The sequence below is a fragment of the Alphaproteobacteria bacterium genome (assembly GCA_024244705.1).
Taxonomy (GTDB): Bacteria; Pseudomonadota; Alphaproteobacteria; order JAAEOK01; family JAAEOK01; genus JAAEOK01.
Genome location: JAAEOK010000050.1, coordinates 1 through 56,969, shown reverse-complemented (window position 1 = coordinate 56,969; position 56,969 = coordinate 1). Strand labels below are relative to the sequence as shown.

Below are 56,969 nucleotides of genomic sequence, written 5' to 3'. Positions count from 1 at the left end.
CGAATTCTGGGAAGACATCCACCGGCATGTCCCGTAGCCGGCCGGCGCCGAAGTATATCAAAGCGGCGGCCACGGCGACGACGATGAATCGGAACCGGAGACTGGAACCGATTATCCAACGGTACATTCTCGGAGGCCTCGCTGCGGTCCTAGAGCACGATGCGCCCTAGTGACCGACCTTGAACTCGGTTCCGTAAACCTCGACCGTCCCGACGGTGAGTACCTCGGTACCGATGTCCGGGCCCTCTTTCAAGACCGCCACATCGCCTTCGATGAAATCGACGACAACCTTGTCGCGGACAAAAACGAACGGCTCGGGGTTGGTGTATACCCAGGTGTTGCCGTGAGGATCGTAAATTACCGCACCGTAAGGCACGACCTTCTGCCGGGCGTCGCGGGACACCAACGGCACCCGGACGCGGATTTCCTGGCCGAGCGAGAGCCGGTCGGCTTTTTGCCGCGATGTAATCAGGTAGGTCAGCCATTCAGCGTCTTCGTCGACGTCGCTGTCATCCTCATCATCCACCAGTTCCGCCTCGATTTCCGTGGCCTCGTCATCGTCGTCATCATCATCGTCAAGCTCGATCAGGACCTCTGCGAGCTGTTCGGCGCCGAGCGAATTCAGGTCGCGGTGGCGGGGAACGCGAATCTCTATCGGGCCGCTCATCGCGACCTGCACCTCACCGATCGGTAGAGCTGGATCGGTTACGTCGTCGGCATCGCTTGAGTCGTCGGCTACCGACTCGAAGACATCGTCGCCAATCGACACAACTTCGCCTCGAATAACACGCCAACGCACGACCGTATCTTCACGCACTGGCGCCGTTTCGATGCGCAGCCGCTGAGCGGCCTTCTCGGTCAACGTTATGCGGTTTAGATTCGACCCGTCGATGGCTTCCACGGTGGCCGGATGCTTGAACGGTCCGTCCCTTTTTTCGCGCGTTGGCGTGATAACGGCCAGTCCAACAGCGATGACGATCAAGACGACGGCACAGGCCGCCCACACCTTCCAGGCGCCGCTACGCATTTGCCTTACTCCCCACGACCAAAGTGCTCTCCTCATCGATGTCGGGTGACCCGCGCGCGCCAAAGGCGGCAAAGAGGGCCGGGGTTAGGAACAGGCTGAGCACGGTCGACCAGAAAACGCCGCCGACAATCGCAACAGCCATTGGCGATAGGACTTCCAGGCCGGCGGAGTCGCCATAAAGAATGAGCGGAACCATGAGCAGGCTGCCGGCAACCGCGCTGATCAACATTGGGCTCAACCGATCTTGTGCGCCGCGTTCGGCAAGCGCACGACCGTCGGGCCAATTTTCATCCCGTTGCAAATGGCGGCAATGGGAAACCAGGAGAATGCTTTGCCGGGCGGAGACCGCTAGGACCGCAATAAGACCGACCAAGGATCCGAGATAGAGCGTGCCGCCGGTTGCAATCACTGCAAACAAACCTCCGGCCGCCGCGCCAACCATGGTTAGCGTGGCCGCAATCGCCATTCGCCAACTACCGAAACAAGCCTGCAACAACAGGACAATGCCAATCGCCGCCGCCACCGCGATGCTGACGAGGCGCGATCCCATATCGTGACGCTCCGCGTGCGCCCCCAAAAGGACCGGATGATACTCCAACGGGAAGTCGATCCGCGCCAAGGCGTCGCCGACGCCGCGGACAACGGAATCCATATCTCGGCCGGCGACCACGGCTGCGACATCGATACGGCGCGATACACCGTCGCGAAGGATGGTGCTCTTGCCGCCGGCGATGTCGACACTGGCTACGTCGGCAAGGCGGACGTGGCCGCCGTTTGGCGTGTCGATCAGCAGGTCACGGATTTCCGTCAGGCTATCGCGTGTGTTGCGATCGCCCCAGACGACCACATCGAACACCTTTTGCTGCTCGAAAAGGGCGCCGACTTGGAGGCCGGCCAACATCGTTCCCGCCGCCCGGCGAATGTCGCCAGGTTTCAGGCCGACACGCCCGGCGGCGTCGAGATCGACCTGAATCTCCAACTGCGGGCCGGTCCTTTCGATTTCCAGATCGGCCGCGGCGACCCCATCGATCTCGGCGAGTGCCTGACGAACTCTCTCGGCCTCAAGCACGAGCTTTTCATCTTCCGGTCCGTAAACGCGCACGGTGATGACATCGCCGGGACCGGCCAGAACCTGCTCGACGATTTCGCCCAAATAGGTTTTCACCTGCCCGTCGATACCGGGGTAGCCCGCCACGGTGTCGACGACAGCAGCCCGTGTCCTGGCATAGTCGGCGTTCGGATCGATCCGCAGCCAAAGCTGGCTTTCGTCGACATTGACGATCTGATCTCCGGTCACCGCCCGGCCGACATGGGCGCCGAGATTGGCGACGCCCGGAATCGACCTCAAATCAGAGCTCAGCAGCGTCATGATACGGATCATTTCGGGATGGGAGGTTCCGGTCGCCGCGCCTGTCGAAATCAAGAGGTCTCGCTGCTTGAACTCTGGGACCAAAGACAAATTGAGCAACGGCCATGATACGAAGCCGGCGACGGCGATGGTCGCGGCAACAACGGCGGTTGAAACCGGCGCGCGAATGGACCCGGCCAACGCCGCCGCGTAACCGCGCGCAAGCGGCCGAAGGAGTGGCGATTCGAGGTGCGCGGGCGAGGCATTGCGGAACAGCGTCAGGGCAAGTACCGGTGTAACCGTCAACGCGACCACCGTCGACGCAAGCAGCGCGAGCAGATAAGAGACGGCTAAGGGCGCAACAAAGCGACCGGTCATCCCGCTTAGGAAGAGAACCGGCAATATTGCAAGCACGACGACGAGCAATCCAAAAAAGAGGCCGCGGCGGGCACGCAGCGACGCCTCGACAATGATACTTGCGGTCGCCTTTCGGCTCGCCGCGCGGCGGTATTCGCGGATGCGTCGGACAATACTCTCCGTATCGGCGCAGGCATCGTCAATGAGCAGGACGAGCGCGGCCGACAACCCTGTCAAAACCATCGCGTTCAGCGCCGTACCCCAGAGACTCAGGACAACGACCGATATTGCCAACGACAGCGGAATCACAATCGCGGCGACCAGGGTCGTCCGCCAACTGAACGAACCGATCAGGAATACGAGAACGACGAGTATCGCACCGACGATCAGCGCCCGCTCGACATTTGCGAACGACTCATCGACGAAATCCGAAGATCTATAGATACCGGTATCGATCTCGATTCCGGGTAGGCCGAGGCTTAATTCTGCCAGCGCGGCCTCGATGCCCCGAACCACTTCCCGGGCGCTGGCATTGGGCAGCTTTTCGACGACAAGCAAAAGGCCCGGGCCGTCATTGACGATCGCGTCTCCGATAAGGGGCGGATGGGCTTCGACGACATCGGCGACTTCGCCAAGCGTGAGCTCCGACCGGTCCACTTTGACCGCGGCCAAATCGTCCGGCGTCGAAATCGGCAGCACGTGCCTGATCTCGAGCCTTTGGTTGGGGCCGTCGATCCAACCGCCGCTGCCGGGAAACGATGCCTCGAGGAAGGTCAGTGGCGATACCCACAAGGCGTCGCCCGCCGTCTTGATCACCTGCTCCAGGGTGACACCTTCGTCTCGCAGTTGCTCCGGGTCGACCAACACGTGAAGCTGACGCCGGCGCTGACCCCAAATCGAGACATTCGCCACACCGCTTACGCCCATGAGCTTGGGACGAATGGTCCACTGTGCCAGCACCGACATATCGATCGGAGAAACTTCGTCGGAAGACAACCCGACCAGCATCGCGCGGTTGGCCACCGAAAGCGGCTGCAGCATCACCGGCGGCTTGGCAACCTGCGGCAGCGCATAGGCGACGGTGAGACGCTCTTGCACCATTTGCCTTGCCCGGTAGAGGTCGGTTCCGGGCTCAAAGGTCAGGACAATCGATGAGAGACCGGGGACCGACGTCGATTCGATACGCTCGAGCCACGATGTGCCGGCGATCAAATCCTCGAGATTCAACGTCACCAAGTCCTCGACTTCGGCGGCGGAGAGCCCGAGCGCCTCGGTCTGGACCTCGATCTGAACGGCGCGGAATTCGGGCACGGCATCGACCGGCATATGCCGAAATTGATAGGCGCCGAATGCCATCGCCATGACGGCCAACGCGAGAACGAGAAACCGCGATTGCAGGCTGGAAACGGCAATCCAATGCATTGTTATCCTCAAGCGTCGTCACGAAGGGCAGAATCGCACCCTCGACAGGACCAATGGTCGGGCCGTACGTCCAGGGGCCGAAAAGCACTGCCATGCAGATTGCATGGATCTCAGCTGCCTCGGCTTGGCCTCACGGTACGATTGCCCTCTCGGCAAGAACGATACTTCCGATCCAACGCCTAAGGACGTGGCCGGCGGGCCCACCGAAATGTGGCGCCACTTGCAGGCGATAAAGTCAGCTTCAAACCTGCCGGGGGTCAGGCCCCCGTTTCGATTGTTATCTCCGACCCGTCCCAGGTGACATCGACATCGACCTCGACACCATCGGCATCGGTTCCTTCAAACTCGTAGATGACCGAACTGTCGTCTTTCACAGCCCGTTCGATTTCAGTCACATTCATTCCCGGGAGATACTTGTCGAGCGTCGCTTTGACCACCGCGGGCACAGCATCCATCGTCAAATGCTCCTCGAACTCGATCACTTCGCCTTCGTCATCGACATCGATACCGACCTTGCTGCCATCGGCGCGCGTGCCGCTCAAACCGTATTTCAGCCCGTCACCGATGTCCTCAACAAGAACGCTGTCGAAGGTAACACCTTCGGAGGCGTCATGAGCCGCATCCATGACCGTCTCAGGTACGTCCGAAAGCGACATTTCCTTTTCCGCGGCCTGTGCCGCAAAACCAACCATTGACGCTGCCGCAATAATCGCAATGACGCGCATTTCAACCTCCAGTTTTGTCCTTAACTGTATGAATGGCCGTTTGCCATTGGCGTGGTATCGTGGTGTTGGCATCTTGACTGCCGATGGTGCCGTTCGGCCATCGGCGAAAAAACTATACAGGATGGCCTTCCTCCAAGTCCAGGCAGCCTTTCATCAATTCGCGGTGGATTCCCGTTACCCGGGTGTTTTTCGATCACAACGCGGATCCCGGATTACGCAGGGTTAGCGAGTATCGGTAATTGAATCGCGAGATTTCTGCGGTGAAATCGTCAGCCGTGGGCGCGGTGGCGGTGGATGATCGCCTCGAGCCGCGCCCTGTCGACCGTGCCGCCGACGAAAAACACGACCACCAACAGGCCGACCGTGGCCAGGCAGCCGTCGACGAAGAAGGCCCGCGAAATGCCCGTCGGCAGCGTGGACGCCGTCACCGCGATCGCGGTGTTGAGGCCGAGGCCGATCGATCCACCCGCAACCTGTGCCATGTAGATGATCGCCCCGGCGAGACTCGACCGCGAGTCGTCGACGGCGGTGATCCCCGCGGTCGTGATCGAGGAGTAGAACAGCCCGATCCCGATGCCCACCACCACCATACCTGGGACCAGCGCGGTGTATGGCGTGTCTTCGGAAATCGTGGTGAGCAGAAACATGCCCCCAGCGAGGGCGGCGGCACCGGCGGAGACGACGACCTTGGGCCCGAGCCGGTTATAGAGCGGGCCCGCGATGAAGGAGGTCAGCGCGAACAGGCCCATCAGCGGCAGCAGCCCTACGCCGGCTTCGATGGCCGAATAGCCGAGCTGCTTCATCATGAATTGCGGCAGGTACAGGAAGGTGGCGAAGATCAGTGCGGCCATGAACAGCGTTGCGGCGGTCGCCGCGATGAAGCCGCGGTTCGCCATGACGTCGCGGGGAACCAGCGCGCGACTGCCGACGCGCCGCTCGACAAACAAAAAACCGGACAAGGCAAGCGCGGCGACCACGAAAAAGCCGATGATGCGTGGATCGAGCCAGCCATAATCGGCACCCTTGTCCAGCGCCAACAGCAATGCCAGGAGCCCGACGGACAGCACGGCGATGCCGCCGTAGTCGATCTTGCGTTCATCCGCGGATGTCGCCGCCTTGCGAATGACCCACCAAGTGGCCAACACGCCGAAGAGGGCGATCGGCAGGTTGAGGAAAAAGATCCATCGCCAGCTCGCGAGATCGGTAAGCGTACCGCCGATCAGCGGACCGACCGCGTTGCCGAAACCGGCCGCACCGATGATGACGCCGCCCGCCAGACCGGCCTTGCTCTTCGGCAAGAGCCCGTAGGTCATGCCGAGGACCGAAGGCCACATCAGTGCGCCACCGATACCCATGCAGAAACGCGCCGCAAGCAGCGTGCCGACGTTGGGGGCGATTCCCCCGATGAGGGAGAAGACGGCGAAGGTCGCGGCGCCAATGGTGAACACCAGGCGTTGGCCGAACATGTCCGCGAGCCGGCCGCCGGTGACGATCAAGACACCGAACACCAGCGTATATCCGTTTATGACCCACTGCGCGGTGGAAACATCAACGTTCAGCTCTTTCTCGATCGCCGGGATCGCCACCGAGAATGCGGTGAAGTCATTGGCGACGACGAAGATCGCGATCGCCATGGCGAAAAGCCCGAGGAACGTCTCTTTGCCGAGTTTGTCGCTGTCTATTGTCGCGTCGGGCCGGTCGTCGGTCATCACGCCCTCATGGTCGTGTAGACATCGCGCCGATCATGAAACGGTTGGGCGCCACGGTCCGTTGGAACTGATCGACTGCGTCCGGAAAAGTCGGATTTCGGCGAACCGTATCCGGAAGATGCCAATGCCGACCGTCGATATCTAGGTGCCATTCGAGACCCTAGCGGCAGCGGCAGCGGTATTCAACGATCGATGGCGCGGTAAGAAAATCCACGGGCCGCAAAGCTCGCGTTCCTCGCCTCGCAGGCGCTGGAACGTCGCGATCAGCTGTGGCGCGTGAAGTGTATCAAGACGTAACCGGCCGCGTCGCAGTCGCCGAAGCTCTTCGGGCGCGGCTTCGCCATGTCGGGGGCATTGTCGCAAACGGTCAGCGTGTCCCCGACCCGTTCGTAGATGCCGAGCCAGATTCCGGCGAGCGTCTCGGTCTCGTTCTGGTCAAACCGGATGGTCGGCGGCTCGGCGCTGGCGTCTACGCTGAAGCTTCCCCCGTAGAGCAATTCGCCTTCCTTGGTGATTCGAAACCGGCCGCCCGTGAGGCTCAGTCGTTGGCCGACGATTTTCGGAACGGCCTCGCCCGCGATCGTCGCGCCATGGGCGAGCCATGTCCCCTCGAGCTTCGAATCCGCGGCAGCGGTGCCGGTCGCTTCCGCTGCCGACGCCGTCAGCGCGACACCTAAACCGCGGGCGACCTTTGCCCAACGTGCCATCCGAAGCCTCCCGAAGCCGCGAGATCTGCCTCGCCCGAACAAGAGTATCAGACCGCCCCCTGCAACGGCAAGTCGTGGCCGGGCATGACAGCTATGACCCGCTGATCCGATTTTGTTCATTCCACGAAATCGGCTCGCGCTTGCGATCGAGCGTGGAATGGGCTCGACTGCGGGTCCGCGGAGGGAGTTCCGAATGAACAAAGAGACAATTCATACGGCCGCCGATCTTGTTGAGGTTTCATATCGTCCGGATCTCGGGGCCGTTTATCTGAAATGGTTCAGCGAAAACGATGAAGGAACGCGGGTAAGAGACGCCGTCCACGCCGCGCTCGCCTATGTGCGCGCGCGCCATGTCGAGAATTGGCTGGCCGATGTATCGACATCGCCGCGCGGGCTGTCCGACAAGGATCAGGAGTGGGTCAGCGGCGACGAATTCAGTACCGCCATATCCGATTCCCGGCTGCGGAAATTCGTCCTGATTCCGCGGCTGCCGCAGACCGGCCGGGACGTGAGCTGGCATTCCGACTGGGAAGCCAACACGCTGGCCAAGTTCGGCGATCACATCACCGCCAAACTGTCGAGCGATTGGGACGATATTCGAGCCTTCTTTTTGGACTGAATTTTTCGCGGCCAAATCGAGATCGCGACCGGCCTTCGCCATTACGGCCAATCACAGGGAACCCAGACCATGAACGAAGCGATGAACCCGAAAACGATCCACCCGCCTTTGGCCCCCTACACCCACACCGTAAGGGTGCCGCCCAATGCCGAGTGGCTGGCGATTTCCGGACAACTCGGCGTGGACGCGAAGGGCCGGCTCGCCGGCGGCGCCAAGCGGCAGGCCGAGCAGGCGTTTCGCAACATCTTGGCCTGCCTCAAGGCCAACAAGATGGCCAAGGCGCACCTGGTCAAGCTCAACGTCTATCTCACCGATTCGCGCTTTATCGCGGATTATCGCGCGGCGCGTCAAAAAGTGCTGGGCGACGGCGCGCTACCGGCCTCGACCTTGGCCATCGTCGACGGCCTGGCGGCGCCGGACTATCTGGTCGAAATCGAGGCCTGGGCCGCGAAGCCGTGACTTCGGCATCTCCACCGCGCCGCGTTGTCGGCGCCCGGCGCCCTTTAGCCTTCGAGCACCGACAGCAGGACGCTCTCGATCATCTGCCCGCCATGGGTGCTGAACTTGCCGCCGCCGGCACGCGCCAATTCGGCGAAGAAGCGGTCGTCGCCGTCGCCGAAATGACGGTAGGACGGGGTCGACACGAATAGCACCGACAGCGTCCGCCGCGGCCCGCTGCGCGCGAAATTGCGCGCCAGATTGAGCGTCGCCGCCTCCTCTTCGCGATGGGGCGCGGCGTCGCCGATGACGATGATGGCCTGCTTGGCGCCGGAGCGGAGCGCCATCGACAGCGCCTGCTGGAGCCCGGAATAGACCGCCTCGCGCGGCGTGTAGCCGCCCCGGATGGGCGGTTTCAGGCCCGAAATGAAATCGTAGATCACCCCGGCCCGGGTCGCCGTCGGCGTCGGCGACAGGTCGCGGACCACCCATCCCGGCCTGAAATCGTAATCGCGGTACGCCACCACACCGACCCGCAGCGAATCGACCAGCCGCTCGAGGATTCGGACGATCCCGCCGATCGATAGGCTGAGATCCCGGAGCACCGGCTTCATGCTCGCCGTGGTATCGACGACGAAGACAAGGTCGAACTGGCCGACGATCTTGCGGTTGGAGGTTACCTCCTGGTCGTCGGCGCGTTTAGTTGCGCGCGCCGCCCGTGCCTCGGCCGCCTTGGCCTGGGCGCGGAGCGCGGCGACCGCATCCTGCTGGCTGGCGGCCTGGGCGCGGAGCGCAGCGGCGGCGGCCAGCAACTGATCGGCCGAGCGGCCGTCGGCCGCGGCGCCCTTGCGCAGCGCTTCGGTTTCCGATTCGGCGCGCTCGATGTCGGCGCGAACGTCGGCGATATCCGCGTTGGCGTCGAAGCTGCGTTGGTAATAGGGCATCAGCATGACGACCAGCAGGACGAACACCCCGGTCGCCATGGCCAGCAGGTCCATCGCCGACAGGTTGAATACGACCAAGCTTCGATTGCGCCGTCTCATAAGGCCCTCGGCCGCCGCCTACCGCGTATCGGCCAAGCGGCTGACGGCCAGGCGGACGCGGCCGGCGGTCAGATGCTGGCCGTCCTCGACGACGACCGGCTCGAACGGCGACAGCGCGCGGCCGTCGAGCCGCGTCCCGTTCAGCGAATTGACGTCCTCGACGAGCAGGCCGTCGGCGCTGCGGCTGAGACGGAAGTGGCGGCGCGACACGCCGGGATCGTCGATGACGTATTCGCACAACATTGGATGGCGGCCGATGGCGACACCGGCCTCGGCACGGGACAGCTCGGTTTCGCCGATGGTAATTTCTATTGCTTGCCCATCCGCGCTTTCGCCCGACAGGCACCAGCCCCATTCGAGCTCGTGACCGGAATCGAAATCCGTCGCTACCATGTCTTCTCCTTTCCCGCCTTGCGCCTGCTACGATTCGAGGACCGACAGCAGGACGCTTTCGATCATCTGGCCGCGGTGGACCACGAAGTCGCCCCGGCCGGCTTCCGCCAAGCGCTTGAAGAACGCCGCGCCGGGAGCGTTCCGATTGCCCGTATAGATCGTCGAGATGCTGCGCGACTTGCCGTCGGCGCTGCGCTGGGCGCTGAAATCGGCGGCCAGCTCGAAGGCCTCCTGCCAATCGACGCGGTGGCTCGGCGCGTCGCCGATGACGATGAGCCGCGCTTCCGCCTTCGGCCGCCAGTTCATGCCGAGGCCGACCTTCATCGCCGCGGTCACCGGCTCGGGTTTGTCGCCGCCGCCGCCGGCGCCCAGTTTCTCGACGAAACCCTGGATCGCACGAATGTTCGAACCGTTCATCGGCGTCAGCGCGAAGGCCTGGGTGAAATATTCGTCGCCATAATCCTTGAACGCCACGAAGCCCGCGTTCAACGACGGCGCCAGCTTGTGCAGGACACGAATGATCCCGAACAGATTGACTTGGATGTCGCGCAGCTCCTCGCCCATGCTCCCGGTGGTGTCCATGACGAAGACGAGGTCGAGGTCGGGAATGACGAAGTTGCCCTGTCGCGGCTGCGGTGGCGCCACTTTCTGAGCCTCCGCGCGCGCCCGTTCGAGGGCAATATCCCGCGCCTGCGCCGCCGCGCTCATTCCCGACTGGGCCAATTCCAATGCGTGTTCCGCCTCCTGCATGGCGGCGCGTGCCTCGGCCATGGCGTCGGCCGATTGATCCGAATACAGCCGCATGTCTTCCATTTCTGCCTTGGCCGAGCTCAACTCGGCGACCGCGCCCTCCATCTCGATGTCCTGGGACGGCTGCTTGAGGTAGTAGGGAAACAACAGAATCGCCATCAATATGAAGACGCCGAGCGCCGAGGCAAACAGGTCGAGCGCGGATATGCTCAATGCTTCGAGGGTTCGCCGCGGCGGCGCCAGCATGACGGTTATCCCGAATAGAGCCGGTTGATGAGGTTATCGAGGCAGTATTGACCGACCTCGTTGAGTGCGCCCTCTTCGCGCGCCTGGACGACATGCTGGACCAGCACGATTATCGACGACATGACCAGGGCCAACAGCGTCGTGTTGAAGGCGACGGCGAGCCGCTTGGTCAGTTCGGCGAGCAGGGTCGGATCCTGAAGGTCGACCTGGCCGGCGAAACCGAGGGCCAGCGAAATGCCGATCACCGTGCCGATGAAGCCCAGGCTCGGGATCACCCAGACGATATAGCGGATCATGCTGTAACGCAGGTCGATCTCGTGCAGGAACAGTTCGAGGCTGGAGTTGAGCAACGTGCTCGATTGCTCGACCGAGCCGCTGGCCTGGAACTGCAAGACGACCCGTTGGATGAGCCGCGGCAGGAAGCGCCCCGACGCCGGACCGTCGGACATCGACGTGGCCCGCGCGCGGGCATAGATCTGGCGCAAATCCGGCGCCTGCAACACGGTGCTTTCGTCCTCGGGCAGGTAGCCGGCGGCGAGTTGGCGACGCTCGTCGCGCGCCTCGCGCCAACGCACGAACAACTCGCCGAAGCCGACCGCGAACACCACCCACATGATGTTTTGAACCGTCAACGGATAGGTTTCGCGACCGAGGTCGAGCAAGATCGCGGCCCAGGTCGGCGACAGCACCGTCTGCATGCCCCAGATCGCGGCGACCGCCAGCAGCACGCACAATATCAACACGACCGGATAGGAAAAAACCCGCCGCACACGCGGCCGGGCACGCGCCGCGGTGGCCGTAACCGATCCGTTTTCCGCGGCCAAGCCTAGAGCCTCCGGCGCACGATTTCACCGGTGCGCGGATCGCGCGCGACCGGGCCGCGGGGCCGCGGCGTCGCCTTCCCGGCCTCGTCGCGATACCCCCCGCTGCCACCGCCTTCCTCGACGGTGATCGGGCTGAGCTTGGCAAACAGCGAATTCAGCGTGCATTGAAACGAACCGAGCCGCAAAGGCTGGTCGGGATGCACGAAGCTTTGGCGGGTTTCCTCCCACACCTCCTTGTCGTCCTGCATGCCGACGACGCGCCAGGTTCCGGTTTCGGTACCGCAATCGGTGACGTAGTAGCGTCCGTCGCGGGTCACCACGATCTCCATATGCCGGCGCGCCACCGAACCATCGGCGACGACGATATCCGCATGGGAACTGCGGCCAACGATCAGTGTCTTCAATCCGCGTATCCTTCGTTCGTCATTTCGCAATCTCACCGTGCCGCGTCGGATTCCGTGGTTTCCATTTCGCCCTCTTGAACCTGCGGCTCGCGGTTGCCTTCAATCACGTTGTCCTTGAGCGTGGCGGTGCTGCCGATGCCCAGGGCGACGCCATGGCCCCGGTTCTGCTTGATGACGTTCTGGCTCAGCTCGCCTCCGGCACCGCCGAGCACGGCGATGCCATGCTCCCTGTTGTCGCGGATCTCGTTGCCTTCGAAGGCCGGCGTCGCGCCGGTGGCGATAATCACCCCCGACAGGCGGCTGCTGACGATCTGGTTCCCGGCGAACCGGCCGCGAGCGCCTTCGTAGACGAAGATACCCGCCTCCCCGGCCGAGCCGACGCGGTTTTCGACGACGATCGGGTTGGCGCCGCCGCGGACTTCGATGCCCGAGGCCTTGCCGGCGACGATCACGTTGTCGGCATAGCCGCCGCTGCTGCCGCCCTCGATCACCAAACCGCCTTGTCCGCTGCCCTCGATATGGTTTCCCGATACGGTCGGCGCCGAACCGCCGCGAACCTTGATCCCGGCCTTGCCGCTGCGCTCGATACGGTTTCCTTCGATGGCGCCGCCGGACCCGGTCTCGATCAAGATGCCGACGCCGTCGACGTCGCGCATTTGGTTGCCGCGTATGGCGGCGGCTCCGCCGTCGCGCAGGCGCATGCCGGTGCCTTTCCAGTTGGCGATCACATTGTTCGCGACCTCAACATCGCCGAAGGCGAGATCGATGCAGGGACTCGTGCCATCACCGCCTTCGAAAGTCAGCCCGTCGATGATCCCGCTGCCGGCGGACACCAGGAGACACCGGCCGGCCGGCGGAATGATCATGACCGGCTGGCCTTCTATCGACTCGCCGATCAGGCTGATCGGCTTGTCGATGGTCAGGCTTTCGCGGTAGATGCCCGAGCGCACGCGGATAACCGATCCGGGCCGGGCATTTTCGATCGCCTCGGCGATGGTCGCCGCGTCGGCGCTGCCGATCGCATCGACCGTCCACTCCGTCTTCGACCACCAGCGGTAATATTCCCAGCCGAACCACCCGCCGGCGGCGATCGCGGCAACGACGACCAAGGTGAGAAAAACGCGACCGCCGCCGCCGGACCGATGATGCCGCGTGATCTCCGGAAGCGGTGCACGGCTCGACCGGTCCCCCGGGGTGGCGGTGAGCGCGGGGACGCGGACCTCGGCGGCCTCGGGCTCGTCCGCAATCTCGACACGAATCGTCGACGGAAAATCGTCGCTGGCGGGGAGTTCGACAGTCTCCTCCTGCGCCCGGCGCACGACGTTCGAAAGCGTCGTCACCTTACCGTTATCGGACGGCGCGTCCACGGTCGAAATCGCGTCGCGCCAAACCTTGACAGCGACCGGCCGGCTATCCGGTGCCAACGCCAAGGCACTATCGATCACGGCGGCGAAAGACGGCGAGCATTGCTCGGCGTCGAGGCCCTCGAGCAGTCTCGATTCGGTACGCTCAGTGGCGTCGGGTGCCGCTTTCCCGGTCAGCAGGCTATAGGCAATGGCGGCAACGCTGTAGAAATCGGTCCACGGACCAATCTGCGCATCGAGCGAGTACAGTTCCGGCGCGGCATAACCCGGCGTGACATCGACGAAGGATCGCACGACATCCATTTCCGCCGGCACCTGGGCCGCTTCGAAGTCGAGCAGCACCGGCGAGCCGTCGGGACGAACGAGGACGTTCGACGGCGACAGATCGCAATGAACCAATCCGGCCGCGTGTACGACCTCGAGCGCGTCGAGGATGCGCAGCATGAGATCCCGGACCGTGCTTTGCGCGATGGCGCCGCCGAGAACCGGGATGATCCGGTCCAGGGTAATTCCGTCCTCGCGGTCGAGTACGATGTAAGGCAATCCGGCCACCGTCGACGTCCCCACCATGCGCACCAAGCCGGGGTGGCGGATGCGGCCCAGGGTCTGCGCTTCGCGACGAACCGCTTCCTGGCTGTCCGGATCCGGACGCGAAAGCCGGATCACAACGGGATGATTGTTATGGCTCTCGATGCCGGAATAGGTGAAGGCGTGCGGTGCCTGGCTGATCTGCGCGTGAACGAGATAGCCGTTCAGCTGTTGGCCCGGCGACAATACGACGTGCCGGGGCGGCAGGCCGCTCGGGGCGGATGAGGAGGAGATCGATTTTTCCACCGACATTTACCAGATCCAAACAGGCCTAATCGGATCTGCTCGGCATCGTGGTCGAGGAGATCTTTGGAATCTTCTTCGCCGTCGATTGTGTCGTCGATTTGGCCGGGTTTGGCAAGGGTGGTGGTGACGTTGCGGCGGGCTCCGAGCGCGCCACCACGGAGGGCGCCGTTTCCGCGGGCGGCGTAAGCGGCGGCGACGGCAGGGGCGTCACCCGCACCTCGGACTCGGATGGCGTGGCGACCAGAGGCGTCGGACCGCTGCTCGGCGGTGCCGTTTCCTTCAGCATCCAGCGCCCGTCCGCCTCTCGGCAGCCGGTCCCCGTTTCGCTTAATGGCTCCTGGCCCGATCGATCCGTCGTCCGCGTATAATCGCGGCACGGCGACCCGTCGCCGAGGAAGAATGTCCGCGTCACCACGATCGTTCCCGAATTTCCGGTCCCCGGATTGGTCCAGGCTATCGGCGAACCCGTGGGCTCGGTCTCGAGAGCATCGGAAACCTTGGCGAACAGAAACGGCACATCGTTGAAATCGTCGGTCGCCGACGCCGGCACGACACGCGCAACGACGGCAACAGCTAAAATGATGGTTGTGGCCCGAATCGCGGTCATGCCTCTACCTGCCTTCAGCCGCGGGTTCCAGCCCAATGTTACCCGATGTATTCGAACCGGGAAACCGGGCTTGACCCCTGTTTGCTCACACCTTCTTTTGTGAGTCGGCCCCGCGGAAGCACCGACCGCGGTCACGCAGACAGACTTGCGGTCCCGCCCCACACCGGACCGCTTGCGCCTATATCTAGGGAGGCCGCGGGACCGGGCCAACAAAAAAGTGACGCCGATCATTTAACTATCTGAAAATTAACGATATATACCGCGGGTGCCGCACCGCATGGACGGCCGCGGACCGGCACCCATGATCGGGCTCGATAAACCGGCGCCCGTCTCCTAAACTGACGCCGGTGGTGCCGGCGCCGAATAGACCAACGCGACGCGGAGATCGAAATGCCACGATTGACAGGTGTTATCCTAAGTTTGGCCGTCATGTCTCTTGTCGGTGGCTGCGCCGATTTGGTTTGGGAGAAGCCGGGCGTCTCGCAGGCCCAGACGCAGGCTGCCATCGATGAATGCAGCCAGCATGCGAACAACGAGGCGTGGCGCGATCAATGGATCGACAACTGGCCGCCGCCCTTTTACGATTCAAGCTATATGCCGCCCTACTACGGTGTCGGCGCGGTACCCTTCTGGCACGGCGGGCCGGACGCCTTCGAGCAGGAGGAGGATCTGACCCGGTTCTGCATGCATTCCAGGGGCTATCGGCTCAATGCGGTTCGCTCGTGAGCGGCCGCGAATTCGCCCTGACCACTCCCTGTTATCGAACGGGAACCTGCAATTGGGGCGGCGATGAAATTCTATGATTGCAGTACCGCGCCGAGTCCGCGGCGCGTTCGAATCTTCATCGCCGAGAAGGGCATCGAGATCGAAACCGTCGAGGTCGATTTGCGCGCCGGCGAACATCTCGGCGACGCCTTCCGCGCCGTCAATCCGCACTGCACGGTCCCGACGCTCGAACTCGACGACGGCACCACGTTGTGGGATTCGAATTCGATCTGCGTCTATCTCGAGGACGCCTTTCCGGTGCCCAATCTTATGGGGCAGGACGCGCGGGAGAAGGGCGTGATCGCATCGTGGAACCGGGCAATGGAATGGGACGGCTTCGGGCCGGTGGCGGATGTCCTGCGCAACAGCGCTAAGGGGTTCGTCGACCGCGCCTTGACCGGGACCGTCAATCACCCGCAGATCCCCGAGCTCGCCGAACGGGGACGGCGGCGGGTCAAACACTTCCTTGCGGAACTCGACCGCCGCCTCGCCGCCAGCCCCTATGTCGCCGGGCCGCGTTATACGATCGCCGACATCACCGCGATCGTCGCCGTCGAATTCGCCGCTTGGATCAAGGAGGGGATTCCTGCCGACGCCGGCCACCTGAAGGAATGGCACGACCGCGTCGCCGCCCGCCCCGGGGTGGTCGCCTAGGGCGGGCGCGGAAACCGGCGCTGACCTCTTGTCATGCGTCGAAGAGCAACTCCGCGTTTGGGAATCTGACTGTTTCCCGATGGCACCGATTCAAAGAGGACAGTGCGAAATGTTGCCCAATTTTCTCTTCGTCGGGGCGCGAAAATGCGGTTCGACTTCGTTCTATCAGGCCTTGGATCGCCATCCCGATGTGTTTGTGTCGAACAAGAAGGAAACCAAGTTCTTTGTCTCAATGCGCGAGTACATGCGCGGCCCCACCTTTTACGAGGCGCGCTATTTCGACCTCTGGCGCGGCGAAATGGCGGTTGGCGAGATCGATCCCGAGATCATCGACGCCGCGGATGCCCCCGAACGTATCCGCTCCGTGCTCGGCCACGAGGTCAAATTGATCTTCAGTTTCCGCCACCCGGTGGAGCGCGCTTATTCCCACTACCTACACAATTTCGCCCGCCTCGACGAATTCGACAGCTTCGAGCAGGCGCTGCAGCACGATGACACGCGAACCCTCCCAGCGTTCCGATATCGCTGGACCAGCAATTATGCGCGCGACCTGGAACGGTTCCTCAACGTCTTTCCCCGGGAGAACTGTTTGCTCCTCATCTTCGAGGAGCTCTTCGGCGCCGATCGAAACCGCCATTTTGGGTCGGTGCTCGAATTTCTCGGCGTCGCGGCGGCGGACATCGAGCCAACTCACGAAATGACTCGATACTTGCCCAAGATTCACGTCGCCGAACGAGCCGGCTCGGTGCGCGGAAATTACGTCGATCGGCAAAACCAAATAGCCTTTGGCGAATTTTCCGTCGACCACGGCGATATCGTCATCGAGCAGCCCCGGATCGGCTTGAAGGTGCTGAAGGCGCCCTCGGAAGCGACCCGGTCCGCCCTTCGCCGGCATGCCGAAATCGCCCCGCCCTTGGAGCTCGACGAGGGCGACCGCAAACGCCTGTTCGACACCTACTTTGCCGATTATGTGCCGGAATTCGAACGACTTATCGAAAGGAGGGTCGACCTTTGGAGGGATTGATTTGGCCCGCGCAAAACCTGTCGGCACCCGCGCAGCGGTTCAGTGATTTGTATCTGCGTTCGGTTCCGCTGCCCCATCTCGCCGACAATCTGGCCGGTGCGGTGGCGGCGTTGGCGGAAGGCGGCGACCGGAAGGATCCGGCGGATACGATTCGCGGCCTGGAGCTCGGTCCTGGGTGGCAAGGAGTGCCTAGCGGTAGGTCCGACGCACTCAAGAATGTGGATGTCGGAGACCCGCGGTCGGCGCAATTCTTGACGGGCTACGCCCGCGTCAAGATGGAACAAGGCTGCTGGTCGGATGCCGTGCGGGCCCTCGGTAAGGCGCGCCGGATGGCGCCCAATGAGGCCTGGATCCACAACACCTACGGTTATCTTCATCTGTTCCAGGAAATGCGTCCCGCGGCGGGCAAGGCGTTCCGCCGCGCGCAACATTTGGACCCTCGGGGAAAACAGGGCCGGGCTGGCCTACGGGCCATGGAGGCGATGAAATTCAGCTTTCCGGCGGAGCGCCACGCGATCGGGCCGTTGCGGCGGGCGCGGCGCGTGGCGGATGAACGGCTCAATCTGGTGTTCTTCTTTGCCGGCCCGTGGCGCGCGCCATCGCATGGTCTCGATCTTCGGACGTTGATGGGTCCGGTTTTCGATCTTGCGCGCCGGCATTGCCCCGGCGCCCGGATCATCCTGCTAACGGATGAAACGACGGAACTCTCGGGCGACCTCCCGATCGACAGGATCATCCGCCAGCCCCTGGACTTGCGTTTCGGCATCTACGAGCGCATGCGGGCGCAACATGACTATCTCTGCTCATCGGCGCGCGACGCCGACACCGCGTTCCTGGATCTGGATGTGGTCCTCAATCGCGACCTGCGGCCGATCTTCGAGAACGAATTCGACATCGCGCTCACCTACCGGCGCTGGCCCTATCCGCAACACCCCTTCAATGCCGGGGTGATCTTCGCCCGTCGTGGCGCCCAGGCCGCGGCATTCTTCGAGGCCGCGCTCGCCTGCTACCGTTCGATCATCCGCCCGCGTCGCGGTAGGAATCGGGAGCACGGCGACCTGCGCGAATGGTGGGGCGACCAACTGGCCCTCGGCGCGCTCATCGACTGGCGGTTCTTTGCCGCCAATGGGCCCAATGCGATCTCGGTAAATGGGGCCACGGTCGGCTTCTTCCCCTGCCGCAGCCACAATTTTACACCGCTCGGCGAGGTCGACCTCGACCCAGACCGGTTGTCGGAGGTTTTCCTCCTGCATTTCAAAGGCGATTCCAGGCCGCTCCTACCGCGCTTTCTGAAAGCCTGCGCGCCGAATACCTGATTTGATGGCCTGAAGTGTTGCGATAACGCCCGGTCCCGTGGGGTCGTAAGGGCGGGTCGCCAAGCGGTCGCGCGGTGTTACACTAACATTCGATCTAATTCGCTTGCTCGAAGGACGCCGCCGGCGTGCCGCTGTTGTGAGGATATGACACGATGATACCGGTAAGACCGCTGGCTATTCTGCCGACCCACGAAGTAACGAACATGCCGCCGCATCTCGGCGATCAGGATTTGTGGGGCAGCGATAGGGCGCTGCGCGACGGCGTCGCGCGAGAGGGCGGCGGCTGGGCCGAGGAAAAGCTGGCGGCTTTCGGCAAAATCACCGGCGCCGCCGAGATCTTTGAAAAGGCCGATTTCGCCAATCGGCACATCCCGGAGGTCAAGCCCTTCGACCGTTACGGCATGCGCATCAACCAGGTCGAGTTTCATCCCGCCTATCACGACCTGATGAAGGTCGCGATCGAAAACGAAGTACCCAACTTCGCTTGGCGGCATGCCGAATCCGGGTCTCAAGTGGTGCACGCGGCGCTCACATACATGTTCAATCAGGCCGAGGGCGGCGTGCTGTGCCCGATGGCGATGACCTACGCCGTGGTGCCGTCGCTGCGCACCACTCCATCTGTCGGAGACGACTGGATCCCGAGATTGCTTTCGACCTCCTACGACCCGCGCGATATCCCGGTGAGCGAAAAAACCGGGGCGACCATGGGCATGTTCATGACCGAGAAGCAGGGCGGTTCGGACGTAAGGACCAATTCGACACGCGCCGAGGCGGTGGGTGAGTCCACGGGCCCGGGTGCCGAATACCGGCTCACCGGCCACAAGTTCTTTTGCTCGGCGCCGATGTCGGACGCCTTCCTGACGCTGGCTTACACCGATGTCGGGCTATCATGTTTCCTGGTCCCGCGTTGGATGCCGAATGGCGAGCGCAACAACCTCTTCATCCAACGCCTCAAGGACAAGCTCGGCAATCGCTCCAATGCGTCCTCCGAAATCGAGCTTCAGGACACCTGGGGCGTCATGGTCGGCGAGGACGGCCGGGGCGTGCGCACGATCATCGATATGGTTCAGGGCAACCGCATATATTGCTGCGTCAGTTCCGCCGCCTTGATGCGCCAGGGCCTGGTCCAGGCGCTGCACCACACAGCGCACCGGACCGCGTTCCAGAAAAAACTCGTCCAGCAACCTTTGATGCGCAACGTGCTGGCCGATCTGGCCGTCGAGGCCGAGGCGGCGCTCGCCCTGGCCCTGCGTATCGCCCGCGCGCTCGACGAAGCGGCCGAGGACGAAGCCGCCGCCGCCTTGGCCCGCATCGGGACCGCGGTGGCCAAGTATTGGAACTGCAAACGCGCGCCGGGCCACGTCTTCGAGGCGATGGAATGTCACGGCGGCCCCGGCTACATCGAAGACTCGATCATGCCCCGCCTCTATCGCGAGGCGCCGGTCAACAGCATCTGGGAAGGATCGGGCAACATCATGTGCTTGGACGTGCTGCGCGCGATGCAGCGCGAGGATGCCGCCCTCCCCGCCTTCCTCGCCGAACTCGATGCCGCGCGCGGGGCCAATGCCGCCTTGGACGCCGCCGCCGACACGCTCAAGGATGAACTCGCCCGGCCCGAAGACTTGGAAGTGCGCGCTCGGGGCGTCACCGAAATGATGGCGATCGCGCTTCAGGGCGCGCTGTTGGTGCGACATGCGCCGGCGGCGACGGCGGACGCCTTCTGTGCCTCGCGTCTTGGAACGCGCTGGACCGGTGCCTACGGCGCATTGCCTGCCGGCGTCGATTTCGCCGCCATCATCGACCGGGCATCGCCTGCAACCAATCGATGATCCGCCTCATGCGATGCTTTGTCATGCGCTCCGGCGCTTTGATAGAAGGAATCGAACGAACAATACGGCCCACGGGATTCCGAATACCAATAAGACGACCCCGCCTTCACCCGAAATTTCCTTAATTAGGTACGGGATCGAAAAATTATTTTGGTCATCAATGCTCGCGCCGAGCATCATGAAAAAAAAGAACCCGGAGTAGACATAGAACCAAATATTGCCCCGCGCCTTCTTGGGCGCGACGTCGTCCTCCTTCGATTCAACGGCTCTCCGCTCGATTTCCTCTTCGGTCAGGTCGATGAGCCTGTCCAAGCGCGTGCGCGCCGCCTGCCGCCGACGCTCCAATGCTTCGTCGTCGTCTAAAGAGGACGCCACCTCCAACCAGGTTGAAATGAATTCTACTTCGGATTTCGCGAGTTCTATTCTTCTCAAGGACCTCGAAACGGCATCCCGGTTCTTGAACCAGGTATATAGAACGCCGAGTATTCCCGGAACGGCGCCAACAAACGCTCCTAACAGACCGAAGAGGGCGAGGTTTATTCCTGGTTCGGACATAGCCGAACCACCATACCAGCATACCGATAGTGGATTAAGCCCGCATGTCTTGGGCGACTTCCCAATCGTTCTGGAATATAGGCAGGAGGTTCATCCTTGCAGCAATCGACGCCTCGTTCGCCGGCCGGCCGGATTCGCGAAGCCAATCGAAAGATCGTATAGTTTCGCCCAGCCTCTTGATGACGGGTAAACCATGTACGGCCGGGACGGATAATGCGGGACGATTGGCGCAAGGCCGCCATCGACGGCGATGGCGAGGTCATCGAGCGTCTGCTCGCCGAGGGCACCGACATCGATTGCCGCGACCGCTACGGCCAAACGGCGCTGATGTTGGCGGCTCTCCATGGCCGGGAGAAGGTGCTGTGCCTTCTGGCGGACCGCGGCGCCGACAAGGACGTCACCGCCAAATACGGGCTCAGCGCCCTCATGCTGGCGGTACTAAACCGCCATTCCGGGGTTGCCGAGTATCTCGTCGATGCCGGCGCCGACACCCGATTGCGCGGCAGCGGTGCGCCGGGCTTCGCCGACAAGACGGCGCGCCAGTTGGCCGAACATGGCGGGCTGGCGGACCTCGCCGCCCACATCGCCGCGGCCGATGGAGCGGACCGAGACTAAGAGGCGGGCGAGCGCCCACGGGCGCTCCCGCCCGCGTCGATCCTGTCGGCGAGCGCCGCCAAATCCGGCGGGACGGACACTTCGAGGAATAACGCAATACGCTTGTCCTTGAGCAGGCCTTCTTCGTCATGCAAGACCAGGTTCGGCCGCGCGAGTCCATTGCCGGTGAGGAGGAGGCACGATCCGACGGGCCATATCTTTAGGTAGTCCACCATCGCGCCGACGTTCGACGACCCGAATCCGATGAACGCGTCGCAGGCGGCGGCGGCATAGGTATCGGTCATGATCTCGACGCCGAGGCGGTGGCGGTTGGGAAGATCGGAGAAGTGAAGCGCCGCGCCGTCTCGGCTGCGCCGGCACTCCTGGGCCAAGACCCGCGATCCGTAACGGGCCGAAAATTCGGCGGCGATATCGGCGCTGTCGGTCATCAGGAAGAGGCTGCCCTCCGGAAATTCTCGCAGAAACTGGACTGCCCGGGCGTGATAAAAGCGCCGGAACTGGTCCATCGGACCGGCCTCGGCGCCTTTGTCGGTTTCGCGGACATGCACCGCGAGGAGCGGCCCGGCTGGCCGTATCCGGGCACTGACAAAGTTTGAGATTTCCTCGGCGACGGCGCGGCGCGGACGCAGGTAGTTGTCGATCAGGGCCCGGTACACCTCATCGACGCTGCGGCCGCTGAGCGGATGGGCGTCGGGCAGCCAGGGAACGACTTGGAAAACCGGCATGGCGAAATCTGCGACGACGACGTCCTCTGGGCGGGCCGCCGCCGACAGGCTCCAGAATCGGGAATGCGGACCCTGCCACAGGTCGAGTTGCTCGTCCGCCAAATTGCCGTCGTGCCACTTCGGCGGAAAGTAGGAATAGCCGCGCCCGAGAAGGTCATCGAGCGAAAGCGCCGAGACCGGATCGAAAAACGACCGGAAGGCATCCGCCTCGGGGTGGTCGCTGTAGCGCGAGTTCCGACCCCAATGCACGACCGGGGTGCGGCCGGTGATTTCGGCCACCAGCAAATGGCCGAGCACCTGGGTGACGTCCGACCAGAAGCCTTGGCCCCACGCCTTGATCAGCAGATAGGACTCACCGGTGCGAGCGTCCCGGGTGCGGGCAATTTCGGCAAGGTCGGAAATCCGCTCGCTGGCGCGGGCGGCGAAAGCGGGATCGTCCTTGGCATGGGCGTAGTGGCGCCGGGCGCCGTCCAGCAGCCCCGCGCGTTCGCCGATCTGGCCCAGCATGAAGTGGAGTTCCGAACTATCGCCGTCCTCGGCGATCGCCGCCCGGCACAGGAGATCGGCCTGCGCCAGGTTACCCCGCTGGAAACACAGAGCCGCCAACGCGCCGAGATCACCATTGACGGCACGAACCTTCATCGGCCGACTCGGGTTGGCCGGGCGCGGGGCTTCCTCGACCTCGATCCGCCGGCGGCGTTCAAGCAAGCAGTAACGATCAGGAAATGCTCCATCCTACCCGCAATCAATCCCGTGCCGCCTCGACCCGCCTCGCCGGCCGCTGAAGCGGCAGAGTCCGATCATAATCCGTGCGGAGCAACTCGGGAACCGTGCCCGGTCTCCAATGATTGACGCGGGATACCCCGCTTGAACATGGCGTTCGATCGCCGTAGACAAAGGCGCGATGGCCGCGTCGAAGCGCCGCGCCATTCAGCATTATAAGGGCACCATGACAACGATCGAATATTTCTATGCCGCTCATTCGGCCTTCGCCTATATCGGCTCGGCTCGGCTCATGGAAATCGCGCGGGCGGCGAAGCGGCGCATCGTCCACCGCCCGATCGACCTCAACCGGGTGATCGCCGCCACCGGCCTGGCGCCGTTCGCGGGAATGTCCCCGACACGACGCGCCTACTTCTTCGGACGCGAGATCGAACGCTGGGCGGAACTGCGTGAGGTCGCGATCATGAATCGACGCCCGACCCACCACGACAAGGACCTTGCCCTGCCCAACGGCATGCTGATCGCGGCCGACATTCGAGGCTTCGACATCGACCGGCTGGCCCATAGCCTGCTCGAGGCCCATTGGCGCGACGACGCCGATCTGTCGGACCCTGCCACGCTGGCGCGGCTCGGAAAAGACGCGGGCATCGACCCGGGGCCGCTGCTCGACGCGGCGCCGTCGCCGGAAATCCAGGCCATCCATGAAGAGAACACGGACGAGGCGATCCGCCGTTCGGTGTTCGGCTCGCCGACCTATTTCGTCGACGGCGACATGTTCTATGGCCAGGACCGTCTCGAAATGGTCGAGCGCGCGGTCGAACGGCCCTTCCCCGAGAGCTGGAAGCGGGCATAGGTCCCTTCCCGGGTTGCCCCGTTCGCCACCATTGGCTTGGGTCCGTAACGCGAACATGACCTCCCCCGCGATCGGCGCATCGCGGGCGAGTTCGTGCTGATAGAGCGCCATGCGGGCGTGCGGGCCCAGCTCGGCGCCGAAGATTTCGATCAGCAGGTCGGAGGCGCCGTTCAGCACCGACGGCGCGTCCTTGAACCCGGGCGCCGCATTGACGTAGCCGACCAGCCGCAGGGGCCGCAGCAGCCGGTCAAGATTGCCGATGACGGATTCGGCGAGGGCAAGGTGATTGAGCGCCATCTGGCGTGCCGATCGGTAGCCGTCTTCGACACTCAGTTCGTCGCCGACCTTGCCCGGCTTGGGAATGACGTCGTTGCCTTGACCGTCCTTGACCGTGCCGTAGGTGCCCGACACATAAAGGACGTCGCCGTGGACGACGCCCGGCACGAAATTGCCGATCGCCGCCGGCGGCTCGGGGATGACGATGCCGAGGCTCTGCAACCGGTCTTCGATTGCGCCCAATCCGGCTATTCCCTCCGACCGCCGGGTCGGGTCATACGTTCGGCTGCCACGGTCCTTCGACCGCAAAGGCCTCATCGGCGCCGGGCCACGGCGGCATGGCGATGGCGACCGCGGTCAGCGGTTCATCGCCGTCGCAGCGGAACTGGAACCGGGCGCCAAGCGGAATGGTGATCGCAATCCCCGGCTCGACCTCCACGATGTCCTCGCCGTCATCGTCCTGCCGCCACATGCGCCCCTGGCCGGAGATGAAATACCAGACTTCGTCGATGGTACGGTGGGCGACGGCGATCGAGATGCCGCCCGGCGGCAACGTGAAGTGCGCCATGCTGCCGGCCGCCGTCGCGCACAGGATTCTGACCTCGGAGCCGTCCGGCGCGATCACGTCCGGGTCGTCGGCCAGGCGCACGGTCGCGAACGGCATCAGCCCGGCCAGCCGGCTTCGCCGGCATCGTCGCTGCACTTGACCCGCACCGCGACCTTGACCGTCGCCCCGCCCAGCATCGACATGTTGCGCCAGCGGATGCGCCACGCGTTCTGGGAAATCGGCAGGTTCATGGTCATCGCGACGGCGTGATTGGGCGGCTCCGCCGCCGGCATGCCGCCGGCGCCCTGGACGACGAAAGGCATTGCCTCGGGACAGGCGACCTCGACGTTGCAATCGCCCGACGGCGCCTGCGCGCACTCCTGGACCGTTGGCGGTTGCCAGGCGGTTGCCGCGACCGCGGGCGTCGTCGCCAGGCCGGTCGCGGCGGCCGCGGCGAAGAGCGCCGCACATATATTTCTATGCATGATATGGGGCCTCCCGTTGTTGGATGTCACCGGAACCGGTCCCAGTCTAAAGCGCTCAGAGTTCATGGCAAGGAGACCGATGACGAACGCACGGACCGCGCGGGACCAATATGACTCAATCGACCCAATGGATATCGCCGTCGACCGCATTGGTCTTGAAGACCACATAGACGAAGGGTTCGGCGCCGTCGTTCCGCGTGCTGTGCACTTCGCCGGGCTGACAGCTCAGCGTGTCGCCGGGCCGCAGAGGGATCTCAATGCCGTCGATGACGAACGTGCCGCCACCCGCCACGACGTGGAAGGCCTCGGTGCAACGGTCGTGGTAATGGTCGGCGACCGACGTGCGGGGTGCGATTTCGATGAGCTGGACCAACCCGCCGTCGCAGTTCAAATCGTCCGCGGTCAACAAGACTTTCTTGGCATAGCCCGGGCATTGCAGCCACTCTCCCGCCGATTCGGGTACATGTTTCATCGCTGGTTCTCCCTGTGGCATGCGGCGCGGCGCATCCGGATTGACAAGCGAGATCCAGAATAGGCCGCCGTGTCTCGCCCGCCAACTCGAGCGGCTATACGTGGGATTTCGGACCGGCTAGCCTGCGCCCAGCATGACGACGGAGCGTTTCATGAAATCGTTCGAAACGACCGACGGCGTAAGGCTGCACTATCTGGAATCCGGAAGTGGCGCACCGCTCGTGCTGCTTCACGGCTGGTCGCAGTCGGCCGACCTGTTCAAGCACCAGCTCGTGGGCCTCGGCCCAACCCACCACGCGTTCGCCCTCGACATGCGCGGCCATGGGCTGTCGGAGAAACCGACCCATGGCTACCGACTGTCGCGACTGGCCAAGGATCTGCACGAATTCCTCGAGGCGCTGGACCTTCGCGAGATCACCCTGTTCGGTCATTCCATGGGCTGTTCGGTGATTTGGTGCTATTGGGATCTGTTCGGCGCCGAGCGGGTTGCCAGGCTTGTCCTCGTCGACCAACATCCCGTTTTGGTCGCCGATCCGGAATGGACGGCCGTCGAACGGCAAAGCGCCGGGGCGATTCTCGAATGCGCTGACCTGCAGAAACTGGTCCACGATCTTCGCGGTCCCGACGGTGAAGCAGTAACCGAAACACTGCTCGCCGGAATGGTCACCGCCGCCATGCCGCGCGCGGAAAGAAGCTGGCTGCTCGAGATCAACCTCCAGCTGCCGCGCCCGCTCGCCGCCCGCATGATTCATGACGTCGCAACCCACGACTGGCGCGACACCATTCCCCGGCTCTCGGTGCCCACCCTCGTCGTCTCCGGGCGGGCGAGCCCGGTGCCCTGGCAGTCACAAGTGTGGATTCACGAACAGGTCGCGGGCTCGCATCTGGAAATCTTCGAGGAGGCCGAGGGTGGAGGCCATTTCATGTTTCTCGAGAACCCGGCGAAATTCAACGCCATCACCGCCGCGTTCATCGACGCACCCCGGGACGGACGATCCGATTGACGGCCGGATAGTCGGGCGTCGGTGACGGGCAGCTGAGGATGGTCGGCGGCTTGCTCGACGAAACCCTACCTCGCCTTGCGGTACACATAGACCCAGTGACGCAGGTCGTCGTGCCGCGACGAAAATGGATAGGTCTGAAAAAGCTCGGTCCGTTCTTCGAGCGCCCAGGCGGCCGATTGCTCGAGATCGGCGAACATCGCATCGAATCCGCCTTCCTCGACGGCGATTCGTGAGATCGAGAACAAGATCGGCGCGCCGGGCTTGGCCACCGCGAGCAGGCCGATGAGGGATTCCGGCGGCGCATGACCGTGCGACAAGACACCGGCCGCCGTGACGGCATCGAAACTGTTGGCCGGCAGGTCGATTTCGGCCCCGAGCACCATCTTGTGCAACTCGGCATAGCATCCTTTGGCCCGAGCCGCGGCGAGCATGCCGTCAGATGGATCGATGCCGACGATGTTGTTGTATCCGATCAGGCGTAAGATCTGGGCCATGTTGCCGGTGCCACAGCCGCCGTCCAGAATTCTGGCGCCGCAGTCGCGAATGTATCGCCCGGCCATGCCGGCCAGCAGCGCGATGTAAGGGTCGCCCGATGCCCATACATCGCGGTCATAGTTACGCGCCCAGTCGTCATAGATGTGGTCGAGCTTGGCCCGGTCGCCGCCCGATTGGTAGACCGCGTCGAGCTTGCTATCGAGATTCTGGGGATCGGTCATGCCTTGGCCGCCATCGCTGTTTCCGATGGAATCGAAAAGAACCTGACGATCGTCTCCCGAATCGCGCGTTCTGGCAACCATGCACCCAGCGCCGCCTCGATCAACTAGTGCAGACATTCGGCGACGAAACCTCGACTAGAAATGTCTCCTCTGGACGCCCAATCGGCGTATGAAACTCCGCTCGCCACAACCCGATTTCTACCAACTGTACCCGTTCGACCGAAGGCTATACCTGGTCCGATTCTGTTCGGCCGCAGCCGAATGATACTTCCAATCGAGGTGGGGAGTCTTGTTGGCTGTTCTCAACCTTGCGGTGTGTGCGGGAGGAATGTAGAAGTGAGTTGGCGTCGTTGTTGGTTGGAAATCCACAAAGGTAAGAAATCCTGGCGCGGATTGAATCGCCTGGAGGTTTCAGGAGTGAGTTCTCAGATAGAGCCGCCGGCGCGTCGGCGGGCAACGCTGTTCGACTTTGTCTCTGTTCGCGTGTGCGGCGGACCTCGGATAGGCGCTTTTTTTGCCGCGCTGCTCGTCCTTGCCCTGTCCGCGGCCTGCGTTACCGATGGCGATCGGCCCCCGGGTGCCACCCAAACCTCCGAGGCGCACGACTCGCAACAAAGCGGTGCTCTCGTCAATGGTGTCGGCCTGCTGTGGCGGATTGATATCGAAAACAGCCCGCCAAGCTATGTTTTCGGCACTATGCACCTTTCGGATCCGCGTATCGTCGTGCTACCGCCTCCGGTCGACGACGCGTTTCGCTCATCGGTCGCGGTCGGGCTTGAGAATATCAGCCCCGACACGGAGAACCCTGAGGTCGAGGCGATTATGCGGCTACCGGACGGGCGCGATCTTGAGCAGATCATCGGTCCGGACATGTTTGAGGCGATCTACACGCTTGGTGAAAACCAGGATGAGCTCAAATCCGAGGTCCGGACCCTTAAACCTTGGGCCGTTGCAATGCTGATAGAGAAGGTTGGGCGTGACCCCACCGGTGCCCTGGTTCTAGACGATAGGTTGGAGAGTTTAGCGCGCAAGAATGGAAAGACACTGTTCGGGCTCGAGACCGCGTTCGAGGTCATGGAGGCCTTCGACCGACTCCCCGAGATGCATCAGATTGACCTCTTGAGGGCAACGCTGATCGATATCTACTTGCCGACAGATGCAGCCTATGCCGCGCGAGAAGCAGAAATTCGCGCTTATTTGGCGCGCGAAACCGGTTGGCTTGCCGCGCGGTGGAACCTTGACGATTCAGGCGAAGACACCACGACGCGCCGATTTCGCGATCACCTCTTAAACGAACGTAGCAATCGCTTCGCCGAGCGCATGTTGCCATGGATCGACAAGGGCGGCGCTTTTGTCGCCGTCGGCTCAGGTCATCTTCCCGGCGAGCAAGGCGTGATTGCCCGGCTCCAGGCGCGCGGTTACGAAGTAACCCGCGTTTACTGAGTCGAGGGGACGATGATCTTGCTTTCGGGACCCGCCCGATTTCTGACCATCCTGGCGGTTGCAATTGCGCTGGTCGGGTGCGAAACGACACCGCGCAAAACGTTTGAAAATGTTGGCAAGGTTGGCGTCGTTTCGCTGTTTGGCGACTTTTTCTACACGGTCAAATATCAGGCCTTCCTCGGCGAGACGAGAAATGTGAATGCGATATCCGATTGGCACCTCGGTGGTTACACCCAATCGATCGCTGTCGAAATGCTCAACCAATATGGCACGGCGGAAACTGTGTCACTGGAATTCGCCCGCCCGCAAATTCTGGCCCGCTACTTCGACCCGAGTCCTGGGCTGTTTGGCGAGAGATTCGACTATGACGCAGTTGCCGCAACAATCGAGAAGGCCGCCCGCGACGTCGGCGCCGACACATATCTGACCATCGAACCCTTTGATGGGCCTCCAAGCGCACCGCGATTGGTTGGTGGCCTCGGATTCTATAAGAACGACCGCATCTGGTTGCAGCAATCCTGCTTCTACAGCATGATCAAGATCGTCGTACGCAAAGTTGGCGAGGCTGGTGGGTATGCCGTCGGCAACAGGTCTTCCTGTATCGAGACAGACATCGAATGGCAACCCTACCTACGCGAAATGGACGACTCGACCCAGCGTCTGATCGAATCCGGATTCAAATCGATTCTGGCTACCGAATTGCAAGCGATCCTCTATACACTGGGCTTCTTTCCAAAGGTAAAAGAAAGCGGCTAGAGGCGGCGTCACGTCCTATTGCCATGCGATGGCAGACCGCGCCAAACCAGGGCCACTCGGTGCCGGCCCGTTCGCAAACCGTGATCGACGTGGATCATCTCAATACCGGCGGACAACAGGGCGACGGTGTGGCATTATCGGACCGATCACCCGAGGCGCTGCCGCATGTCTCCCATTCGGATTTCATATTATTCCGATGTGCTGTGCATCTGGGCCTACGCCGCCCAACGCCGCCTCGAGGAGCTGGTGCAGACATTCGGCGATGAAATCGCGATCGACGGGCACTTCTGTTCGGTCTTTCCGGACGCTTGGAGCAAGATCGAAGAGAATTGGAAAACGCGCGGCGGCTTCGACGGCTTCAACCGTCACATCAACAAAGTCGCCGGCAAGTTTCCGCACATCGATGTACACGAGCGCCTGTGGCTCGAAATTCGGCCGCGCACTTCGGCGAGCGCCCATCTTTTCCTCAAGGCGGTCGAACTCATCGAGCGCGACGACGCTGGACCCGACGCCGCGCCGCAACCCTATCTCGACCGGGTGTCGACGCGCGCGGCGTGGGAGTTGCGCCGCGCCTTCTTCGCCGCGGCCGAGGATATCTCCGATTGGGGGACCCACACCGAAATCGCCGACAGCCTCGGCATCGACTATGGCCGGGTGGAGCAAAAGATACGATCCTCGGAAGCGATCGCCGCGCTCGCCGGCGACTATAATCTGAGCCTCAATCACGGGGTCGAGGGCAGCCCGACCTACATCATGAATAACGGCCGGCAAAAGCTGTTCGGCAATGTCGGCTACCGGCTGCTCGAAGCGAACGTCCAGGAACTTCTGCGCAACCCCTCGGAGGACGAAGCGAGCTGGTGCTAGCGCCGGGTGGTTCGCGGCCGGCATACAGCATCCCACGACAACCAGAGGCAGATATTGCTTGGTAGGTCGCATTCCGTGACCGTACCCTCACCGGAGCCAAGCCAAATGGGCCATGGCGGCTGAGACGGCCAGGCACAGACGATCGAGGGGACGCACGATGCCGCTATCGGGACCGCCTTTGACGACGCCGGTCAATCTGCCGACGATTCTCGACCGTGCGCTCGAATCCAATCCGGATGGACTGGCGTTGGCTTCTGCGGAGAGTCGCTGGACCTGGCGCGCCCTCGACGAGACCGGTAATCGCCTGGCCCGCAGCCTGCTCGCCCTCGGCCTCACGCCCGGGGACCGCGTCGCCTCGCTGATGCCGAATCGCTGCGAGCTGATCGTCCATTACATCGCTTGCATGAAGGCAGGGCTCGTCGTCACGCCCCTCAACTACCGCTACATGGCGCCCGAAATCGACCATGCGCTCGAGGTCAGCGGCGCCCGCATCCTGCTCGCCCATGCCGAACGGGCGGCCGATCTGGCGGCCAGCCAACGCGCCGGCGATTTGCCGCTCGGCATCGTCACCTACGGCGGGCGCGGCACCGGGGCGCTCGATTTCGAGGCCTTGTGCCAGGCCGACTCTCCCGGCGTCGAATTGCCCTTGCCCGATCCCGCGGCGGCGACGGCGATCTTCTTCACCTCGGGCAGCACTGGCAAGCCCAAGGGCGTCACCCATACGTTCGAGACCCTGGGTTGGATGTTCGCCACCAGCGTCGAGGCCTTGGAGATGAACTCCGACGACGTCATGCTGCCCGGCGCCTCGATCTCCCATATCGGCGGATTCCTGTTCTCCTTCATAGCGTTGGCCGTGGGGGCGCCGACCATCATCGCCAAGACCTTCGACGGCCATGAGCTGCTGCCGCTGTTCCGGGAATACCGGCCGACGCTGTTGTGGATGCTGCCGGCGGCATTGTTCGGCCTGATCCGCGACCACGACGCGACGCACGACGATTTCGCCTCGATCCGGATCTGTTTTGCTGGCGGCGACAAGGTGTCGGACGCGCTCGAGCATAGATTTATCGATCTCGCCGGGGCGACGGTCGAGGAGGAATACGGCATGACCGAGATCGGCATGGCGACATTCAACCCGCCGCCGGGCATCGAAAAGCTGGGCTCGATCGGATGCCTGATGCCCGGCTATGAAGCCTCGATCCGCGACGAAACCGGTGCCGAGGTGGCAGCCGGCGCGACGGGGTCGCTGTGGATCAAGGCCCGCTGCAACATGATCGGTTATTGGGACAACCCGGAGGCGACCGCCGAGACGATCCAGGACGGCTGGCTCAATACCGGCGACATCGTCCGCATCGACGATGACGGCTTCTTATGGTTCGGCGGCCGCAAGAAACAGATCATCATCCACGACGGCTCCAACATCTGCCCGCAAGAGGTCGAGGAAGCGCTGCTCGCCCACGACGCGGTCGAGAACGCCGGCGTCGTCGGCGTCCACAATCTGGTCCATGGCGAGAACGTCTGGGCCTATATTGCCGTGAAGGAGGGGGTCGCGCCGCCGTCTCCCTCGGAGGTCATCCGCTTCGCCCGGGAAAGGGTCGGCTACAAGGCGCCCGAGACCATCGTCGTGCTCGACGAGATGCCGCTCAACGCGACCGGCAAGGTCGATCGGGTTTTCTTGAAGAAACGGGCCGCCGACCGGCTCGCCGCAGATCATCCGGAGTGAAGGCGCTTACCGGTTCAATAATCGCATCATCCGGGCTCAGCGCAGTCCCGCCTCTGCCAGCAGCGCCCGCACCATCGCCACCGGTACGCCGAGATTGGAACCGCCGAATTCGGGCAGGATGGCGGTGTTAACCGCGATCACCGCGCCGTCGATGTCGAGAACCGGGCCACCGCTACCGCCGAGCGTCGTTTCGGCGTCGTAGACGATCGTCGCCGGCGAGATCTGGCCGACAATGCCGCGGCTGGCGAGCGGGGCGATATACCCTTCCTCGGCCAAGCGGGCGGCAACGCTCCAGAACCCGGTATCGTTGTCTTCCTGCAGCCGCTCGATGAACTTGTCGCCCGATTGTGCGAGCATCGAGCGAAGACCGGTCGGGTAGCCCATGACGATCACCTCGTCGCCGGGCCGCCGCGCGCCGTCGGCGAGGGTTAGACCGGGTCCCGTCCGGACCCCGCCTCCGCGGACCAGCACGGCCAGATCGGCCTCCTCGCTGGCGCGCAACAGTTCGACCGGTTCGGCCCCCGGTTGGCCGGGCAGGTAGGCGATGAACTTGATCATCACCGGCTCCAGGTCCTGGCCTGCGAGCGTCTCCACATTGGCATCGTCTTCCCACGGTAAAGCCACATGGCGATTGGTGACGAGCGCGCCGCCGTCTCCGACTACGAACCCGGTTCCGGTGAATTGGCGCTCGGCCACCGGGCCGTCGCCATCGAGCGTCAGCAGCGACTGGCCGCGGGGCGAAATCAGCGGCCGGCCATCGTCATCGACGGTATGGCGAAGCATGCGGCCGCTCGATTGTTCGCGGAAGCCATAGGCGCCCTGAAGGAACGCGATCGACGGCATCGCGTTGGCAATCACCCGGCTGCTGGCGAGCGAGCGCTGCTCGAGCGTTTCCAGGCGTTCCGAGCTGGTCGACAGCTGGCGCCCCAACTCGGCGCGCAGCGCCTGCAGGTCGTTCGGCGTCAGCGCTTCCTGGCGGGCGCGGGACAAGGCCGCGGCGAAACCTTCGAGACGGGCGGCGCCGCTGTCGATTCGTTCCTCGAGCAAGGTGTCCAAGCGGCTCTGCTGGTAGGTCACGATCGCCAGGGCGACGACCGCAAGGACGATGCCGACCCGAAACAGGATCGTGGTGTTCCGGGTCAGCCGTCTCAGAACCTGGCAAAGGCCCGTGAAAATTCGCGCCGTCGGCGGCTTGCGGCTGACCCGTATGTAATCCAGCGCGTCGCTCATGATTTCGGCGACGGTCGTCCGGACCGATCTGTTCTCGCGGAACAGGCAGAACCGCGACACCGGCCCGGTCTCGTCGAACTCGATCATGTCGCCATGGGTGAGCTTTCGGGCGGTGGCGCGAACGCCGTTGACCCACAGCGGCCGGCTCTCGATGGCCTCGATCTCATAGCTGTCTTCGGCACGGTGAAGCCGGGCGACCAGATTGTCTTGCGGTTCGCCGGGGTGGGCCTCGGAGACACGGATATACCGATTGGGGCTCAAGGTGATGTCCAGGGCGGAACCGCTTAGCCACGTCACCTTACCGCGGGACGGGCCGGTGAGGTGTTCCAGGGCGGCGGCCTCGGACTGCGATTCTGCGTCACGCTCGTCCACCATCGCTTCCGCTCTCTTGCCACAGACGCACCCGAACGCAAGACCCCGGAGCCGACCGGACCATCCTCCGCCCGACGATCAGCCTATCACAATGTGTCGGCCGGCGGGACGATCGGGCCCATCGGCGTCGCGCGGTCGCGAGCGGAATCCTATCGCCGGGTCCTGGGCGCCAGCCGTGGCATTGGCACCTTACCCAATCCCGGGACCTACCGCGCCGGCTTGAGCTTTTCCAATTCGTCGATGGTCCGCGGCCAATCCTTTTTCAACAGCCGTGACAAGGCGCGGTCGGCCAACACCTTGCCGCCGGTCTGGCAGCGCGGGCAGTAGTTGGTCTCGTTGCTGGCATAGCGAATGCGTTGCACGGCGGTGCCGCAGTCCGGGCACGGCTTGCCGTAGCGGCCGTGAACCGCCATGGCATCGCGAAACGCGGTGACCTTGTCGGGAAAGCCGTCGCCGGCTTCGGCACGCAAAGTCTCTGTCCATCGCGTCAGCGTATCCTTGGTCGCGGCGAACAGTCGCGCCGCCTCGTCCGGCGTCAGGCTCTGGCTCATGGCAACCGGCGACAGCCTGGCCGCATGGAGGATCTCGTCGGAATAGGCATTGCCGATACCGCTCAGCAGGCGCGGGTCGGTCAGCGTCCGCTTGAGTGTGTGGTTTTCGCGTCCGAGCGCCGCGGCGAAGGCGTCGCGATCGATCTCGAACGCCTCCAACCCGCCGGGATCGAAGGCCGCCAGCGCCGCGCCGCCAGCGACGATATGGAGCGACGCCCGCTTCTTCGATCCGGCCTCGGTCAGGATCAGCGTGCCGCTGGCGAAGTCGAAGGCGGCGAGACCGCGTTTGCCGGGGATCGCGGCTCCGGCCGGCTTCCAGTGGAGGCGGCCGGCGATCATCAAATGGATGACCAGCCAGGCATCGTTCTCGAGCCCGATGGCGATGCGTTTGCCGATACGCCTGATAGCGACGACGCGGCGGCCGGCCACATCCCAGGGTGCGGGGCTAAAGGTACGCAGCAGGAACGGACTGGCCAGCCGGATTTCTTCGAGCGCCGCGCCGTCGATCCGGCGGCGGAGGGCCTCGATATAGACCGTGACATCGGGGTACTCGGGCATCGCGGTGGAGAGTCTGCCACCCGATTCGCACGCCGGCAAGCCATTGAAATAGTGAGGCAATCCAATCGGCGGGCGGCGCCGGCCGATTTGCCGCCGTGAGATGGCAAAGAATCTGGAACTCGTCTCGCGTTCACCTATACTGGGCCCGTCCGCCGTTGGCGGGAACGGACGGGCCGGCCCGGTCACGGGGTCAATCGTTTACACAATTCTTCGGGGAGGATCAGATGTTTGGACTCGGAAACGCCAAGCGATGGCGTGGCGCCGTCGCGCTTTTCGCGCTGCCGTTGGCGGCGGCTATCGCGGCGGCCCAGGACGCCGATGCACAGGATGGCAAGCTCAAGGTAGCGGCGGTCTTCGAGACGCCGATCGAGGAGCCCTGGGTCAACCAGATCCACGTCGCGCTGCTCAAGGCCAAGGACGAGTTCGGCATCGAGTACGTCTGGTCGGAAAGCGTCACGGCGGCGGATTTCGCGCGCGTGCTGCGGGAATACGCCGAAGGCGGCAACGACCTGATCATGGGCGATTCGTTCGGCACCGAACGCATCACCCGCCGCGTCGCCGGCGATTATGAGGATGTCGCCTTCGTCTTCGGCTCGGGCATCGGGCCGGCGGATCCGAATTTCAGCGTCTTCGACAACTGGATTCACCAGCCCGCCTATCTCGCCGGCATGATCGCCGGCAAGATGACCAAGTCGAACGTCGTCGGTGTCGTCGCCGCGATGCCGATCCCGGAGGTCAACCGGCTGAGCAATGCCTTCTGCGCCGGCGCCAAGGAGGTCAACGACCAAGTCAAGTGCAAGTTCTCGTTCATCGGCTCGTTCTTCGACCCGCCGAAGGCCAAGGAAGCGGCGCTGGCACAACTCGAAGCCGGCGCCGACGTGCTCTACGCCGAACGTTTCGGGGTCATCGAAGCGGCGGCGGAAAAGGGCGCCATGGCGATCGGCAATATGTCGGATCAGAACGGGCTCGGCCCTGATACGGTGATCACGAGCGTGGTCTGGGACATGTGGCCGACGGTCAAACAGGCGATCAATTTAGTCTCCGCGGACGCCTACGACGCCCAGGATTTTGGCCAGTATTCCTACATGACCAAGGGTGGCTCCTACCTCGCCCCTTATCATGGCTGGGCGGACAAGTTGCCGGCAGACGTCAAGCAGATGGTGGAGGATCGCCGCGCCGAGATTCTGGACGGTAACTTCCGCGTCGATATCGACGAAGGCACGCCGTCGTCCGACTGACCGACGCCGGCCCGAACAGCGGCATCGAAGGCCGGCCGGAATGGCACCACGAGACAGCGCCAAACCGGCCGGCATCGGTGACGGCCGGTGAATGACTGAGAGCCCCCCGCCGCTCCTGGTCCTGAGCGGAATCACCAAACAATTCGGCTCGGTTCGGGCCAACGACGGCGTCGACCTGACCCTCGCCCATGGCGAGGTCCTCGGCCTGCTCGGTGAGAACGGGGCCGGCAAGACGACGCTGATGAACGTCTTGTTCGGCATCTACGAAGCCGATGCGGGCACCATCGAAATCAACGGCGCGCGGGTGTCGGTCCGGACTCCGGCCGACGCCCTGGCCCACGGTGTCGGCATGGTGCACCAGCACTTCCACCTCGTGCCGCGCCACACCGTCCTGGAGAACCTCATGGTCGGGCGGCCCGGGCGGAACGGGCGTCTCGACCGCGAATCGGCGCGATCGCGGCTGGCCGAACTGGTCGCGCGCTATGGCCTCGACCTCGACCCCGACCGCCTGGTGCGTTCGCTCACCGTCGGCGAGCAGCAACGCCTCGAGATCGTCAAGGCGCTGTTCCGCGGCGCCCGCATCCTGGTCCTCGACGAACCGACCTCGGTCCTCACCCCGCAAGAGACGGACGGACTGTTCGGGGCCATCCGCGCCATGGTCGCCGACGACGTCGGCATCATTTTCATCTCGCACAAGCTCAACGAGGTACGCGAAATCACCGACCGCATCGCGGTCATGCGCCATGGTCGGATTACCGCCGACATCGCCAATGACGACACGGTCTCCAACCGCGGTCTGGCGGAATTGATGTGCGGCCACGACCTCAAGCCGCCGGACAAGGCCACACGCGCGCCGGACCGGACCCTGCTGCGCCTGACCGAGGTCACCGTTCTCCGCCCCGGCAGCGAGCGGCCGGTCCTCGATCGCGTCTCGCTCGACGTCTGCGGCGGCGAAATTCTCGGTGTCGCCGGCGTCTCGGGCAACGGACAACGGGAGTTGGCCGAAGTGATCGCCGGAATCGTCGACGTGGCGTCCGGGTCCGTCGCGGTCGACGGCACGGCGGCACGCGGCGGCGGGCCACGGGCGATGCAGGCGCTCGGCGTATCGATGATCCCCGAGGACCGCATCGGTTCGGGGCTGATTTCCACCCTCCCCCTCGCCGACAGCATGGTGCTGCCGCGCTTCACCGAGATGCCGTTCAGCCGCTGGGGTATCGTTCGGCGCGCCGCGATCCGCGAATTCGTCGCCGCCCAGATCGACGCCTACGCGATCAAGGCCCCCGACCCTGAGATCAGGACCGGTGCGCTCTCCGGCGGCAATTTGCAGAAGGCGCTGCTGGCGCGGGAGCTGGCCTGGGATCCGTTGGTCCTGGTGGCGGCGCAGCCGACCCGCGGCCTCGACGTCTCGGCCAAGGAGTTCGTCCATCGCAAGTTCGTCGACCAGCGCAATCGCGGCAAGTGCGTGATCGTGATCAGCGAGGACCTCGAGGAGATATTCGAAATATCGGACCGCATCGCCGTCATGTACGAAGGCCGCATCGTCGGCATACGCCGTGCCGCCGAGACCAATGTCGGCGAAATCGGATTGCTGATGGCCGGCGCCGCGGTGGCGGCATGATCCGCTTCCGCATCGAGCCGCGGGCGCGGACCCCGGCGTGGCTCAACGTCGTGCTGCCGGTCGCGGCGATCCTGGCCGCGTTGATTCTGTGCAGCGGTTTGATCGTCCTCGCCGGCACCGACGTCATCGGCGCCTACGCGGCGCTGTTCCGAGGCGCGCTGGGCAGCAGCTTCAATATCGCCGAGACGATCGTCAAGGCGACCCCGATCACGCTGACCGGCCTCGCCGTCGTCGTCGCCTTCCGGGCCAAGTTCTGGAACATCGGCGGCGAGGGGCAATTGCTCGCCGGCGCCATGGCCGCCGCCTTCATCGGAGCACGGGAGTTCCTTCCGGAATGGAGCATCGTGCCATCGATGATCGTCGCCGGCGCCGCCGCCGGCGGTGCCTGGGCACTGGTCCCCGCAATCCTCAGGACGCGGTTCAAGGTCGATGACGTGGTCGCCTCGCTGATGCTCAATTTCGTCATCCTCTATGGCATGCTGGCGCTGCTCGACGGGCCGTGGAAGGACACCTTGAGCGGCTACCCGGATTCGCCGGATATCCGCCTCGCGGCCGAGTTCCCGATCTTGATCGAACGCACGCGTATCCATCTCGGCGTCATCATCGCGATTGTCTCCTGCGTCGCGGTTTGGTTCGTGATGGCGCACACGACGCTCGGCTACGCCATCCGGGCGGTCGGCGAAAACCCCCGCGCCGCCGCATTCAGCGGAATTTCCATCGGCCGCGTGATCGTGCTTTCGGCGCTGATATCCGGGGCCCTCGCCGGGCTCGCCGGCGTTGGTGAGGTCGCCGGTCTCCATTTCCAGGTGATGGCGACGATTTCGCCCGGCTACGGCTATACGGGAATCGTCATCGCCATGCTGGCGCGGCTCAACCCGCTCGGCGTCATTCCGGCCAGCCTGTTCTTTGCCGCCGTCATCACCGGCGCCGAAACCATGTCGCGCCAGACCGGCGTCCCGGTGTTCCTCGCCGAGGTCATCCAGGGGATGGCCCTGGTGTGCATGTTGGTCGCCCTGCTGTTCACTAACTATCGCCTGCGCGTCCAACGCGCCGGCACCGGCTGACGCCGAGGACCGCGACCATGGAAATCCTCGATCAGGTGCTTTCGGTCGGGTTCTTTGCGGCGATGATCCGCATCGCCACGCCGCTCCTGCTGGCGACCATGGGCGAGCTGTTCACCGAACGCGGCGGCGTGCTCAATCTGGGCATCGAGGGGATCATGCTGATCGGCGCGATGACCGGGTTCAGCGCCGCCTATTTTACCGGCAATCTGTGGATCGGAGTGGCGGCCGCGGCGTTAACCGGAATCCTGTTCGGCGCCCTGATGGGGCTGCTCACCGTGACCTTCGGCCTCAGCCAGCACGTTTCCGGTCTCGGCGTCACCCTGCTTTGCGGCGGTCTGACCTTTTTCTTCTACCGGCTCATCTTCGGCCAGCCGTCGCAGCCGCCCAACGTCGAGGCGTTTCAGCCGGCGCCGATTCCCTGGCTTTCCGATATACCCTTCTTCGGCCCGGTCCTGTTCGACCATGTCACGCTGGTCTACCTCGCCTTCCTGCTGGTGCCGGTGGCCGCGTACGTGCTCTATCAAACGCCGTGGGGGCTCAGTCTCCGCACCGTCGGCGAGAACCCGCACGCGGCGATTTCCGCCGGCGTCAGCGTCACCCTCACCCGCTACCAAGGCTTGATGATTTCGGGCATGCTGATGGGCATCGCCGGCGTCTACCTGTCGACGGCGCAGTTCAATGCCTTCACCTTCGGCGTCATTTCCGGGCGCGGCTGGGTGTGCATCGCGCTGGTCGTTCTGGGCCAGTGGGACCCCTGGCGCTGCGGCCTGGCCGCGCTGCTGTTCGGCGCCGTCGATGCGCTGCAATTGCGCCTCCAATCGGCCGGAGCGATTGACGTCCCCTACCAGATATTCCTAATGATGCCGTTCGTGATCACGATCGTCGCGATGGCCGTGTTCTCGCGGTCGGCACGGGCGCCGGCGGCGTTGCTGATTCCGTTCCGCAAGGAAGAACGCTGACCGGCCGCGCCCCTGGCGCGGCGATGGGAGTTGGACCATGGATCTGATCGTACGCAACGCGACCCTGAAAGACGGCCGCACCGGGCTCGACATCGGCATCGAGGACGGGCGCATCGTCGCCGTCGAGCCGAATCTGGCGGCGAGCGCGACAACCGAGATCGACGCCACCGGCCATCTCGTCATCGCGCCCTTCGTCGATGCGCACTTCCATATGGATTCGACGCTGACCGTCGGGCAGCCGCGGCACAACGAATCGGGCACCCTGCTCGAAGGCATCAAGATCTGGGGCGAGTTGAAGCCGGAGCTCGAGCACGAGGCGATCGTCGAACGCGCGCTGCGCTATTGCGACATGGCGGTGGCGCGCGGCCTGTTGGCGATCCGCAGCCACGTCGATACCAGCGATCCGCGCCTGCTCGTCGTCGATGCCCTGCTCGAGGTGCGCGACCGGGTCAAACCGTACCTCGATCTGCAGTTGGTCGCCTTTCCCCAGGACGGCTTGCTGCGGCGACGCGGCGCGCGGGAACAGCTCGTCGCCGCCCTCGATCGCGGCGTCGATGTCGTCGGCGGCATACCGCATTTCGAGCGCACCCATGGCGATGGCGTCGAATCGATTCGCATCCTGTGCGAGATCGCCGCCGAGCGCGGCCTGCCGGTCGACATGCATTGCGACGAATCCGACGATCCCCATTCCCGTTTCGTCGAGAACCTGGCCTTCGAGACCGAACGCCTCGGCCTCCACGGCCGGGTCACCGGCTCGCACCTGACCTCGATGCACTCGATGGACAATTACTATGTCAGCAAGTTGATCGCGTTGATCGCCGAGGCGCGCTTGACCGTCATCGCCAACCCGCTGATCAACGTCACCCTGCAAGGCCGTCACGACACCTACCCCAAGCGCCGCGGCATGACCCGCGTGCCCGAGCTGATGGCCGCCGGCATCACCGTCGCCATGGGCAACGACTGCGTCATGGACCCGTGGTACGGGCTCGGTTCGGCCGACATGCTCGAGGTCGCCCATATGGGCATGCACCTCACCCACATGACCGGACGGGCGCAGATGCGCGCCTGCTTCGACACCATCACCGACAACGCCGCCGCCATCGTCGGGCTCGAGGGATACGGCCTGGAGCCGGGATGCTTCGGCGATCTCGTCATTCTCGAAGCGGCCGATCCGATCGATGCCATCCGCCTGCGCGCGCCCCGCCTGGCCGTGGTGCGGCGCGGGCGCGTCGTCGCCGAGAGCCCGGCGCAGACCGCCCGCCTCGACCTGCCGGGGCGACCGGCGGAGGTCGATTTTACCGGGCGCGGGTGAAATTGGACTGAACGCACATGGCCGGCGCGCTGCATGGATGGCCGCGCCACAACCCACGACGGCCATTCACAGCCCGCGGAAACATCATTAATCTCGTTCCAAGACGGACACCGGACGCGGGGGATCGGTCTTCCATGGATATGCTGGCCCAACTCAATGACGACATGCTGCCGTTCGCAAAGTATCTCGGCATTCGATTCCTATCCGCCGAGTTGGATCGGGTGGTCGCCGAATTGACGATCACCGACGAACTGTGCACCCGGCCCGCCGTCGCCCATGGCGGCGTGTTGATGGCCTTCGCCGACACACTCGGCGCAGCGGGCACGATCTTGAACCTGCCCGAGGGCGCCACCACCACGACCATCGAAAGCAAGACCAATTTTCTCGCCGCCGCGCCGGCCGGCTCGCGCATCGTGGGTGAAGCGACGCCGGTGCATCGCGGGCGGACGACGATGGTGTGGCAGACACGGGTCACGACCGAACAGGGACGACTGGCTGCGCTCGTTACGCAGACGCAATTGGTGCTGCCGGCCAAGACGTGAGCCCGCGGCGAACCAGAGGAGACAGCACATGATCCGGAGCCTCGCTTCGGCGCTGATTCTCGGTCTGTGGATCCAGGGCGCGGTCGCCGCCGAGTGGACGGCCACATTCGTCGCCGGCAGCACGGTCGAGCTCGGCAACCCGCACGACCTTAAGCTGTCCCCGGACGGCAAGTATCTCTTCGTGTCCGACGTCGACAACGACCGCATCGCCGTGCTCGATCCCGAAACGCTGGCGCTGGTCTCGGATTTCGGATCCAACCATCAATCGGGCACCCATGACATCGACTTCGACGCCGACGGCCGCGCTTACGTCGCCGATACCCACAACAACCGGGTTACGATCTACCAGATGGATGGCACGAACGCCGCGCTGGTCGGCGAATTGAGCGAACGCGTGCGCGGACCCGAAGGCGTGCTCGCCCATCCCAACGGCCGCATCTATGTCGCCGGCGCCTGGTCGGGCAATGTCGTCGCCTACGAAGACGAAGCGGTCGTCGCGGAACTGGCCGGGCTGTCCTCGCCCCACGACCTCGAACGCGCGCCCGGTGGCGATATCTGGCTCGCCGATGCGGGCAACGATCGCATGCTGCTGTTGTCGCCCGACCTCGAGATCAAGCGCGAACTGAAGGGTGCGCCCTACGATTTCGACGGCGTCCGCTATCAGGACGTGCTCGCCGACGGCACCGTGATCGCCGCCGACAAGAACAACCACCAGGTCAAGGTCATCGGACCCGACGGCGCGCTCCTTCTGGTGCTCGGCAACGGCCGGCGGGGAACGGGGCGGGGCGAATTCACCACGCCAGAGGGAATCGAGACCAGGGGCGATACCCTGTGGATCTCCGATTCGGGCAACGACCGGGTGGTGATGTACAGGCTGATGCGGGAGTAAGGCGATTTGCGACGGGAGCGGACGCTTGTAAACGGCGCTCGGGCATCAACATCAATTCTCGCCATCCTGGGCCCAAGCGGACCGGACACGCGGCCGCGGGAGCCGCTCCGAGCCGTCCCGGTCCGCGATTTGACGGATGCTCCGAATGGACGTGGAAGAGCCTGTCCGCGATCGGCGTGCCGCTAGCTTCCGAACACCTTGGACAAGGCCCCTGCGGTCGCCTCATCCTCGATGACCGGGTGGACCTGTAGCTCCAACGAGGTCGCCCATTCGGCGACATGCTCGGCCACCGCCGCGCCGTCGTCGCCCTCGACGAGGGCCCAGCCCTGTGCCGATCCCGGGACGTGCCAGCGGCCCAACAGGGCGAGGCCTTCCGGTACCGGAGCGCCGGAGGCGAGAAAGGCCTCCGCCGCGGCCTCGTAACGCCCGGGCGGAATCTTCCAGGTCAGGATGAACTTCATGAGGAGCGCCCCCTATTGGGTTTCCTGTCACGGCCGAGTTTCGCTAGGCTATCCGGCGCCGTCAACCGCTGCCAGGCGGCTGGCGGGACAGACCAGAGCGGACTCGCCACTCTACCTGGCAGATTTGGCAGGCCCACCGCGTCCACTACCGACTACCTAGTTCCGACGGTGCTATGCGAGGCGTGGGCGCGGTAGTCATGAGCTGCCATTCACCCGATATGGCCACCGCACTAACTATAGATCTCCAATTCGCCAATGTTCTTTGCCTGGGCTTTGCTGTACCGTCGATATCGCCGCTTGACGGTATCGGTCAGTTCACTCTTGAACGCGACGCTCAATCGAATGGCCCCTAGGTCGCGATCACCCTCGATGACGTCTTCCGGATGGACTTGCTCGAGCCGCGCCGCCTTGTTGACCTCGCGGCCGATCAATGTGAATTGATGGCGGGCGACTGAGCCGAAATCGCCACTCAACACCAAACCGACATGCAGTCCGATGCGAAGGTGGAGCGGACTATTTCCGATCCGGATCTCCGACACCGACTTAACCGCCTCTTCGGCCGCCCGGAGCGCTTCCAGACACTTCACGCCAACGGTCTTGTTATCTGATAAAACCCAGAATGCCATCAGGCCGTCGCCGATGAATTTGTCGATGTGTCCGCCATGACCGGTAATCGGAATGGATTGGGCGTTAAAGAACCTCTGAACGATGTCCGCCGTCCGGGACGGCGCCAGTTCGAGCACATGGCGACTGAAATCGACGACATCGGAAAACCAGACAATGGCTCGATCCACCTTGTAATCGGTAATATGTCCCGCTCCTGACTGCAGGCATCTGCTGAGCGCATATTCGTTCATGTAAGCTTTTAGAATTCGGGTATCGTCTTGAAGCTGGCGGGTTAAGGACGATGTCTTGATTGTCGAATCCTTCAGTTTCAAAGAAATTATCTTGGCGATATTTCGCCATAATGTGTGCGCTTGGGGATGGCTTTCGACTTTCGCCTTGTCGATTTCGAGCAGCTCAACCTGGCTTTCGCTCGCCACAAGGTCGTACAAGCGCCGAAATCCGTTGCCCAGCAGGTTCTGCTCTCCGACAACCTCGTTGCGGCCACGAACGAACAGCGTTCGATCGTTCTCACGCACCGAAACCGAGCCGGAAACTATGATCCACAAACATTCCGCTTCCTCGCCTCGACGACAAATATAGTCGCCCTCCGAGTATCGATGGGGTTTGGGGTCCAGGATAATAATGTCGGCGACATCGTCGACCAGCCCGCTCGCCACGAGGGTCTGTTCATAGCTCATTTGAAGCGCGGGCGCCGGTGTGATGTCGAGTTTCTTCGCTATCGGACGAGCTCCTGGCGTCGAGCACTGGGCTTAACGATTCACGGTTGCACGGCGTGCAGAGTCGAAACCCCTGGACTGGATCATCTGCAACCTAGGTGGGCCATGCCGATCCGGCGTTGACCTGGGTCAACGTGGAGGCCGCGCGGCCCTTCCCCGCGGCGGCGGCAACCACTCTGTTCCGAGACTAACGTAAACGGCGACGCCGACCTGTTGCCGGTCGCCCGTGGATGCCTGGATCACGTGGTGCCGAATATGCGGTCTCCGGCATCGCCGAGGCCGGGCAGGATGTAGCCGTGATCGTTGAGCTGACGGTCGATGGCGGCGGTGAATATGGGCACATCGGGATGGGCGTCGTGGAACGCGGCGACGCCTTCCGGCGCGGCCAGGATGCAGACGAACTTGATGTCCGATGCGCCGGCCTCCTTCAGCCGTTGAACGGCGGCGGCGGCCGAGTTGCCGGTCGCCAGCATCGGGTCGACGACGATCAGCAGGCGCTCGCCGAGCTTGTCCGGCGCCTTGAAATAGTATTCGACGGCGACCAGGGTCTGGGGATCGCGATAGAGCCCGACATGGGCGACGCGGGCCGAGGGCACGAGGTCGAGCATGCCGTCGAGGATGCCGTTGCCGGCGCGCAGGATCGAGACCAGGCACAGCTTCTTGCCCTCGATCACCGGCGCTTTCATGGGTTCCAATGGGGTCTCGATTTCGATCTCGGTCAACGGCAGGTCGTGCATGACCTCGTAGGCGAGCAGCGTACTGACCTCGCGCACCAGCCGGCGAAAGTCCGCCGTCGACGTCTCGACCCTTCGCATCAGCGTCAGCTTGTGTTGGACCAGGGGATGATCGACGACGGTGACATTGTCCTGCATGGCTTACCTCGCTAGCCGGGGTGAAGGGGTTGCCGCTCAGAAAACGGTACCATCGGAACGCACCTTGAGGGGAGAGCCCCCATCGGGCCGGCGCTCTGCGGCGATGCGCCGGCCGGCGGCCCAGGTGCCGCCTTCCAGTACTTTGGCCAGGGGGAACGCGGCGGGCGCCAAGCCGAGGACCGCGCGGACCTCGTCGGCCAACCGGTCGAGGAGGGCGACGGTCAAGGCGCGCCATTCGACGACGACGACCGAACCGACATCGTGGGCTTCTTCCAAAACTTCCGGCTGTTTGGGAACGAGCACGCCCATATCGATCAGCAGACCGCCATTGCGATATTCCGGCAGGCCGGTCAACGCGTCCTGTCCGGTGATCGCGATCCCCGCCGCCTGCAGCGGCTCGATCAGCGAATAGGCCAACCACTGGGACAGCTTATGGAACGGCACCAGGCCACCGGTCGGGTCCGCCGCCGAAACCGCCGGATGGCGCCACACATCGCCGAGGTTTTCTCCATCGACGACGATCCGACCGGGCCAGATCGGACCCAGACCTTGCAAAATCGCGGCGAGGATCACCTCCGCCGGCAGGGTCCCGTCGGGCGCCTGCGCCGCCAGATAGTCGAAAAGATTGCCGACCCGCGGCCGATCGCGACCGAACATGCCGGGCCGCGCCTCGAGCGCCGCGCCGAGCCGCCGCAGAAGTCCGGCCCGGCCGTCCAGACCGACAAGCGGATTGCCCGCATCGACCTGGAAGCCGCGCGCGATGTCTTCGGCACCGAAGTGCCCAAGTGCCGCCGCGTCGGCGCGGTAGAGGTTCCCCGGATCGGCCGATAACCGGCCGGCGGCGAAGAGATCGAAGCTCGCCACGGCCAGGCCCTCCGAACGGGCATAGCTGTCTCCCGTGTCCGCCTCCCGATAGCGCCATTCGGCGCCGGCGCCGGCGTCGAGGAGGACGCTGGTAACGACGAGGTCGAATTTCACGCGGGCGGTCTCGTCGGCACTGGCCGATTCGATTTCGCCGGCGATACGCGACCATCGATCGACACCGCCGGCGGTGAAGTGGCGCCACCGGCTGTGCGGCGGCACGTCGAGATCGGGATAGGCCAGCCGCGTGGTTTCAGCGACGTAGGCCGCCGTCGCCGCCATTCGCGTCGGATCGATGTCGAAGAAATCCAGCTCGCCCCTGAGCCCGGTTCGAAGAATGGCGTCACAGCGCTGACGAACCGCGGCGGCTGAGCGCAGCCACGCGACGGTGTCCCGATTGCCCTCGACCACCTTAGTAATCGCTGAGCGCCCGTCCCTTGACGGCGGCGAGGTCGCCGGCGTCTGGCGCGCCGCCGTCGCTGTAGTACCCGGCCGCCTTCTTGGCGTCCATCTCGACGATCGCATCGGGCGGGATGCGATCCTCGGGAATCGGAACCTGCTCGACGATTTCGATGCCCTGGCCGACGATTGCGTCGTACTTCATGTTGCTCATCGAGACGAAGCGGTCGATGCGCGCGATGCCCAGCCAGTGCATGACATCGGGCATGAGTTGCTGGAAGCGCATATCCTGAACGCCGGCCACGCATTCGGTGCGCTCGAAATAGGCCTCGGCCCGATCGCCCAGAACCTGACGCTTGCGCGCGTTGTAGACCAGGAACTTGGTCACCTCGCCAAGCGCCCGGCCTTCCTTGCGGTTATAGACGACGAGCCCGACCCCGCCGGCCTGCGCGGTTTCGACGCACACCTCCATGCCGTGAACCAGATAAGGCCGGCAGGTGCAGATATCGGAGCCAAAGACATCCGACCCGTTGCATTCGTCGTGGACGCGGCAGGCGAGTTTGCTGCTTGCGCTCGAAAGGTTCGCGATATCGCCGAAGCAATAGACCGTGATGCCGCCGATCGGCGGCAGGAAGACGTGCAGATCGGGCCGCGTGACCAGGTCCGGGAACATGCCGCCAGTCTGCTCGAACAGCGTCCGCCTGAGCTCCGTTTCCTCGATGCCGAATCGCCGCGCCACCCCAGGTAGATGCCACACCGGCTCGACCGCGATCTTGGTCGCGGTGACGTCGCCCGACTCGGTCAGGATACGGCCGTCCGGGCTGAGCCGGCCGGCGCGGATCGTCTCGCGCATTTCAGGGAGGTTCAGCCGCCCCTTGGTGACGGCGATGGTCGGGCGAATGTCCCAGCCCTCGGCCCGCAACTCCGGGAAGGCCTCGGTCACGACATGCCCGTAGGGATCCAAAGACACGATCTTTTCGGGGTCGAACCATTGCGGGTGCGGTCCGATGGTGGCCGCCGGCGCGGTATTCGTCAGGTCGGAAATGTGATCGGCGCTCAAATCGCCGGCGGCGACGGCGAGTGCCCGATACAGGGCGTAGGAGCCGGCATGGGTTCCGATCACGTTGCGCCGGCCGGGATTAGTCACCGTGCCGATGATCGGGCCGCGTTCGCCCGCGCTCGGCGCCGCCCATGTGATCGGCGCCGATTTCGTTGCGCTGCCCGACGGATGCGACGTCAGCACAATGTGCTTGCGGGCTTTCGTTGTCTTGTTCATCGGTCAGGCCCTGGGACTTTCAAGCGCGGGGCCGACGGCCCCACAGTCTTTTCAGAATCGTCACATATAGCGCAGAACGGCGATGAAGTCCCTTGTAATCATCGTCGCCCGCCTTGGACCCTTCGGCGAAGACGCAGCCGGCGCCGGCTGAACACGACGATCTTCCATCGCGGTCGAGCAGATTATAAGCTGGCGCGAACCAATGACAGAGCACGGATCAATGGCCATCGAATCCGGCGCCGACATATCCGGCTACCATGCCCATGTCTATTACGAAGCGGCGACGCGGGAAGCGGCCGCCGAATTACGCAACGCCATCGAGGCGCGGTTCGATGTGCGTATGGGCCGATGGCACGATCGTCCCATCGGCCCCCACCCGATGTGGAGCTACCAAGTCGCCTTCGCTGCCGATCTGTTCGCCGACATCGTCCCCTGGCTGGCACTCAATCATGGCGAGCTGACGGTCTTCATCCATCCCGAGACCGGCGACGACATCGCCGACCACACCCGTCACGCCCTCTGGCTCGGCCGCCAGCGGGAGATCGATATCAGTGCGCTCGAATGAGCCCGCGGTCCGCCATGTCCTGAGCCCCGACCAACTCGATCAACGACGCCTCCGTCTGATCGATCATCGCTTCGGCGGAGAACATTTCAATGATCCGGGATCGACGCGCCGCAGAGAGACCGGCATCGAAGCCCTGCGTCAAGGCTCGATCGATGGCCCCCGCGCAGGCTTCCGGATCCCGTGATGGCACGACATGACCGAGCTCGCCAACGATATAACGGGCATCGCCGACATCGCTCGCCACGCAGCCAAGGCCGCACCGCATGGCCTCGGCGAGCACATTCGGAAACCCCTCGCTATGAACCGACGTCAGACACAGGGCGTCGAGCGCATTATAGATGTCGGTAATCCGGTCGTGACCGCTGGTGCACCAGATTACTTCCTCGCTCAGTCCATTGAGGTCGGCCAGCCGCGCGACTTCGGCGCCGGCTTTTCCGGGAGCATGGCCAACCACTGCAACGCGCAGGTCGGCTCGTTCGGCGGTCAGACGAGACACCGCTTTGAAGAACGTGCCGTGATCCTTCATTGGATCGAAGCGCGCGACGATTCCGATGACCGGCTGACCGCCTTGCACGCCCCAGTCCGACCGCTGCCGGGCCCGCCGATCGGGATCGATGACGAATCTCGACGGCTCGAATCCATTTCGCACCACCCGGCACTTCTCCGGCGTCGCACCGCGCCGTGCCATCCAATCATGAGCAGCCCGAGAATTGGCGATGATGAGATCGGGATGACGGATCAATCGCGTTTCGGCGAAGTCGATGAGCGCTCCGTAGGGGCCGTAGGAGAAGCCCGGCCGCTGTGAAACGCGGGCGCCCCACAGCAACCGGGACGGCGACCGCGACGGCATCGCGAGGGCAGCGGCGAAATTGGAAAACCCCAGGAAGCTGTAAACGATGTCCGGTCCGGTTTCGGCGATATGCGCGGAAAGTTTGCGCAACGGCCTGACGATATCGAAGGTGCCGCGCTTGTCCAAATCAACGGTGGTGATTCCGGACTGGCGCAGCTCGTCCTACATTTCGGCCCGCCGCGACATCGTCAACACGGTCACATCATGTCCGCGGCGATTAAGTTCGCATGCCAGCAGCGCGAGTTGACGTTGCGCGCCGCCGGTGGTGAGCTCGCGTATCAACAGCGCCACCTTCACCGATGAAGACCTCCGCTGGAGGATCGCCGGCATCGTCCGGGCACCAACGGTCGAGCCCCGAAATGGACGCTCGCACGCAGTCCGGTAAAGATGGTGCGCGACACCAATGGACACTGACCCCCAGTCGGCCGGCAGTTGATCTGCCTTTGGCTTCATGTTCCGTGAAGGATCCAACCTTGTCGAGCGCTGATAAGGAATGTGCGAGTTCGAGTCAACTTTTCAGCGGAATGGCGTGGCCAACTTCGATACTGTCGAGGCGTGTCGGGAAGCGCGCACCGACTTGCTTTTTTCGGGCTCTTGAGCGCCATGCGTTCATGTAGAATCAATTCCGTTGCGGTTTGGGCGAGACGGCCCACAAGGCCATTGAGATTGGATAATCGGGAACGAGAACGCGGTGGACAAGGTCGGTAGCATCAGATTCGAAAAGCCCGTCATCCACAACGGCTCGCTGGTGACGTCGGACCAGCAGGGACGGTTCTTTCTCAAGGCACAGCTGTTTCAAGATCCCAACAAGTCGAACTCGATGGCCGAGGAAGCCAAAATCTTCGAGCATCTTAACGAGACTGGGGCGGTGACCTGCCCCCGCCTCCACCACCGCGGATCGATGCCATTGTCGCAGATTCACCAGATGATGGGTGGATCGATCAGCGCCACCGACGGCACGCCGATCAATGACCCCTGCCCGTTCCTCATCCTGCAATTCATTCCCGAGGCCCGGGCCGTACGGCTCGTCGACCTACTGCTCGCGATCATCGAGCAAAAAAACCTGGGCGTTTACCACGGCGACCCGAAGCCCGAACATTGCCGCTTCGATCCGGCGACCGACATTCTCTACCTGGTAGACTACGATCAGGCCGAGTTGCTCGACGAAGACACGCGGTCCCTGAACAACCTCGATTTCCTCCACTGGTGCAACGAGTACGCCCGGCGCAAATATGAACTCGCTTCAATGTTTCATTATTTTCCCGGCATCGATCTTGATCACCACGCCCTGGCCTTGTTCCGCGACGGCGCCCTCGACATCGGTGGAAGTTCGCTGTTGCAAGGTCAGCAAACGACTCTCGGGCAGAGCGGTGTTTATCACCGCATTGCCGAAACTGACGTTGTCGCCGACGGCGAACGCGATCTCGAAGCCCGCCGCCCGCTGCTTGATACGATTCCCTTTCGTGATGGCGAGCGCGTTCTCGACGTCGGCTGCAATACGGGGCTGTTGTCGCGCTATCTCTTTGACCGCGGATGCCGCGTCACCGGTATCGAATTGGATACGCACGCCGTAAATGCCGCCCGCATCATCAGCAATATCGCGCACAAGCCGATCGAATTTCGTGCCCTCGATCTCGATAAGTCGCCGATCCCCGGCAGCTTCGATACCATTATGCTGTTCTCGGTCCTGCATCACACCCAGGACCCGCCCGGCAACGCCAAGAAGCTCGCCGCCGCCTGCCGCCGTTTCATTATCGAATGCCGCCTCGTCGAAACCGGCGCCAAGCCGATTGGCGACGCATGGCATACGACGTCGAAATGGCAATTCGGTACGGTCGAGGAAATGTCGGCTTTCCTCGAGACCCTGTTCCCGGGCTTCCGATTGAGCCGCAATTACGGACAAGGCGACCGCGGGCGCTACGTGCTCGAATTCCTCAATGAGCGCGCGCCAATAGCGGTCGGCGGCGCGGACGGCGAACCGGCCACCGACGAGGAGCGCGCCCGAATCCTCGACCGCCAGGGTTGCCATGACGATGCGGCCGAGGCGTGGCGGCGTGCCGTCGACCGGCGGCCCGATGACCTCAAGCTTCGCTTTTCTTACGCCCTCGCCCTCGGCCGGGCGAAGCGGCGGCACGATTCGATCGCCGAGTACGAACGCATCCTCGAGCGCGAGCCCGCCTACATTCCGGCGCTGATCAATCTCGCCGACTTGGTCGCACAGGAGGGGCAGCAGCAGCGGTCGATCGAGATCTACGAGCGCGCCCTCGAGGTCAAACCGGACCTCGCCGCCGTGCACAGCAATCTCGGCAATATATACAAGGGCATGGGCCGCGCCGAAGAAAGCCTCGCCCACTACCGGCGGGCGGTCGAAATCGATCCGGCCTTTAGCCATGGCCAGAGCAACCTGCTCTTCGCCTCCCACTACGTGCCCGCCGTCGAGCCGCTGGACCTCTACCAGGAGCATGTCCAACGCGGGCGGATCATCGCCGGCGGGGCCGAGGTCCCGGCCGCGCCGGCGTGCGACCGGACGGTCGACCGCCCGTTGCGCGTCGGCTACCTGTCGCCCGATTTCCGTACCCACCCGGTCGGCTTTTTCATCGAGCCGATACTCGCCCATCACGACACCAAGAGAGTGACGACGTTCGCCTACCACAATTCAGGGTCACCCGACGAGACGACGGCGCGCCTCAAGAACATGGTTGCCGAGTGGCGCGACGTTCGCCCGCTCGGCGACGCCGAATTGGTCGACCTGATTCGCGGCGACCGCATCGATATCCTGGTCGAGCTGTCCGGCCATACCGCCAACAATCGCCTGCCGGCGGTGGCGCAGCGTCCGGCGCCGGTCCAGGTCACCTATCTTGGCTATCCCGATACCACCGGGATCCCGGCCGTCGATTACCGCCTGACCGACCGCTGGGCCGATCCGCCCGGCGAGGCCGACGACTTGGCGACCGAGACCTTGGTCCGGCTGCCCGACGGGTTCCTCTGCTACCAACCGCCGGCCGATTTGCCCGACCTGGTCCCGCCGCCGGCGCGTACCGTCGGCCATGTCACCTTCGCCTCGTTCAATAACATCGCCAAGACCCATCCATTGGTCATCGAAGCGTGGGCAAGAATTCTCGATGCCGTGCCGGAAAGCCGGTTGCTGCTCAAATCGCGCGCCTTCGAAAACCTGGATATCCGTACCTATTTTTCCGAACAATTCACCGGTCATGGGATAAGCCTGGACCGCGTCGCCTTGGTCGGTGCGACTGCGACCATCTTCGAGCATCTCGCCCTCTACAACGAGGTCGACATCGCGCTCGATACCTTTCCCTATAACGGTACGACGACGACCTGCGAGGCCCTGGTCATGGGCGTCCCGGTCATCACCCTCGCCGGGCGGTCCCATGTCGGCCGAGTCGGCGTCAGCTTGCTGTCCAGCCGCGGCGTCACCGACACCATCGCGAGCGATACGAATGATTATGTTGCCCGCGCCATCGAGCTGGCCGGCAATCTTGACCGGTTGGCGCAGCGGCGCCAGACGCTGCGCCGCGATTTCATGGCCGCCCCGGCATCCGATCCGGCGCGTTTCACCCGCGGTCTCGAAGCGGCGTACACGGCGATGTGGCGCCAGTTCTGCTCGCGGCCGCGATAGAGGGCTGCAAGCGCCGCCCTGCGGTCATGATTTGGTCGCCGCGACGATCAATGCCGAGTGACCAAATTCCACCCTGCCGTCGGGCAGGACGAAAGGCTGTAGCTCTTGCCGGGCGGCGCAAAGCAATTCGGCGTACTGTCGATCGTCGATCAGATTGGCAAGGGTCCAACCTCGGATGTCGGTATGGACCCAAGCATCTATCGACGGGAACCTTGCGCGGCCGTCGCGGGCGCCGACGGTCGGCCCCGTGATCCCGGCGTCCGCGAACAAGCGTCGCAACGATTCGCTGTCGCCCAGTTGGTATGGGGCCCGCAGCTCATCCGCGATCGAATCGCCAAACAGCCGCTGGAGCAGCTCCGTCATCGCGGCATAACCCGGGGTACGGTCGAGTGCATCCCAGACCGCTACAGCAATCCTGCCTCCGGGTCGCGACACGCGCCACATTTCCCGTAACGCGGCAATGCGATCCTCGAAGAACATGAGACCGAACTGGCTGATCACGGCATCGAACGTACAGTCAGGGAACGGCATCTCTTCGGCCCGGCCCAACCGCCATTCGATCCGCGGCGATACCCGAGCGGCCACGGTTAGCATGCCCGGGTTGCGATCCAAGCCGACAACGGTACCACCGGGCCCAACCCGCGTGGCGGCTTCGCGCGCGAGCACGCCCGTACCGCAGGCAATGTCGAGGACGCGGTCGTTTGGTTCAAGAAAAGCGGCGTCGGATACCGGCCCCGCCCATTCCGAGAAGAGCGCCGGCACAAAGAACTCTTGATAGATATCGGCCCCATCGTGCGTCACTTGTCCTGCAGGCCTGGCTTCCATGATTGCCTCCGTTTCCATTAGTGTCACCGACGGCATTTACCGCCGATTTGTGCCCGATCTTGCGGCGGTCCAACCGATGGCCGATAGTCCACAAAATGTACTTCCGAAGGAAAGGCCACTCTTCTACCATTGCCGCTGCCAGGAGGTTGCCATGAAGAGCTATGGACAGTTCTGCCCGGTAGCGAAGGCGGCCGAGTTGTTCTGTGAACGTTGGACGCCGCTGATCATTCGGGACCTCGCCGCCGGCGCCACCCGATTTTCAGAGCTTCGTCGTGGTGTCCCCTTGATGTCGCCGACTCTCCTCTCGCGCCGCCTCAAGCAGCTCGAAGCCGAGGGCGTCGTCGAGCGGCGCCAGGCGCCGCGGGGACGCGGCCGGACCTATCATCTGACTCCCATGGGCGAAGATTTTGTCCCGATGATCGTGGCATTGGGCACATGGGGGCAGCGCTGGTCGCGGCGGCAACTCGCCGAAAACGAAATCGACCTCGGTCTGTTGATCTGGTCCCTGGAGAGGAGCGTCAAGGCAACAGTATTCGGTGGTGGCCGCACGGTCGTGCGCCTGCACTTCACCGACCAGCCATCGGGGAAGGACGTCTGGTGGTTCGTCAATCACGATGAGGCCTGCGAGCTTTGCCTCGAGGACCCCGGGTTCGATGTCGATTTGTACCTAACCTGTACCCTGCCGGACATGATTCGAATCGTGCGCGGCGACCTTTCACTGACGCGGGCACTAGCGTCCGAAAGATTGGAGGCGATCGGTCCGGCACGTGTACGGAAACGGTTGCGTGCTTGGCTCAATCTGAGCCCGCTCGTCCAAGTCAGATCAAAACGGAGGGAAGGCGCCGTCCCTTAGCCCGGCCACGGCCGTGAAGTCGATGCGGTCCCGGTCCGATAGATCGCGCCACGGTGCTCCTGATCGCAATATCCAAAAGGTGCCATTCAACACCCGCCGGTCATCAACACGGGGAATGCCGCGAGAGTTGGCGGGCAAAACGGTTCGGATAATCGACCACTCAAGGTCGGTCATTTCATAGCGCATGATTCGACGCTCCTGCGAGCTCGAATCACAATTGCACTTTCAGCGGCAATGCTGCTCTGAATTTCCGATGTTGGGAGCGTAGCGGAAGTCGTGCAACCGGCTTCAATACGGGGAAATGTGTGAAGGGTTGTCGGACACCTGTCGTTGACGGACGTCGTCACGTGTTCCGACGGCAGGTGTCGGGCAAGCCTCGTATGACCCAAAACGGTCTTCAAGGTCGGCCGAGGAGCGTCGATCTAAGTTGATCCGAAGCCTCCATCACGGCGTCTGAGCTAGACATTTCATTCGTATTCTCGTATCCCGACTTCTAGTTCGGATGGACGTAGCGCATTAATCTTGTCGAATGGTGGAGCGCCATGAACTGGGCCATTAGAGTTGTCACTGCTTCCGCGCTGACACTTTGCTCGCTTGCGGCACAAGCGAGTGAGATCACGATCTTCACGGCGAAGAAGATCATCACCATGGAGGAATCACTGCCCGAGGCAACGGCAGTTGCTGTCACTAAAGGAAAAATTGTTTCAGTCGGCTCGCTCGAATCCTTGAATTCTTACGTCGAAACGCAGGGTGCGACCGTTGACCGGCAGTTCGAATCGAAAATCCTCATGCCGGGCTTTATCGATCCGCACATTCACCCAAGTCTGCCCGCCGTTCTGACACAGTTCGCGTTTCTGGCACCCGAAGATTGGGAGTTGCCGACGGGCGATTTCCCTGGCGCCGTAACCCATGACGCGTACATTGAGCGACTGACGGACCTCGTGGCAGCCCATGTGGCAGGGGGTCACGATCCCTCAGTTCCGTTTGTGGCTTGGGGCTATCACCCCCTCTGGCATGGAGAAGTTAAACGACCGCTTCTCAACGCGTTGTTTCCCGATACTCCGGTTATGTTATGGCACCGCTCTTTTCACGAGATTATTGGAAATGACGCGGCTTTTGAACTTTTGGGAATTACCGAAGCGGACGCTGAGACCTATCCGCATGAGGCTAACTGGCCAAACGGGCATTTCTGGGAGAATGGTGCAAAGACTATAGTACCCAAAATGCCGTTTCTATTCGCCCCCGACCGCTATGGCAAAGGCATGGAGAACTTCTATGCGATGCTGAGACAAGGCGGCGTTACATCGGCCATGGATATGGGCATCGGAATTTTCGGTGATCCCGAAGGTGAAATCGCTCTCATCAAGGCCACTGCAGAACGCCTGAAACCCTCGACCAGGCTTGTATTGACGCCCATCATCACCGACTTTCTTGCACGAGGCAAAACGCCGGCCCAAGCATTAGATGAGATTAGGCGCTGGACTACCGCTAGCAACGACCTTGTCATGTTTGATAGCCATTTCAAATTGATGATGGATGGCGCGATTTTTTCCGGGCTCGCCCAGTACGACTTCCCCGGCTACAAGGATGGCCATGAAGGTCTTTGGATGGCCCCCCTTGAGGTGACGGAGGAGTGGGCACGCTTTTTCTGGAATAGGGGATTCCAGATCCACGCCCACACGAACGGAGACAAATCCGCAGCGGCCCTCATCACAATGGTTAGGCGACTTCTGGCCGATCAACCGCGATTCGATCACCGAACGACACTGGAGCATTTCGCCTTCGCCCATGAAGACCAATTGCGCCAAATGGCGGCGCTCGGAATTTCGGTTTCGGCCAACCCCTATTACCAACACATTCTGGCCGATGCCTATGCTGAAAACTGGCTGAACGAAGACATTGCCCGATATATGGTGCCCCTGGGTGCGGCCCTTCGACATGGAATTGTCGCCGCCCTCCATTCTGACAACCCGATGGCGCCGTTGAGTCCCCTAAAGCTGGTCGAAACAGCCGTGAATCGGACCACCATCAACGGGCAAAAGAACGCCGCGATGGAGCGGATTTCGGTTCATCAAGCGCTTCGGGCGGTCACCATCGATGCTGCCTGGATTATGCGCTGGGAAGACCGAATCGGCTCGATTCGGGCCGGCAAATTCGCTGACTTTGTTGTGCTAGAGGACGACCCCTACTCCGTTGCCCCGGACGAAATAGCAGAAATCCCAGTCTGGGGAACGGTGTTTGAGGGGAAGGTGTTTCCCTCAGACTGAATGATAATACGAACTACTGTCTCTGGCTGTTAAAGAAGTTGGAGTCTGGTCGTTTTGAATGTCGGCTCATGGCTAATCCCGGACTCATCACACTGCCGCGCGGAGAGTCCGGTTTCGGGGGTGAGGCGGGAGCTATAACCGAATCTTGGTGATGGCGTGATGTAGAGGCGGCGTATCCTGGCGATGTTGAGGTCGCCGATTTCCAAGAAGGAAGGATACGCCATGTACGAAGATAGAGTTGTTTCGTTTTCCCATCCAGGTGAGATTTC

General features: G+C 63.3%; 54 protein-coding genes and 2 pseudogenes (1 of these 56 running past the window's edge). 25 read left to right on the top strand and 31 right to left on the bottom strand.

Features of this window, described 5'->3' with window-relative positions; all coding sequences use genetic code 11:
* From GY791_08070 to GY791_08045, 6 genes are all read right to left on the bottom strand, one after another.
* A protein-coding gene (locus GY791_08070) for an efflux RND transporter permease subunit (protein ID MCP4328376.1) crosses the window boundary here: on the bottom strand, positions 1 to 127 show its beginning. Its footprint begins 3,047 nt before the window's first position; the window shows 127 of its 3,174 coding nt (coding positions 1–127); its start codon is at positions 125 to 127; the stop codon falls past the left edge of the window.
* 39 nt (positions 128 to 166) lie between these two features.
* Entirely contained in the window at positions 167 to 1,027 is an 861-nt protein-coding gene (locus tag GY791_08065; GenBank protein MCP4328375.1) for a hypothetical protein, read from the bottom strand.
* Positions 1,020 to 4,154, bottom strand: a complete 3,135-nt coding sequence (locus tag GY791_08060; GenBank protein ID MCP4328374.1) for an efflux RND transporter permease subunit — start codon at positions 4,152 to 4,154, stop codon at positions 1,020 to 1,022. The genes GY791_08065 and GY791_08060 overlap by 8 nt, the downstream gene beginning before the upstream one ends.
* Positions 4,155 to 4,411: 257 nt before the next feature.
* Positions 4,412 to 4,879, bottom strand: coding sequence for a hypothetical protein (locus GY791_08055; GenBank protein MCP4328373.1), 468 nt, complete (start codon positions 4,877 to 4,879; stop codon positions 4,412 to 4,414).
* 269 nt (positions 4,880 to 5,148) lie between these two features.
* The gene (locus GY791_08050) at positions 5,149 to 6,588 is read right to left on the bottom strand and encodes an MFS transporter (protein MCP4328372.1); all 1,440 of its coding nucleotides are present in this window, start codon (positions 6,586 to 6,588) and stop codon (positions 5,149 to 5,151) included.
* Positions 6,589 to 6,851: 263 nt separating this feature from the next.
* Positions 6,852 to 7,295 (bottom strand): TIGR03067 domain-containing protein, encoded by a 444-nt coding sequence (locus GY791_08045; protein ID MCP4328371.1) that lies wholly within the window; start codon positions 7,293 to 7,295, stop codon positions 6,852 to 6,854.
* A 193-nt stretch (positions 7,296 to 7,488) separates the two neighbouring features.
* On the opposite strand from GY791_08045, the gene GY791_08040 reads away from it, so the two are divergent.
* Positions 7,489 to 7,914: a hypothetical protein gene (locus GY791_08040; GenBank protein MCP4328370.1), complete on the top strand. Its 426-nt coding sequence runs from the start codon at positions 7,489 to 7,491 to the stop codon at positions 7,912 to 7,914.
* A gap of 69 nt (positions 7,915 to 7,983) precedes the next feature.
* Complete coding sequence (locus GY791_08035; GenBank protein MCP4328369.1) at positions 7,984 to 8,373, top strand: RidA family protein; 390 nt, start codon at positions 7,984 to 7,986, stop codon at positions 8,371 to 8,373.
* Positions 8,374 to 8,417: 44 nt separating this feature from the next.
* Here GY791_08035 and GY791_08030 read toward each other — a convergent pair whose 3' ends face one another.
* From GY791_08030 to GY791_08000, 7 genes are read right to left on the bottom strand one after another with little or no spacing between them, the layout of a single operon-like run.
* Positions 8,418 to 9,395, bottom strand: coding sequence for a VWA domain-containing protein (locus GY791_08030; GenBank protein ID MCP4328368.1), 978 nt, complete (start codon positions 9,393 to 9,395; stop codon positions 8,418 to 8,420).
* Positions 9,396 to 9,413: 18 nt separating this feature from the next.
* A complete protein-coding gene (locus GY791_08025) occupies positions 9,414 to 9,788 on the bottom strand; it encodes an FHA domain-containing protein (protein MCP4328367.1) in 375 nt (124 codons plus the stop codon).
* A 27-nt stretch (positions 9,789 to 9,815) separates the two neighbouring features.
* Positions 9,816 to 10,784, bottom strand: a complete 969-nt coding sequence (locus GY791_08020; protein MCP4328366.1) for a hypothetical protein — start codon at positions 10,782 to 10,784, stop codon at positions 9,816 to 9,818.
* Between the two features lie 5 nt (positions 10,785 to 10,789).
* Positions 10,790 to 11,608, bottom strand: a complete 819-nt coding sequence (locus GY791_08015; GenBank protein ID MCP4328365.1) for a MotA/TolQ/ExbB proton channel family protein — start codon at positions 11,606 to 11,608, stop codon at positions 10,790 to 10,792.
* Between the two features lie 2 nt (positions 11,609 to 11,610).
* Complete coding sequence (locus GY791_08010; protein ID MCP4328364.1) at positions 11,611 to 12,012, bottom strand: FHA domain-containing protein; 402 nt, start codon at positions 12,010 to 12,012, stop codon at positions 11,611 to 11,613.
* 32 nt (positions 12,013 to 12,044) lie between these two features.
* Entirely contained in the window at positions 12,045 to 14,216 is a 2,172-nt protein-coding gene (locus GY791_08005) for a protein kinase (protein MCP4328363.1), read from the bottom strand.
* A gap of 19 nt (positions 14,217 to 14,235) precedes the next feature.
* Complete coding sequence (locus tag GY791_08000) at positions 14,236 to 14,817, bottom strand: hypothetical protein (GenBank protein MCP4328362.1); 582 nt, start codon at positions 14,815 to 14,817, stop codon at positions 14,236 to 14,238.
* A 390-nt stretch (positions 14,818 to 15,207) separates the two neighbouring features.
* Here GY791_08000 and GY791_07995 point away from each other — a divergent pair, with 390 nt between their 5' ends.
* The 5 genes from GY791_07995 to GY791_07975 all read left to right on the top strand — a co-directional run bounded on the left by GY791_07995 (position 15,208) and on the right by GY791_07975 (position 20,405).
* The gene (locus tag GY791_07995) at positions 15,208 to 15,543 is read left to right on the top strand and encodes a hypothetical protein (GenBank protein MCP4328361.1); all 336 of its coding nucleotides are present in this window, start codon (positions 15,208 to 15,210) and stop codon (positions 15,541 to 15,543) included.
* Between the two features lie 63 nt (positions 15,544 to 15,606).
* Entirely contained in the window at positions 15,607 to 16,236 is a 630-nt protein-coding gene (locus tag GY791_07990) for a glutathione S-transferase family protein (protein MCP4328360.1), read from the top strand.
* Positions 16,237 to 16,345: 109 nt separating this feature from the next.
* On the top strand, positions 16,346 to 17,260 hold the full coding sequence (locus tag GY791_07985; protein ID MCP4328359.1) for a sulfotransferase domain-containing protein: 915 nt from the start codon (positions 16,346 to 16,348) through the stop codon (positions 17,258 to 17,260).
* Positions 17,248 to 18,576 carry a hypothetical protein gene (locus GY791_07980; protein ID MCP4328358.1) on the top strand — a complete coding sequence of 443 codons (1,329 nt, stop codon included), beginning with the start codon at positions 17,248 to 17,250 and terminating at the stop codon, positions 18,574 to 18,576. The genes GY791_07985 and GY791_07980 overlap by 13 nt, the downstream gene beginning before the upstream one ends.
* 152 nt (positions 18,577 to 18,728) lie before the next feature.
* Positions 18,729 to 20,405: a DNA alkylation response protein gene (locus tag GY791_07975; GenBank protein ID MCP4328357.1), complete on the top strand. Its 1,677-nt coding sequence runs from the start codon at positions 18,729 to 18,731 to the stop codon at positions 20,403 to 20,405.
* Positions 20,406 to 20,426: 21 nt separating this feature from the next.
* On the opposite strand, the gene GY791_07970 is transcribed toward GY791_07975, so the two are convergent.
* A complete protein-coding gene (locus GY791_07970; GenBank protein ID MCP4328356.1) occupies positions 20,427 to 20,960 on the bottom strand; it encodes a hypothetical protein in 534 nt (177 codons plus the stop codon).
* Between the two features lie 213 nt (positions 20,961 to 21,173).
* Here GY791_07970 and GY791_07965 point away from each other — a divergent pair, with 213 nt between their 5' ends.
* Positions 21,174 to 21,575, top strand: a complete 402-nt coding sequence (locus GY791_07965; protein ID MCP4328355.1) for an ankyrin repeat domain-containing protein — start codon at positions 21,174 to 21,176, stop codon at positions 21,573 to 21,575.
* On the opposite strand, the gene GY791_07960 is transcribed toward GY791_07965, so the two are convergent.
* Positions 21,572 to 22,942, bottom strand: coding sequence for a hypothetical protein (locus GY791_07960; protein ID MCP4328354.1), 1,371 nt, complete (start codon positions 22,940 to 22,942; stop codon positions 21,572 to 21,574). The two genes, GY791_07965 and GY791_07960, sit on opposite strands and share 4 nt — an antisense overlap.
* Positions 22,943 to 23,249: 307 nt before the next feature.
* On the opposite strand from GY791_07960, the gene GY791_07955 reads away from it, so the two are divergent.
* Positions 23,250 to 23,876 (top strand): 2-hydroxychromene-2-carboxylate isomerase, encoded by a 627-nt coding sequence (locus GY791_07955; GenBank protein MCP4328353.1) that lies wholly within the window; start codon positions 23,250 to 23,252, stop codon positions 23,874 to 23,876.
* 39 nt (positions 23,877 to 23,915) lie between these two features.
* Here GY791_07955 and GY791_07950 read toward each other — a convergent pair.
* The 4 genes and pseudogenes from GY791_07950 to GY791_07935 all read right to left on the bottom strand — a co-directional run bounded on the left by GY791_07950 (position 23,916) and on the right by GY791_07935 (position 25,656).
* Positions 23,916 to 24,470: pseudogene (locus GY791_07950) on the bottom strand (RidA family protein).
* Entirely contained in the window at positions 24,427 to 24,801 is a 375-nt protein-coding gene (locus tag GY791_07945) for a cupin domain-containing protein (protein MCP4328352.1), read from the bottom strand. Before GY791_07945 ends, GY791_07950 begins: the two are co-directional and overlap by 44 nt.
* Positions 24,802 to 24,815: 14 nt before the next feature.
* Positions 24,816 to 25,184 (bottom strand): hypothetical protein, encoded by a 369-nt coding sequence (locus tag GY791_07940; protein ID MCP4328351.1) that lies wholly within the window; start codon positions 25,182 to 25,184, stop codon positions 24,816 to 24,818.
* A 115-nt stretch (positions 25,185 to 25,299) separates the two neighbouring features.
* Positions 25,300 to 25,656 carry a cupin domain-containing protein gene (locus GY791_07935; GenBank protein MCP4328350.1) on the bottom strand — a complete coding sequence of 119 codons (357 nt, stop codon included), beginning with the start codon at positions 25,654 to 25,656 and terminating at the stop codon, positions 25,300 to 25,302.
* A 151-nt stretch (positions 25,657 to 25,807) separates the two neighbouring features.
* Between GY791_07935 and GY791_07930 the strand changes: the two genes are divergently transcribed.
* Entirely contained in the window at positions 25,808 to 26,659 is an 852-nt protein-coding gene (locus GY791_07930; GenBank protein MCP4328349.1) for an alpha/beta hydrolase, read from the top strand.
* 65 nt (positions 26,660 to 26,724) lie between these two features.
* Here GY791_07930 and GY791_07925 read toward each other — a convergent pair whose 3' ends face one another.
* Entirely contained in the window at positions 26,725 to 27,456 is a 732-nt protein-coding gene (locus tag GY791_07925; GenBank protein ID MCP4328348.1) for a class I SAM-dependent methyltransferase, read from the bottom strand.
* Between the two features lie 180 nt (positions 27,457 to 27,636).
* On the opposite strand from GY791_07925, the gene GY791_07920 reads away from it, so the two are divergent.
* The 4 genes from GY791_07920 (at position 27,637) to GY791_07905 (ending at position 32,158) form a co-directional block, all read left to right on the top strand.
* Complete coding sequence (locus tag GY791_07920) at positions 27,637 to 28,818, top strand: TraB/GumN family protein (GenBank protein MCP4328347.1); 1,182 nt, start codon at positions 27,637 to 27,639, stop codon at positions 28,816 to 28,818.
* Positions 28,819 to 28,830: 12 nt separating this feature from the next.
* Complete coding sequence (locus GY791_07915; protein MCP4328346.1) at positions 28,831 to 29,574, top strand: hypothetical protein; 744 nt, start codon at positions 28,831 to 28,833, stop codon at positions 29,572 to 29,574.
* Positions 29,575 to 29,739: 165 nt separating this feature from the next.
* Positions 29,740 to 30,438, top strand: a complete 699-nt coding sequence (locus GY791_07910) for a disulfide bond formation protein DsbA (protein ID MCP4328345.1) — start codon at positions 29,740 to 29,742, stop codon at positions 30,436 to 30,438.
* Positions 30,439 to 30,595: 157 nt separating this feature from the next.
* Positions 30,596 to 32,158 (top strand): acyl--CoA ligase, encoded by a 1,563-nt coding sequence (locus tag GY791_07905; GenBank protein ID MCP4328344.1) that lies wholly within the window; start codon positions 30,596 to 30,598, stop codon positions 32,156 to 32,158.
* Between the two features lie 36 nt (positions 32,159 to 32,194).
* Here the strand turns inward: GY791_07905 and GY791_07900 are convergent, their stop codons facing one another.
* Together GY791_07900 and GY791_07895 are read right to left on the bottom strand one after the other, a co-directional pair.
* Complete coding sequence (locus GY791_07900; protein ID MCP4328343.1) at positions 32,195 to 33,763, bottom strand: trypsin-like peptidase domain-containing protein; 1,569 nt, start codon at positions 33,761 to 33,763, stop codon at positions 32,195 to 32,197.
* 203 nt (positions 33,764 to 33,966) lie between these two features.
* Entirely contained in the window at positions 33,967 to 34,869 is a 903-nt protein-coding gene (locus GY791_07895; protein MCP4328342.1) for a formamidopyrimidine-DNA glycosylase, read from the bottom strand.
* Positions 34,870 to 35,093: 224 nt separating this feature from the next.
* Between GY791_07895 and GY791_07890 the strand changes: the two genes are divergently transcribed.
* From GY791_07890 to GY791_07860, 7 genes are all read left to right on the top strand, one after another.
* Entirely contained in the window at positions 35,094 to 36,107 is a 1,014-nt protein-coding gene (locus GY791_07890; protein MCP4328341.1) for a BMP family ABC transporter substrate-binding protein, read from the top strand.
* Between the two features lie 91 nt (positions 36,108 to 36,198).
* A complete protein-coding gene (locus GY791_07885) occupies positions 36,199 to 37,725 on the top strand; it encodes an ABC transporter ATP-binding protein (GenBank protein MCP4328340.1) in 1,527 nt (508 codons plus the stop codon).
* Positions 37,722 to 38,789, top strand: a complete 1,068-nt coding sequence (locus GY791_07880; protein ID MCP4328339.1) for an ABC transporter permease — start codon at positions 37,722 to 37,724, stop codon at positions 38,787 to 38,789. The genes GY791_07885 and GY791_07880 overlap by 4 nt, the downstream gene beginning before the upstream one ends.
* Positions 38,790 to 38,806: 17 nt before the next feature.
* Positions 38,807 to 39,748, top strand: coding sequence for an ABC transporter permease (locus GY791_07875; GenBank protein MCP4328338.1), 942 nt, complete (start codon positions 38,807 to 38,809; stop codon positions 39,746 to 39,748).
* Positions 39,749 to 39,785: 37 nt separating this feature from the next.
* The gene (locus tag GY791_07870) at positions 39,786 to 41,060 is read left to right on the top strand and encodes an amidohydrolase family protein (protein ID MCP4328337.1); all 1,275 of its coding nucleotides are present in this window, start codon (positions 39,786 to 39,788) and stop codon (positions 41,058 to 41,060) included.
* Positions 41,061 to 41,194: 134 nt separating this feature from the next.
* On the top strand, positions 41,195 to 41,602 hold the full coding sequence (locus GY791_07865) for a PaaI family thioesterase (protein ID MCP4328336.1): 408 nt from the start codon (positions 41,195 to 41,197) through the stop codon (positions 41,600 to 41,602).
* Between the two features lie 28 nt (positions 41,603 to 41,630).
* Complete coding sequence (locus GY791_07860; protein ID MCP4328335.1) at positions 41,631 to 42,491, top strand: beta-propeller fold lactonase family protein; 861 nt, start codon at positions 41,631 to 41,633, stop codon at positions 42,489 to 42,491.
* 182 nt (positions 42,492 to 42,673) lie between these two features.
* Here GY791_07860 and GY791_07855 read toward each other — a convergent pair whose 3' ends face one another.
* The 5 genes from GY791_07855 to GY791_07835 all read right to left on the bottom strand — a co-directional run bounded on the left by GY791_07855 (position 42,674) and on the right by GY791_07835 (position 47,703).
* The gene (locus tag GY791_07855; GenBank protein MCP4328334.1) at positions 42,674 to 42,952 is read right to left on the bottom strand and encodes a DUF3303 domain-containing protein; all 279 of its coding nucleotides are present in this window, start codon (positions 42,950 to 42,952) and stop codon (positions 42,674 to 42,676) included.
* 230 nt (positions 42,953 to 43,182) lie between these two features.
* The gene (locus GY791_07850) at positions 43,183 to 44,256 is read right to left on the bottom strand and encodes a cyclic nucleotide-binding domain-containing protein (protein ID MCP4328333.1); all 1,074 of its coding nucleotides are present in this window, start codon (positions 44,254 to 44,256) and stop codon (positions 43,183 to 43,185) included.
* Between the two features lie 278 nt (positions 44,257 to 44,534).
* Entirely contained in the window at positions 44,535 to 45,167 is a 633-nt protein-coding gene (gene upp / locus GY791_07845; protein ID MCP4328332.1) for a uracil phosphoribosyltransferase, read from the bottom strand.
* Positions 45,168 to 45,203: 36 nt separating this feature from the next.
* Entirely contained in the window at positions 45,204 to 46,553 is a 1,350-nt protein-coding gene (locus GY791_07840; protein ID MCP4328331.1) for a URC4/urg3 family protein, read from the bottom strand.
* Positions 46,441 to 47,703, bottom strand: coding sequence for a GTP cyclohydrolase II (locus tag GY791_07835; GenBank protein MCP4328330.1), 1,263 nt, complete (start codon positions 47,701 to 47,703; stop codon positions 46,441 to 46,443). Before GY791_07835 ends, GY791_07840 begins: the two co-directional genes overlap by 113 nt.
* A gap of 220 nt (positions 47,704 to 47,923) precedes the next feature.
* Between GY791_07835 and GY791_07830 the strand changes: the two genes are divergently transcribed.
* Positions 47,924 to 48,268 carry a DOPA 4,5-dioxygenase family protein gene (locus GY791_07830; GenBank protein MCP4328329.1) on the top strand — a complete coding sequence of 115 codons (345 nt, stop codon included), beginning with the start codon at positions 47,924 to 47,926 and terminating at the stop codon, positions 48,266 to 48,268.
* On the opposite strand, the gene GY791_07825 is transcribed toward GY791_07830, so the two are convergent.
* Together GY791_07825 and GY791_07820 are read right to left on the bottom strand one after the other, a co-directional pair.
* The gene (locus GY791_07825; protein ID MCP4328328.1) at positions 48,252 to 49,244 is read right to left on the bottom strand and encodes a glycosyltransferase; all 993 of its coding nucleotides are present in this window, start codon (positions 49,242 to 49,244) and stop codon (positions 48,252 to 48,254) included. The two genes, GY791_07830 and GY791_07825, sit on opposite strands and share 17 nt — an antisense overlap.
* Positions 49,245 to 49,280: 36 nt before the next feature.
* Entirely contained in the window at positions 49,281 to 49,448 is a 168-nt protein-coding gene (locus GY791_07820) for a glycosyltransferase (protein MCP4328327.1), read from the bottom strand.
* A 361-nt stretch (positions 49,449 to 49,809) separates the two neighbouring features.
* Here GY791_07820 and GY791_07815 point away from each other — a divergent pair, with 361 nt between their 5' ends.
* Positions 49,810 to 52,755 (top strand): tetratricopeptide repeat protein, encoded by a 2,946-nt coding sequence (locus GY791_07815; protein ID MCP4328326.1) that lies wholly within the window; start codon positions 49,810 to 49,812, stop codon positions 52,753 to 52,755.
* A 24-nt stretch (positions 52,756 to 52,779) separates the two neighbouring features.
* On the opposite strand, the gene GY791_07810 is transcribed toward GY791_07815, so the two are convergent.
* Positions 52,780 to 53,598: a methyltransferase domain-containing protein gene (locus GY791_07810; GenBank protein ID MCP4328325.1), complete on the bottom strand. Its 819-nt coding sequence runs from the start codon at positions 53,596 to 53,598 to the stop codon at positions 52,780 to 52,782.
* A gap of 133 nt (positions 53,599 to 53,731) precedes the next feature.
* Between GY791_07810 and GY791_07805 the strand changes: the two genes are divergently transcribed.
* Complete coding sequence (locus tag GY791_07805) at positions 53,732 to 54,433, top strand: helix-turn-helix transcriptional regulator (GenBank protein ID MCP4328324.1); 702 nt, start codon at positions 53,732 to 53,734, stop codon at positions 54,431 to 54,433.
* Positions 54,434 to 54,466: 33 nt separating this feature from the next.
* Here the strand turns inward: GY791_07805 and GY791_07800 are convergent.
* A pseudogene (locus GY791_07800) lies at positions 54,467 to 54,619 on the bottom strand (transposase).
* A 356-nt stretch (positions 54,620 to 54,975) separates the two neighbouring features.
* On the opposite strand from GY791_07800, the gene GY791_07795 reads away from it, so the two are divergent.
* Positions 54,976 to 56,700 carry an amidohydrolase gene (locus tag GY791_07795; GenBank protein MCP4328323.1) on the top strand — a complete coding sequence of 575 codons (1,725 nt, stop codon included), beginning with the start codon at positions 54,976 to 54,978 and terminating at the stop codon, positions 56,698 to 56,700.
* Positions 56,701 to 56,969 lie beyond the last annotated feature (269 nt).

What these genes read in the sequence shown, in the direction of transcription:
- GY791_07830 (MCP4328329.1), top strand. Translation starts at nt 47,924, where the DNA reads ATGGCCATCGAATCCGGCGCCGACATATCCGGCTACCATGCCCATGTC.
- GY791_08025 (MCP4328367.1), bottom strand. Translation starts at nt 9,788, where the DNA reads ATGGTAGCGACGGATTTCGATTCCGGTCACGAGCTCGAATGGGGCTGG.
- GY791_07970 (MCP4328356.1), bottom strand. Translation starts at nt 20,960, where the DNA reads ATGTCCGAACCAGGAATAAACCTCGCCCTCTTCGGTCTGTTAGGAGCG.
- GY791_07920 (MCP4328347.1), top strand. Translation starts at nt 27,637, where the DNA reads ATGATACTTCCAATCGAGGTGGGGAGTCTTGTTGGCTGTTCTCAACCT.
- GY791_07865 (MCP4328336.1), top strand. Translation starts at nt 41,195, where the DNA reads ATGGATATGCTGGCCCAACTCAATGACGACATGCTGCCGTTCGCAAAG.
- GY791_07835 (MCP4328330.1), bottom strand. Translation starts at nt 47,703, where the DNA reads ATGAACAAGACAACGAAAGCCCGCAAGCACATTGTGCTGACGTCGCAT.
- GY791_07810 (MCP4328325.1), bottom strand. Translation starts at nt 53,598, where the DNA reads ATGGAAACGGAGGCAATCATGGAAGCCAGGCCTGCAGGACAAGTGACG.
- GY791_07940 (MCP4328351.1), bottom strand. Translation starts at nt 25,184, where the DNA reads ATGCATAGAAATATATGTGCGGCGCTCTTCGCCGCGGCCGCCGCGACC.
- GY791_07985 (MCP4328359.1), top strand. Translation starts at nt 16,346, where the DNA reads ATGTTGCCCAATTTTCTCTTCGTCGGGGCGCGAAAATGCGGTTCGACT.
- GY791_07900 (MCP4328343.1), bottom strand. Translation starts at nt 33,763, where the DNA reads ATGGTGGACGAGCGTGACGCAGAATCGCAGTCCGAGGCCGCCGCCCTG.
- GY791_07795 (MCP4328323.1), top strand. Translation starts at nt 54,976, where the DNA reads ATGAACTGGGCCATTAGAGTTGTCACTGCTTCCGCGCTGACACTTTGC.
- GY791_07965 (MCP4328355.1), top strand. Translation starts at nt 21,174, where the DNA reads ATGCGGGACGATTGGCGCAAGGCCGCCATCGACGGCGATGGCGAGGTC.
- GY791_08055 (MCP4328373.1), bottom strand. Translation starts at nt 4,879, where the DNA reads ATGCGCGTCATTGCGATTATTGCGGCAGCGTCAATGGTTGGTTTTGCG.
- GY791_07885 (MCP4328340.1), top strand. Translation starts at nt 36,199, where the DNA reads ATGACTGAGAGCCCCCCGCCGCTCCTGGTCCTGAGCGGAATCACCAAA.
- GY791_08065 (MCP4328375.1), bottom strand. Translation starts at nt 1,027, where the DNA reads ATGCGTAGCGGCGCCTGGAAGGTGTGGGCGGCCTGTGCCGTCGTCTTG.
- GY791_07960 (MCP4328354.1), bottom strand. Translation starts at nt 22,942, where the DNA reads ATGAAGGTTCGTGCCGTCAATGGTGATCTCGGCGCGTTGGCGGCTCTG.
- GY791_07905 (MCP4328344.1), top strand. Translation starts at nt 30,596, where the DNA reads ATGCCGCTATCGGGACCGCCTTTGACGACGCCGGTCAATCTGCCGACG.
- GY791_08020 (MCP4328366.1), bottom strand. Translation starts at nt 10,784, where the DNA reads ATGCTGGCGCCGCCGCGGCGAACCCTCGAAGCATTGAGCATATCCGCG.
- GY791_07910 (MCP4328345.1), top strand. Translation starts at nt 29,740, where the DNA reads ATGTCTCCCATTCGGATTTCATATTATTCCGATGTGCTGTGCATCTGG.
- GY791_08030 (MCP4328368.1), bottom strand. Translation starts at nt 9,395, where the DNA reads ATGAGACGGCGCAATCGAAGCTTGGTCGTATTCAACCTGTCGGCGATG.
- GY791_07955 (MCP4328353.1), top strand. Translation starts at nt 23,250, where the DNA reads ATGACAACGATCGAATATTTCTATGCCGCTCATTCGGCCTTCGCCTAT.
- GY791_07935 (MCP4328350.1), bottom strand. Translation starts at nt 25,656, where the DNA reads ATGAAACATGTACCCGAATCGGCGGGAGAGTGGCTGCAATGCCCGGGC.
- GY791_07820 (MCP4328327.1), bottom strand. Translation starts at nt 49,448, where the DNA reads ATGCCGGCGATCCTCCAGCGGAGGTCTTCATCGGTGAAGGTGGCGCTG.
- GY791_07850 (MCP4328333.1), bottom strand. Translation starts at nt 44,256, where the DNA reads ATGAGCTATGAACAGACCCTCGTGGCGAGCGGGCTGGTCGACGATGTC.
- GY791_08000 (MCP4328362.1), bottom strand. Translation starts at nt 14,817, where the DNA reads ATGACCGCGATTCGGGCCACAACCATCATTTTAGCTGTTGCCGTCGTT.
- GY791_08040 (MCP4328370.1), top strand. Translation starts at nt 7,489, where the DNA reads ATGAACAAAGAGACAATTCATACGGCCGCCGATCTTGTTGAGGTTTCA.
- GY791_07880 (MCP4328339.1), top strand. Translation starts at nt 37,722, where the DNA reads ATGATCCGCTTCCGCATCGAGCCGCGGGCGCGGACCCCGGCGTGGCTC.
- GY791_07930 (MCP4328349.1), top strand. Translation starts at nt 25,808, where the DNA reads ATGAAATCGTTCGAAACGACCGACGGCGTAAGGCTGCACTATCTGGAA.
- GY791_08045 (MCP4328371.1), bottom strand. Translation starts at nt 7,295, where the DNA reads ATGGCACGTTGGGCAAAGGTCGCCCGCGGTTTAGGTGTCGCGCTGACG.
- GY791_07840 (MCP4328331.1), bottom strand. Translation starts at nt 46,553, where the DNA reads ATGCGATCGTCGAGATGGACGCCAAGAAGGCGGCCGGGTACTACAGCG.
- GY791_07860 (MCP4328335.1), top strand. Translation starts at nt 41,631, where the DNA reads ATGATCCGGAGCCTCGCTTCGGCGCTGATTCTCGGTCTGTGGATCCAG.
- GY791_07915 (MCP4328346.1), top strand. Translation starts at nt 28,831, where the DNA reads ATGATCTTGCTTTCGGGACCCGCCCGATTTCTGACCATCCTGGCGGTT.
- GY791_08005 (MCP4328363.1), bottom strand. Translation starts at nt 14,216, where the DNA reads ATGTCGGTGGAAAAATCGATCTCCTCCTCATCCGCCCCGAGCGGCCTG.
- GY791_07855 (MCP4328334.1), bottom strand. Translation starts at nt 42,952, where the DNA reads ATGAAGTTCATCCTGACCTGGAAGATTCCGCCCGGGCGTTACGAGGCC.
- GY791_08060 (MCP4328374.1), bottom strand. Translation starts at nt 4,154, where the DNA reads ATGCATTGGATTGCCGTTTCCAGCCTGCAATCGCGGTTTCTCGTTCTC.
- GY791_07870 (MCP4328337.1), top strand. Translation starts at nt 39,786, where the DNA reads ATGGATCTGATCGTACGCAACGCGACCCTGAAAGACGGCCGCACCGGG.
- upp (MCP4328332.1), bottom strand. Translation starts at nt 45,167, where the DNA reads ATGCAGGACAATGTCACCGTCGTCGATCATCCCCTGGTCCAACACAAG.
- GY791_07805 (MCP4328324.1), top strand. Translation starts at nt 53,732, where the DNA reads ATGAAGAGCTATGGACAGTTCTGCCCGGTAGCGAAGGCGGCCGAGTTG.
- GY791_08035 (MCP4328369.1), top strand. Translation starts at nt 7,984, where the DNA reads ATGAACGAAGCGATGAACCCGAAAACGATCCACCCGCCTTTGGCCCCC.
- GY791_07975 (MCP4328357.1), top strand. Translation starts at nt 18,729, where the DNA reads ATGATACCGGTAAGACCGCTGGCTATTCTGCCGACCCACGAAGTAACG.
- GY791_07875 (MCP4328338.1), top strand. Translation starts at nt 38,807, where the DNA reads ATGGAAATCCTCGATCAGGTGCTTTCGGTCGGGTTCTTTGCGGCGATG.
- GY791_07890 (MCP4328341.1), top strand. Translation starts at nt 35,094, where the DNA reads ATGTTTGGACTCGGAAACGCCAAGCGATGGCGTGGCGCCGTCGCGCTT.
- GY791_08050 (MCP4328372.1), bottom strand. Translation starts at nt 6,588, where the DNA reads ATGACCGACGACCGGCCCGACGCGACAATAGACAGCGACAAACTCGGC.
- GY791_07895 (MCP4328342.1), bottom strand. Translation starts at nt 34,869, where the DNA reads ATGCCCGAGTACCCCGATGTCACGGTCTATATCGAGGCCCTCCGCCGC.
- GY791_07925 (MCP4328348.1), bottom strand. Translation starts at nt 27,456, where the DNA reads ATGGTTGCCAGAACGCGCGATTCGGGAGACGATCGTCAGGTTCTTTTC.
- GY791_07995 (MCP4328361.1), top strand. Translation starts at nt 15,208, where the DNA reads ATGCCACGATTGACAGGTGTTATCCTAAGTTTGGCCGTCATGTCTCTT.
- GY791_07990 (MCP4328360.1), top strand. Translation starts at nt 15,607, where the DNA reads ATGAAATTCTATGATTGCAGTACCGCGCCGAGTCCGCGGCGCGTTCGA.